This window comes from Priestia filamentosa (assembly GCF_900177535.1).
Lineage (GTDB): Bacteria > Bacillota > Bacilli > Bacillales > Bacillaceae_H > Bacillus_I > Bacillus_I filamentosa.
Map to the genome: position 1 here is coordinate 634,388 of NZ_FXAJ01000002.1, position 55,113 is coordinate 689,500.

65 protein-coding genes, 1 tRNA gene and 1 other annotated feature (2 of these 67 only partly in view) are annotated in these 55,113 nt (G+C 37.4%); of the genes, 45 read left to right on the top strand and 21 right to left on the bottom strand.

Annotation, left to right across the window (positions count from 1 at the left end; all coding sequences use genetic code 11):
- Positions 1-267, top strand: partial view of a carbon-nitrogen hydrolase family protein gene (locus B9N79_RS10160; RefSeq protein WP_046217301.1) — the 3' end only. It extends 696 nt beyond the left edge of the window; 267 of the gene's 963 nt are visible here — the last part of the coding sequence; its start codon lies beyond the left edge, outside the window; it ends in the stop codon at positions 265-267.
- Positions 268-304: 37 nt separating this feature from the next.
- On the opposite strand, the gene B9N79_RS10165 is transcribed toward B9N79_RS10160, so the two are convergent.
- A complete protein-coding gene (locus tag B9N79_RS10165) occupies positions 305-1,687 on the bottom strand; it encodes a YheC/YheD family protein (protein ID WP_048896792.1) in 1,383 nt (460 codons plus the stop codon).
- A 280-nt stretch (positions 1,688-1,967) separates the two neighbouring features.
- Here B9N79_RS10165 and B9N79_RS10170 point away from each other — a divergent pair, with 280 nt between their 5' ends.
- Positions 1,968-2,483: a hypothetical protein gene (locus B9N79_RS10170; protein ID WP_046217302.1), complete on the top strand. Its 516-nt coding sequence runs from the start codon at positions 1,968-1,970 to the stop codon at positions 2,481-2,483.
- A gap of 56 nt (positions 2,484-2,539) precedes the next feature.
- Here B9N79_RS10170 and B9N79_RS10175 read toward each other — a convergent pair whose 3' ends face one another.
- Positions 2,540-3,337: a hypothetical protein gene (locus B9N79_RS10175; RefSeq protein WP_123796573.1), complete on the bottom strand. Its 798-nt coding sequence runs from the start codon at positions 3,335-3,337 to the stop codon at positions 2,540-2,542.
- A gap of 351 nt (positions 3,338-3,688) precedes the next feature.
- Here B9N79_RS10175 and B9N79_RS10180 point away from each other — a divergent pair, with 351 nt between their 5' ends.
- The 7 genes from B9N79_RS10180 to B9N79_RS10210 are packed head-to-tail and all read left to right on the top strand — an operon-like array spanning position 3,689 to position 10,655.
- Positions 3,689-4,135 (top strand): hypothetical protein, encoded by a 447-nt coding sequence (locus B9N79_RS10180; RefSeq protein WP_046217304.1) that lies wholly within the window; start codon positions 3,689-3,691, stop codon positions 4,133-4,135.
- Positions 4,136-4,156: 21 nt separating this feature from the next.
- Positions 4,157-4,621, top strand: a complete 465-nt coding sequence (locus B9N79_RS10185) for a hypothetical protein (protein WP_046217305.1) — start codon at positions 4,157-4,159, stop codon at positions 4,619-4,621.
- Between the two features lie 25 nt (positions 4,622-4,646).
- On the top strand, positions 4,647-5,429 hold the full coding sequence (locus B9N79_RS10190; protein ID WP_046217306.1) for a hypothetical protein: 783 nt from the start codon (positions 4,647-4,649) through the stop codon (positions 5,427-5,429).
- Positions 5,430-5,453: 24 nt separating this feature from the next.
- Positions 5,454-5,942, top strand: a complete 489-nt coding sequence (locus B9N79_RS26885; protein ID WP_082864727.1) for a hypothetical protein — start codon at positions 5,454-5,456, stop codon at positions 5,940-5,942.
- Between the two features lie 33 nt (positions 5,943-5,975).
- Complete coding sequence (locus tag B9N79_RS10200; protein WP_082864728.1) at positions 5,976-6,323, top strand: hypothetical protein; 348 nt, start codon at positions 5,976-5,978, stop codon at positions 6,321-6,323.
- A gap of 14 nt (positions 6,324-6,337) precedes the next feature.
- On the top strand, positions 6,338-10,024 hold the full coding sequence (locus B9N79_RS10205) for a multicopper oxidase domain-containing protein (RefSeq protein ID WP_046217307.1): 3,687 nt from the start codon (positions 6,338-6,340) through the stop codon (positions 10,022-10,024).
- A 34-nt stretch (positions 10,025-10,058) separates the two neighbouring features.
- Positions 10,059-10,655, top strand: a complete 597-nt coding sequence (locus B9N79_RS10210; protein ID WP_040057569.1) for an SCO family protein — start codon at positions 10,059-10,061, stop codon at positions 10,653-10,655.
- Positions 10,656-10,739: 84 nt separating this feature from the next.
- Here the strand turns inward: B9N79_RS10210 and B9N79_RS10215 are convergent.
- Positions 10,740-10,810, bottom strand: a tRNA-Ala gene (locus B9N79_RS10215).
- Between the two features lie 121 nt (positions 10,811-10,931).
- Positions 10,932-11,111, bottom strand: coding sequence for a hypothetical protein (locus B9N79_RS10220; RefSeq protein WP_046217308.1), 180 nt, complete (start codon positions 11,109-11,111; stop codon positions 10,932-10,934).
- A gap of 308 nt (positions 11,112-11,419) precedes the next feature.
- Here B9N79_RS10220 and B9N79_RS10225 point away from each other — a divergent pair, with 308 nt between their 5' ends.
- Together B9N79_RS10225 and B9N79_RS10235 are read left to right on the top strand one after the other, a co-directional pair.
- Positions 11,420-11,986: a YjgB family protein gene (locus B9N79_RS10225; protein ID WP_046217309.1), complete on the top strand. Its 567-nt coding sequence runs from the start codon at positions 11,420-11,422 to the stop codon at positions 11,984-11,986.
- A 765-nt stretch (positions 11,987-12,751) separates the two neighbouring features.
- Positions 12,752-13,165, top strand: coding sequence for a YjdF family protein (locus B9N79_RS10235; RefSeq protein ID WP_046217310.1), 414 nt, complete (start codon positions 12,752-12,754; stop codon positions 13,163-13,165).
- 45 nt (positions 13,166-13,210) lie between these two features.
- Here the strand turns inward: B9N79_RS10235 and B9N79_RS10240 are convergent, their stop codons facing one another.
- Positions 13,211-14,407: a macrolide family glycosyltransferase gene (locus B9N79_RS10240; RefSeq protein WP_046217311.1), complete on the bottom strand. Its 1,197-nt coding sequence runs from the start codon at positions 14,405-14,407 to the stop codon at positions 13,211-13,213.
- Between the two features lie 744 nt (positions 14,408-15,151).
- Here B9N79_RS10240 and B9N79_RS10250 point away from each other — a divergent pair.
- The 3 genes from B9N79_RS10250 to B9N79_RS10260 all read left to right on the top strand — a co-directional run bounded on the left by B9N79_RS10250 (position 15,152) and on the right by B9N79_RS10260 (position 16,081).
- Positions 15,152-15,352 (top strand): helix-turn-helix transcriptional regulator, encoded by a 201-nt coding sequence (locus B9N79_RS10250; RefSeq protein WP_019394333.1) that lies wholly within the window; start codon positions 15,152-15,154, stop codon positions 15,350-15,352.
- Positions 15,349-15,810, top strand: coding sequence for a hypothetical protein (locus B9N79_RS10255; RefSeq protein ID WP_085118215.1), 462 nt, complete (start codon positions 15,349-15,351; stop codon positions 15,808-15,810). The genes B9N79_RS10250 and B9N79_RS10255 overlap by 4 nt, the downstream gene beginning before the upstream one ends.
- A gap of 91 nt (positions 15,811-15,901) precedes the next feature.
- Positions 15,902-16,081 (top strand): hypothetical protein, encoded by a 180-nt coding sequence (locus B9N79_RS10260; protein WP_046217314.1) that lies wholly within the window; start codon positions 15,902-15,904, stop codon positions 16,079-16,081.
- A 295-nt stretch (positions 16,082-16,376) separates the two neighbouring features.
- Here B9N79_RS10260 and B9N79_RS10265 read toward each other — a convergent pair whose 3' ends face one another.
- The 3 genes from B9N79_RS10265 to B9N79_RS10270 all read right to left on the bottom strand — a co-directional run bounded on the left by B9N79_RS10265 (position 16,377) and on the right by B9N79_RS10270 (position 17,227).
- On the bottom strand, positions 16,377-16,733 hold the full coding sequence (locus B9N79_RS10265) for a DUF2512 family protein (RefSeq protein ID WP_046217315.1): 357 nt from the start codon (positions 16,731-16,733) through the stop codon (positions 16,377-16,379).
- A gap of 103 nt (positions 16,734-16,836) precedes the next feature.
- Positions 16,837-16,962 carry a hypothetical protein gene (locus B9N79_RS26730; protein ID WP_264158241.1) on the bottom strand — a complete coding sequence of 42 codons (126 nt, stop codon included), beginning with the start codon at positions 16,960-16,962 and terminating at the stop codon, positions 16,837-16,839.
- 67 nt (positions 16,963-17,029) lie between these two features.
- Entirely contained in the window at positions 17,030-17,227 is a 198-nt protein-coding gene (locus B9N79_RS10270) for a cold-inducible protein YdjO-related protein (RefSeq protein ID WP_019394327.1), read from the bottom strand.
- 372 nt (positions 17,228-17,599) lie between these two features.
- Between B9N79_RS10270 and B9N79_RS10275 the strand changes: the two genes are divergently transcribed.
- The gene (locus tag B9N79_RS10275; RefSeq protein ID WP_123796574.1) at positions 17,600-17,989 is read left to right on the top strand and encodes a hypothetical protein; all 390 of its coding nucleotides are present in this window, start codon (positions 17,600-17,602) and stop codon (positions 17,987-17,989) included.
- 90 nt (positions 17,990-18,079) lie between these two features.
- Positions 18,080-18,868, top strand: coding sequence for an HAD family hydrolase (locus B9N79_RS10280; protein ID WP_019394325.1), 789 nt, complete (start codon positions 18,080-18,082; stop codon positions 18,866-18,868).
- Positions 18,869-18,898: 30 nt separating this feature from the next.
- Here B9N79_RS10280 and B9N79_RS10285 read toward each other — a convergent pair whose 3' ends face one another.
- Complete coding sequence (locus B9N79_RS10285; RefSeq protein WP_040057565.1) at positions 18,899-19,441, bottom strand: PadR family transcriptional regulator; 543 nt, start codon at positions 19,439-19,441, stop codon at positions 18,899-18,901.
- A gap of 110 nt (positions 19,442-19,551) precedes the next feature.
- Between B9N79_RS10285 and B9N79_RS10290 the strand changes: the two genes are divergently transcribed.
- The 3 genes from B9N79_RS10290 (at position 19,552) to B9N79_RS10300 (ending at position 20,918) form a co-directional block, all read left to right on the top strand.
- Positions 19,552-20,007 (top strand): DUF3237 domain-containing protein, encoded by a 456-nt coding sequence (locus tag B9N79_RS10290; protein ID WP_046217316.1) that lies wholly within the window; start codon positions 19,552-19,554, stop codon positions 20,005-20,007.
- 19 nt (positions 20,008-20,026) lie between these two features.
- Positions 20,027-20,515 (top strand): phenolic acid decarboxylase, encoded by a 489-nt coding sequence (locus tag B9N79_RS10295; RefSeq protein ID WP_046217317.1) that lies wholly within the window; start codon positions 20,027-20,029, stop codon positions 20,513-20,515.
- Positions 20,516-20,657: 142 nt separating this feature from the next.
- Complete coding sequence (locus B9N79_RS10300) at positions 20,658-20,918, top strand: hypothetical protein (RefSeq protein WP_046217318.1); 261 nt, start codon at positions 20,658-20,660, stop codon at positions 20,916-20,918.
- A 61-nt stretch (positions 20,919-20,979) separates the two neighbouring features.
- On the opposite strand, the gene B9N79_RS10305 is transcribed toward B9N79_RS10300, so the two are convergent.
- The 3 genes from B9N79_RS10305 to B9N79_RS10315 all read right to left on the bottom strand — a co-directional run bounded on the left by B9N79_RS10305 (position 20,980) and on the right by B9N79_RS10315 (position 24,518).
- Positions 20,980-22,605 carry an L-lactate permease gene (locus B9N79_RS10305; protein ID WP_046217319.1) on the bottom strand — a complete coding sequence of 542 codons (1,626 nt, stop codon included), beginning with the start codon at positions 22,603-22,605 and terminating at the stop codon, positions 20,980-20,982.
- Positions 22,606-22,628: 23 nt separating this feature from the next.
- Positions 22,629-23,585, bottom strand: a complete 957-nt coding sequence (locus B9N79_RS10310) for an L-lactate dehydrogenase (protein WP_040057561.1) — start codon at positions 23,583-23,585, stop codon at positions 22,629-22,631.
- 318 nt (positions 23,586-23,903) lie between these two features.
- Complete coding sequence (locus tag B9N79_RS10315) at positions 23,904-24,518, bottom strand: LysE family translocator (protein WP_040057560.1); 615 nt, start codon at positions 24,516-24,518, stop codon at positions 23,904-23,906.
- 425 nt (positions 24,519-24,943) lie between these two features.
- Here B9N79_RS10315 and fdhD point away from each other — a divergent pair, with 425 nt between their 5' ends.
- The 6 genes from fdhD to B9N79_RS10345 all read left to right on the top strand — a co-directional run bounded on the left by fdhD (position 24,944) and on the right by B9N79_RS10345 (position 31,839).
- On the top strand, positions 24,944-25,741 hold the full coding sequence (gene fdhD, locus B9N79_RS10320) for a formate dehydrogenase accessory sulfurtransferase FdhD (RefSeq protein WP_046217321.1): 798 nt from the start codon (positions 24,944-24,946) through the stop codon (positions 25,739-25,741).
- Positions 25,742-25,897: 156 nt separating this feature from the next.
- Positions 25,898-28,864, top strand: a complete 2,967-nt coding sequence (gene fdhF / locus B9N79_RS10325) for a formate dehydrogenase subunit alpha (protein WP_040057558.1) — start codon at positions 25,898-25,900, stop codon at positions 28,862-28,864.
- A 12-nt stretch (positions 28,865-28,876) separates the two neighbouring features.
- A complete protein-coding gene (locus B9N79_RS10330; RefSeq protein WP_019394314.1) occupies positions 28,877-29,359 on the top strand; it encodes a helical membrane plugin domain-containing protein in 483 nt (160 codons plus the stop codon).
- A 465-nt stretch (positions 29,360-29,824) separates the two neighbouring features.
- On the top strand, positions 29,825-30,130 hold the full coding sequence (locus B9N79_RS10335; protein WP_040057557.1) for a hypothetical protein: 306 nt from the start codon (positions 29,825-29,827) through the stop codon (positions 30,128-30,130).
- 102 nt (positions 30,131-30,232) lie between these two features.
- A complete protein-coding gene (locus B9N79_RS10340) occupies positions 30,233-31,132 on the top strand; it encodes an ABC transporter ATP-binding protein (RefSeq protein ID WP_046217322.1) in 900 nt (299 codons plus the stop codon).
- Positions 31,133-31,137: 5 nt separating this feature from the next.
- Positions 31,138-31,839 (top strand): hypothetical protein, encoded by a 702-nt coding sequence (locus B9N79_RS10345; protein WP_040057555.1) that lies wholly within the window; start codon positions 31,138-31,140, stop codon positions 31,837-31,839.
- A gap of 38 nt (positions 31,840-31,877) precedes the next feature.
- Here the strand turns inward: B9N79_RS10345 and lepB are convergent, their stop codons facing one another.
- Complete coding sequence (gene lepB / locus B9N79_RS10350) at positions 31,878-32,417, bottom strand: signal peptidase I (RefSeq protein WP_040057554.1); 540 nt, start codon at positions 32,415-32,417, stop codon at positions 31,878-31,880.
- Between the two features lie 76 nt (positions 32,418-32,493).
- On the opposite strand from lepB, the gene B9N79_RS10355 reads away from it, so the two are divergent.
- The 3 genes from B9N79_RS10355 (at position 32,494) to B9N79_RS10365 (ending at position 34,650) form a co-directional block, all read left to right on the top strand.
- On the top strand, positions 32,494-32,958 hold the full coding sequence (locus B9N79_RS10355; protein WP_040057553.1) for a GNAT family N-acetyltransferase: 465 nt from the start codon (positions 32,494-32,496) through the stop codon (positions 32,956-32,958).
- A gap of 70 nt (positions 32,959-33,028) precedes the next feature.
- Positions 33,029-33,295: a GNAT family N-acetyltransferase gene (locus tag B9N79_RS10360; protein WP_040057552.1), complete on the top strand. Its 267-nt coding sequence runs from the start codon at positions 33,029-33,031 to the stop codon at positions 33,293-33,295.
- Positions 33,296-33,312: 17 nt separating this feature from the next.
- Entirely contained in the window at positions 33,313-34,650 is a 1,338-nt protein-coding gene (locus B9N79_RS10365; RefSeq protein WP_040057551.1) for a CoA-disulfide reductase, read from the top strand.
- Between the two features lie 55 nt (positions 34,651-34,705).
- On the opposite strand, the gene B9N79_RS10370 is transcribed toward B9N79_RS10365, so the two are convergent.
- Entirely contained in the window at positions 34,706-35,440 is a 735-nt protein-coding gene (locus B9N79_RS10370) for a YdcF family protein (protein WP_019394304.1), read from the bottom strand.
- Between the two features lie 252 nt (positions 35,441-35,692).
- On the opposite strand from B9N79_RS10370, the gene B9N79_RS10375 reads away from it, so the two are divergent.
- Both B9N79_RS10375 and B9N79_RS10380 read left to right on the top strand, forming a co-directional pair.
- Positions 35,693-36,673, top strand: a complete 981-nt coding sequence (locus B9N79_RS10375) for a ketoacyl-ACP synthase III (protein ID WP_046217323.1) — start codon at positions 35,693-35,695, stop codon at positions 36,671-36,673.
- A 141-nt stretch (positions 36,674-36,814) separates the two neighbouring features.
- Positions 36,815-37,570 carry a class I SAM-dependent methyltransferase gene (locus tag B9N79_RS10380; protein ID WP_040057548.1) on the top strand — a complete coding sequence of 252 codons (756 nt, stop codon included), beginning with the start codon at positions 36,815-36,817 and terminating at the stop codon, positions 37,568-37,570.
- 142 nt (positions 37,571-37,712) lie between these two features.
- Here B9N79_RS10380 and modB read toward each other — a convergent pair whose 3' ends face one another.
- Both modB and modA read right to left on the bottom strand, forming a co-directional pair.
- Positions 37,713-38,393 (bottom strand): molybdate ABC transporter permease subunit, encoded by a 681-nt coding sequence (gene modB / locus B9N79_RS10385; protein ID WP_040057547.1) that lies wholly within the window; start codon positions 38,391-38,393, stop codon positions 37,713-37,715.
- Complete coding sequence (gene modA, locus B9N79_RS10390) at positions 38,374-39,171, bottom strand: molybdate ABC transporter substrate-binding protein (RefSeq protein WP_040057546.1); 798 nt, start codon at positions 39,169-39,171, stop codon at positions 38,374-38,376. Before modA ends, modB begins: the two co-directional genes overlap by 20 nt.
- A gap of 133 nt (positions 39,172-39,304) precedes the next feature.
- Between modA and B9N79_RS10395 the strand changes: the two genes are divergently transcribed.
- From B9N79_RS10395 to B9N79_RS10405, 4 genes are all read left to right on the top strand, one after another.
- Positions 39,305-40,219, top strand: coding sequence for a substrate-binding domain-containing protein (locus B9N79_RS10395; protein ID WP_040057545.1), 915 nt, complete (start codon positions 39,305-39,307; stop codon positions 40,217-40,219).
- 200 nt (positions 40,220-40,419) lie between these two features.
- Positions 40,420-40,671: a hypothetical protein gene (locus tag B9N79_RS10400; protein WP_240516685.1), complete on the top strand. Its 252-nt coding sequence runs from the start codon at positions 40,420-40,422 to the stop codon at positions 40,669-40,671.
- A complete protein-coding gene (locus B9N79_RS26520; RefSeq protein WP_231573134.1) occupies positions 40,635-40,715 on the top strand; it encodes a hypothetical protein in 81 nt (26 codons plus the stop codon). The genes B9N79_RS10400 and B9N79_RS26520 overlap by 37 nt, the downstream gene beginning before the upstream one ends.
- Positions 40,716-40,804: 89 nt before the next feature.
- Positions 40,805-41,023, top strand: coding sequence for a hypothetical protein (locus B9N79_RS10405; protein ID WP_040057544.1), 219 nt, complete (start codon positions 40,805-40,807; stop codon positions 41,021-41,023).
- Positions 41,024-41,060: 37 nt separating this feature from the next.
- On the opposite strand, the gene clpP is transcribed toward B9N79_RS10405, so the two are convergent.
- Complete coding sequence (gene clpP / locus B9N79_RS10410; protein ID WP_019394296.1) at positions 41,061-41,633, bottom strand: ATP-dependent Clp endopeptidase proteolytic subunit ClpP; 573 nt, start codon at positions 41,631-41,633, stop codon at positions 41,061-41,063.
- Positions 41,634-41,651: 18 nt separating this feature from the next.
- Positions 41,652-42,263 carry a sigma factor-like helix-turn-helix DNA-binding protein gene (locus tag B9N79_RS10415; RefSeq protein ID WP_048896793.1) on the bottom strand — a complete coding sequence of 204 codons (612 nt, stop codon included), beginning with the start codon at positions 42,261-42,263 and terminating at the stop codon, positions 41,652-41,654.
- A 232-nt stretch (positions 42,264-42,495) separates the two neighbouring features.
- On the opposite strand from B9N79_RS10415, the gene B9N79_RS10420 reads away from it, so the two are divergent.
- The 5 genes from B9N79_RS10420 to B9N79_RS10440 all read left to right on the top strand — a co-directional run bounded on the left by B9N79_RS10420 (position 42,496) and on the right by B9N79_RS10440 (position 47,259).
- Complete coding sequence (locus tag B9N79_RS10420) at positions 42,496-43,215, top strand: YebC/PmpR family DNA-binding transcriptional regulator (protein WP_019394294.1); 720 nt, start codon at positions 42,496-42,498, stop codon at positions 43,213-43,215.
- Between the two features lie 276 nt (positions 43,216-43,491).
- On the top strand, positions 43,492-43,887 hold the full coding sequence (locus B9N79_RS10425) for a hypothetical protein (RefSeq protein WP_040058366.1): 396 nt from the start codon (positions 43,492-43,494) through the stop codon (positions 43,885-43,887).
- 66 nt (positions 43,888-43,953) lie between these two features.
- Positions 43,954-44,595: a poly-gamma-glutamate hydrolase family protein gene (locus tag B9N79_RS10430; protein WP_040057542.1), complete on the top strand. Its 642-nt coding sequence runs from the start codon at positions 43,954-43,956 to the stop codon at positions 44,593-44,595.
- A gap of 84 nt (positions 44,596-44,679) precedes the next feature.
- Positions 44,680-44,925, top strand: a binding site (T-box leader).
- A gap of 58 nt (positions 44,926-44,983) precedes the next feature.
- Positions 44,984-46,225 carry an MFS transporter gene (locus B9N79_RS10435; protein WP_048896794.1) on the top strand — a complete coding sequence of 414 codons (1,242 nt, stop codon included), beginning with the start codon at positions 44,984-44,986 and terminating at the stop codon, positions 46,223-46,225.
- Between the two features lie 65 nt (positions 46,226-46,290).
- Complete coding sequence (locus B9N79_RS10440; RefSeq protein ID WP_085118218.1) at positions 46,291-47,259, top strand: bile acid:sodium symporter family protein; 969 nt, start codon at positions 46,291-46,293, stop codon at positions 47,257-47,259.
- Between the two features lie 52 nt (positions 47,260-47,311).
- Here the strand turns inward: B9N79_RS10440 and B9N79_RS10445 are convergent, their stop codons facing one another.
- Together B9N79_RS10445 and spoIIP are read right to left on the bottom strand one after the other, a co-directional pair.
- On the bottom strand, positions 47,312-47,992 hold the full coding sequence (locus B9N79_RS10445) for a hypothetical protein (protein WP_040057539.1): 681 nt from the start codon (positions 47,990-47,992) through the stop codon (positions 47,312-47,314).
- Positions 47,993-48,085: 93 nt separating this feature from the next.
- Positions 48,086-49,246: a stage II sporulation protein P gene (spoIIP, locus tag B9N79_RS10450; RefSeq protein ID WP_019394288.1), complete on the bottom strand. Its 1,161-nt coding sequence runs from the start codon at positions 49,244-49,246 to the stop codon at positions 48,086-48,088.
- A gap of 212 nt (positions 49,247-49,458) precedes the next feature.
- Between spoIIP and B9N79_RS10455 the strand changes: the two genes are divergently transcribed.
- From B9N79_RS10455 to B9N79_RS10465, 3 genes are all read left to right on the top strand, one after another.
- Positions 49,459-51,000, top strand: a complete 1,542-nt coding sequence (locus tag B9N79_RS10455) for an FAD-dependent oxidoreductase (protein ID WP_040057538.1) — start codon at positions 49,459-49,461, stop codon at positions 50,998-51,000.
- A 133-nt stretch (positions 51,001-51,133) separates the two neighbouring features.
- The gene (locus tag B9N79_RS10460) at positions 51,134-51,367 is read left to right on the top strand and encodes a helix-turn-helix transcriptional regulator (protein ID WP_040057537.1); all 234 of its coding nucleotides are present in this window, start codon (positions 51,134-51,136) and stop codon (positions 51,365-51,367) included.
- A complete protein-coding gene (locus B9N79_RS10465; protein WP_019394285.1) occupies positions 51,360-51,665 on the top strand; it encodes a hypothetical protein in 306 nt (101 codons plus the stop codon). Before B9N79_RS10460 ends, B9N79_RS10465 begins: the two co-directional genes overlap by 8 nt.
- Positions 51,666-51,684: 19 nt before the next feature.
- Here the strand turns inward: B9N79_RS10465 and B9N79_RS10470 are convergent, their stop codons facing one another.
- Positions 51,685-52,341, bottom strand: coding sequence for a GDSL-type esterase/lipase family protein (locus B9N79_RS10470; RefSeq protein WP_040057535.1), 657 nt, complete (start codon positions 52,339-52,341; stop codon positions 51,685-51,687).
- A 318-nt stretch (positions 52,342-52,659) separates the two neighbouring features.
- On the opposite strand from B9N79_RS10470, the gene B9N79_RS10475 reads away from it, so the two are divergent.
- The 3 genes from B9N79_RS10475 to B9N79_RS10485 all read left to right on the top strand — a co-directional run.
- Positions 52,660-53,640 carry a tyrosine-type recombinase/integrase gene (locus B9N79_RS10475; protein ID WP_046217325.1) on the top strand — a complete coding sequence of 327 codons (981 nt, stop codon included), beginning with the start codon at positions 52,660-52,662 and terminating at the stop codon, positions 53,638-53,640.
- Positions 53,640-54,515 carry a 50S ribosomal protein L11 methyltransferase gene (locus B9N79_RS10480; RefSeq protein WP_046217326.1) on the top strand — a complete coding sequence of 292 codons (876 nt, stop codon included), beginning with the start codon at positions 53,640-53,642 and terminating at the stop codon, positions 54,513-54,515. The genes B9N79_RS10475 and B9N79_RS10480 overlap by 1 nt, the downstream gene beginning before the upstream one ends.
- A gap of 72 nt (positions 54,516-54,587) precedes the next feature.
- On the top strand, positions 54,588-55,113 hold the 5' portion of the coding sequence (locus B9N79_RS10485) for a LysE family transporter (protein WP_026009704.1). Its footprint extends 101 nt past the window's final position; only the first 526 of its 627 coding nucleotides appear in the window; the start codon lies at positions 54,588-54,590; the stop codon falls past the right edge of the window.

The following is a 55,113-nucleotide window of genomic DNA, read 5'->3' on the forward strand; positions in this document are numbered from 1 at the left end:
TGCTTTTCTGATTTGGAATCTTCCCCCAATGAAATGTGCCGAGGGGGAAGTGCGATTGTAGGACCTCTTGGAGACTATATAAAAGAGCCTGTATGGGGAAGAGAAGAAATAATGATAGCCGATCTGAATTTAAAGGAAATTGCGGCAAGTCGCTTTGATTTTGATGTTGTTGGCCACTATGCAAGACCAGATGTGTTTCATCTTACAGTAAATGAAACAAAGAGAGAGCAAGTAACGTGGGAAAATAAAAAAGAAGAGAATAGATAGAAAAGCAGCGTAAAGCTGCTTTTTTTCGGTGAAGGAGTTATAACTTTTTGTAGTGCCGAATGGTTTTATACATATCTAGGTTTTTAAGTTTTCGAAACCCTTTGGTACCTGGACGGGAATTTACTTCAATAATGAAAATGCGCCCTTTTTGATCAATACCAACGTCAAGTCCCCAAATCCGTTGATGAAGAGAAATATCTCCGAGTTTTACTGCTGTTTTAAGGGCAATAGAGTCTAAATCTTGAAGAAGTTTAGTGATATTGAGATGACCAAGCCCTGACTTTTCAATAGCTTCTTCGATCGCCAATACATCGGCATCTGTTGCAAGGTTTGTTGTGAAATAACCAAGACTTGCAACTTTCGCATACTTACCAGTCACAACCCACTCCGAGTGCTCGTTTCGTTGGACAATGATACGCAAATCAAGTGGGCGTCCCTCAATCGTTGCAAGATCAATGTATTGTTGAACAAGATAAGTTTGATTATCTATCATAGACTGTAAAAATGTAAAAGCTTCTTTTTTTGTGAGGAATTGCTTATTTTCGTTTCGGTATTGAATAAGATAAGAAAGTGGTTGAACAGAAACTTTAATAACCCCTGACCCTAATCTTCCAAAAACAGGCTTTAAAATAATTGTTTTATGCTCATCAAGCATATTCCATAAAACTTCTTCACTGTTCATGACGTGTGTTTGAGGTAAAACATGTTGAAGAGACTCATCACTTTTTAAGACAGTATAAACATTTTGTTTTTGCTCTTTGATATAAAGGGGCTTTGAATTTGCTTTTGTGACCCAAAGCTTCTTTTGCTCATCAATTCCGATGCTTATTTCCCACATGGAATATGTCCGAGCTTTCCTTTCAAGTTTTTTTACTACTTTTAAAATGTTCTCATCAAGAGAGGTAAGGGTTTCAAGCGGAAGATTTAAGAGGGAAAATGTTTCTTTTACGGTTAAAATATCTGTTTCTTGCCCTGATATACTTTTTACTTTTACATATTTTTCTGTTATATCCCAATTGCCTTCTGGTTGTTTTTTAACTTTTACTTTTAAAGAAAAAGGACGTTTTTTTAATTGAAGGAAGGGGATATGCTGTTGAATGATATAAGAGGTCTTGATTTTAGAAGTTAAGAAAGTGAATAGGCTTTCTTTATCGACGAAAAGGAAAGACCCTTCAGGAGTAAGAACTTTGTAAGAACCTTTCTCATCTTTTAGAACTTGAAAAGTAGGTGAACTATGATTAGAAGTGGGTTTCATTAAAATATTTTCATAGTTACTTAAAAATCGAAAAAACGCTTCCTTTTTGTTAAATTTAATACTTTCTGGAAATGAGATTCCTAAGGAAAGAGCAAAATGATTACGTTTTCCGTTAAAATGAACAACTTTCTTTTTTCTATTAGTTTTGAATGATTTACTAGACATCGTACTCCTCTTTTCTCCATAAGCTAGTATTACTATATGAAAAAAAACGATATTCGTATGGGTTATGATGGAGAAATTGAAGTTTCTTAACGAAAACAGAAAGGTTTTTTATAAGGAGAAAGCCTTCTTTTCGGGGGACAAACGTCTCCTTACTCTTCGTTATGTAAAAATAAGGAAGTTTATGATAGAGGGTTTTTTAAATGTTTACGAGATAGCCTGACTTCATTGAACACCTCCTTTTGTAATGTCATATATTACAAAAGAAAAGAGGAGGTTGAATATGAAGCAGAAAATCAAAAGAAAAGAACATCCTTATGTGAAAAAACAACCCTTTAAAGTAGGGGAAGATGTTAAGACATTCAGACGTGAGCCAGAAGAAGTAGAAGATTGTTCAAAAGACATAGTAGGAATTATTCAGAATGTAGGGATAGATTTTGTTGAATTAATAAGACGTGATCATACCATAATTAGTATTCCAATGAATCGAATTGAAAACGTGGAGTGGTTAGAAAAAAAGGTATTTTCCCGTTTCGATGACTGTGATAAAGTAGACACTTGCCCACATTGTAATCAAAAAGAGTGTAAGTGCATTGAGAAAAAAGTGCTTAATCCCCGTCCATGTAATTGTAGACATAAATCCCACTGTAATTGTCAGAAAAATTTTATAAGATTTCAAGACTGTGTGATTCCTTTCTGCGACAAAAGGGTTGAATTACGACTAGGTGGCTTAACAGATAATCTGAAGTTTGAATTATACCGTCATAAAGGAAGCAAAGTGAAACTACACGTTCTGTAACTTAAAAAGGAATCCATTGTTGGATTCCTTTTTAAGTTGTTATTCTATTGAAGGAGTTAACACTTTAATGAAGCTATTTCTGGTTGTTTCATCTTAATGTAGCATATTTTTTCAAAGTCTATCCCTTGTTTTTTTCTTGAGGTTTCAATTAATAAAGATCGTTCTGTCACTTTTACTAAAGTCCCTCGGATTTCTTTATTATCAAATATTTTCACACGAAGATTGCAGTCTATAAAACTTTTTAACAAAAAAGAAAGTTGCAAAGGAAAGAACAGTTTTAAAAGAAAAGGACTTTTAGGAACAATTTGACCGAAATTAAACGTAATTTCTCTTCTGAGACACGGATCAATATTTAACAATGGTTGATCTTCATTAAATACTTCTTCTTGTTCTTTTTGTATCATCCATCTAATTTTTGTAAAAGGAATCCATACTGTTTCATCATCCATTGTGTATAAAATAATGAAGTCTATTCCGTTATAGATGAATTTTCCATGAACTTTTTCATCGTGGTTTTCACATGTTAACATTCCTTCAGGCTCTATGTCTTCTTCCCTACAACTTATCGTAACTTCAACCATCTGTCCTTTTAACTTATTTAAGTTCTGTAAAAGAACATCTTCTTCCCCTACTTCTTCAGCTTCCTGCTGAAGTCCAAGCGTTAGCAGTAATTCATTTGCCTCTTCTATACATGCATCGATTTCTGCTAATTGCTCAGGTGGAAAAGAACTTGTTGCTGAAGGGAATTGGGGCTGTATAATCCGTTCCGGACATGTATCGGGAAGACAAAAATCATCTTCTGTTCCTCCAGGTTCACAATCAAAGCATTCTTCTTCTCTCTCTATTTTAGGCACTACATCATGTTTTCTTCTAAGATTTATAGGTTTGGAATACCGAATAATAAACACCCTCTCCTTAGTTCATACACCTAATATATGGTGAATAGGTGAATCTGGTTGGGCGAATATCCCATAGCGACCCGGATTATCATAAAAATGTCTATAAGGAAGAGAAGGAACTTCCATGGAGTTTTCCTTTTGTTTTAGGTGAATACTGTTATAATCTTCAATCCGAAATGGAAAACATTGAAGAATAAGGCAAGCCTCATATTCATAATTGTTTATAGAGTTTACTTCAGCACTTTCACTTTTCCTCAGTAGGGAATAAAGGAGAGACAGAGGGAACTCAACATAAAGAGGGAAAGAATGATGCACATTGTTGGGGTGATATACTTGCTGATTCAAAACCTTGGTTTTTTGCTTTGTGTCAATCTTCTTTTAACAGGTTCTGCTTATCTTTTCCTTTTTAAAGTTCGAAAACTTATTGGGTTTCAGTTAGGAATGAATATTTCAAATTTAGCTGGAGGCTTCTTTGCTATTGTGACAGGCATCATTTTGATTTATCAATTTCCCTTACATTTTGTTCCGATAACAATAATCACAACTGTTATCGGAATGGTTGTCGGAGCACTTTTTGGAGGATTATTTGATTATCAAACGTTATTAACAGGAATGATTAACGGATTAATGATGGGGGTTATGGCCCCGATGGTTGGTGCAGCTTCTCAAAACAATCTCCTTTTTTTAGTTTTTATTGAACTCGTCTTTATATGTAGTCTTTTATTGCTCCTCTTTTCTGCCAAACGCACATAGCTTAAAGGAGGGAGTGAAACTATGGGTTTCTTTCTTTATGGAGTGCTTATTCTGAATTGTTTAATTGGTGCTTTCGTTTATATCATGATGCATAAGAAAAGAAAAATATTTAGTGATCGATATGGAATGATTATGGCGATGTGTGCGAGTGGAGTGTTGAGCTTGGCATTAGCAATGATCATTGAATTTTTGAATAAAAATGATTCCATCGTTCTTTCTATTCTTGTTCTTGTAATAAGCGGGACGCTTGGAATTATGTTTGGAGCTCTTGTGAAATTTCAATCTTTGCTTTCAGGATTTTTTCAAGGGACTGTAGGAGGCATAATGGGAACAATGTTTGGAGCTGTTGTGAAAAACCCTTCCTTATGTAATTTACCTTCTGAATCTCCATATACTGTTGAACAAAGTATAGTGATGTTTAGTTTATTTAGCACCGTTCTCGTCATTGTTACAGCAAGTCTACTTCTTTACTCATTTAGAGTGTGATACTCACGTCAGGAGAGGAGTTTAAATGGAAGATAAAAAAATTCGGTTAGATGAATATAGAAAGAAACTGTTAGAAAAACGAGAAAACGAAGAGCTGAAAAACGATATTATCAACGAGTTCAACACTCAAAATGGAAAAGGATTAACATCGCCAACAACGTCGACGACGACGGAAGAAACACGGTTATTAATGGAGTATATCGATAGAGCAAACTTATTTAATATTTCTAAGCAAAACGAAAAACGCGGAGAAATATTAAAATACCGCAAGTTTTTTAAATCCAAAAGAAATCAACAAGTTGAGATTTATTTCAAATGTGGAACTCAATCTCTTTACACAGAAGGTAAAGTGAGTACAGTTGGGCGGGATTTTGTAATGCTTACAAATCTAAAGGAAAGAAAATGGATTCCTTACACTATTATTGAATCTGCTAACATTCCATTCGGCATCCCAAACTACTCTAACACCCATCAACATTATATTTTTGATAATAATTTACGAAATAAATTACTGTATGAATTTGGGGAAACCATTTCGAAACGGGATATTTTAAGACAACAATTTTTTGAAGAAACGCTTCAAACGAATTTAAATTCTTGGCAGGAAACATGGGTGACAGTGCATCTTAGTGAGAATGTAAGAAAAATAGGTAAAATTTCAAGTTCCGAAAATCAGCAGCTCACCCTTACTTTTTTTAAAGAAAAAGAGTGTATTAATTTAAAAGATGTCAAATACGTTAACACAATAAGGCTTACTAGTTTATTCTCGCATGTATTCAAACGTTTCTCACATAAGGAAGGCAACTAGTAAGAAAGTAAAGGAGGACTTTTCATGTCATCAAATAAAAAGGAACAGGGAAAGAAAAAGAGCGAGTATAAAGAACAGGAAAAGTATCGTTTTGACGAAAAGAAAGCAGAAAGAAAGGTAGATAAAAAAGTAGATAAGGTAGAGAGAGAAGAGAAGATAGAAAAGGTAGACAAGGTAGAAAGAAAAGAGCGACGAGTTTTAGAAGCTCCTATACGTGTTAATATCGAAAATTTAGAAGATCCATTATTTGATGAACTACAGGGATTAATTGGAGAATCCATTTTAGTTATCACAGAATCAGATCAGCTGAATTTATTCGGGCAAGCATTTCGACCGATCTTTTGTGGCACTATCTTTAGCGTTGAGCAAGGAAATATAACATTATTTCCTGTTACAATTAAGATGGTAACTGCTCCATTTTTTCAGTTTCCAACACCGTTAAGTATTCCTTTAGAGAAAATTGCTCAATTTACACCTAATTTTGATTGTGACGCAAGAATACCGCTTACATAAGCGCAGGGGAAAATAACAGGGGGGAGTTATCAGATGAAGCAGCATGAAAAAAGGGAAAAAGCGATGGATGAGAGAGCGATGGACGAGAGAGTGACAGAGGTACAGTTACCTTCAAACAATGAAATTCACGATGAAGCACTTATCCAAGAATTTGAGAGAGGAATCGGAAGTCAAGTATTTATATTAACGCCTTCTTTCCCATTTGTCTTCATTGGAGAGATAACGGCAGTAGTAGGAGATAACGTTGCAGTAGATGTTCAAACCACCACAATTGGAGAGTTAGAAAATCGAATTTGGTCGATTCATATTCACCAAATTGAAGTCTTTTATATTGAACAAGAAGGATTGCCGCAAATTCCAGAATTAAGAGACGACATGTAAAAGGGGAAGGATATATGAAACGATTTTACCATGTGGTAGCTATTGACATTCGTATTGTGTTAAACACTTTTGGAGATCACAACGAACATGGGAAAATATATATCTTAAAAGAAAATGTCGATAAAGTGAGAAGGGCGGTCGAGAAAAATCCGTTTACACCTGTTGATCTAGTTGAACCACTTTGTATTCGAGCCAATAAAGGAGATACAATTGAGATTTTGTTTGAAAATCAAATTAAAACTTCAGCTGGGATGCATTTTCAAGAAGTAGACTATGATGTATTGAATTCAGATGGAGCGAATGTCGGATTTAATCCAAATACACTTGTTAAGCCTGGGGAGAAGATTCTCTACCGTTTACAAGCAAATCATGAAGGAATTGCTTTCTTTTCTGACTTAGGAGATCCAGATAGTAGTGATGATGGCACAAATATTAACGGTTTATTTGGAGCCTTATTCATCGAAAAAATGGGGTCAACATGGACAGATCCTATTACAGGCGGACCTTTAAATAGCGGGGCAATGGCTGATGTTCATCATCCTTTCGCTCCATCATTTCGAGAGTTTGGCTTTATTTTTCATGATGAAATGCCAACGCAAGATATTACAGGAAACAGACCTCTTGATCCTGTCACAAATCAAGAAAGAGAATCTACTCATGCGATTAACTATCGTTATGAACCTCTACAAAACCGTAAAAAACTAATCGAAGAAGGAGTAGTATGCCCAGATTGTGAGGGAGAGGAAGTTCATCATGATTCATGGGTATTTGGAGATCCTGCAACTCCTATTTATCGTGGATATAAGGGAGATCCTGCAAAGGTTAGACTTGTGCATGGCGGTGTAAAAGAAACGCATGTTTTTCATTACCATGTTCATACATGGTTTAGAGACCCGCTAAATACGGATTCTGCTATATTTGATGCTCAAGCGATTAGTCCACAAAACTGGTATACAGTTGATGTTCTTTACGGGTTAGGGTCCCTTCAAGAAGCGATTGGAGATGCTATTATTCACTGTCATTTGTATCCGCACTTTGGAGTTGGCATGTGGGCTCTCAATCGGATTTTCGATACTCTTCAAGACGGAAGTCAATGTTACCCAAATGGAATTCCCATTAAACCGCTTCAACCTTTACCAGATCGTCCTGCTCCACCTAAGCCAACGAAAGAAAGACCTGGGTTTCCTAACTTTATTCCAGGAAAAGTAGGATGTAAAGCACCTCGGCCACCACTTGGGATTGTGGGAGGGCGCGGGTTAACAGAACTTGAAAGAAATGCAGCTGTTCCTACTGCAAGACCTGGAGCTGTTTTTGCAGATCCTTGTATTATTGAAGAAAACCCTGTTGTGCAGGAATTCAATGTTTCTCTTATTGAACTGCCTCTTGTCTATAACCGAGAAGGGTGGAATGATCCGAAAGGAAGAATTTATGTTCTTGATGAAGATCTGGACGACATTTTAGCAGGACGGAAGGAACCAGAGCCTCTTGTTATTCACATGAATGCTGGAACGTGTATATCTGTTAACTTTACAAATCGGCTTAATGAAGTCGCAGGAGGAGATGCGTTTCAACTTGTGACACGAACATATGAAGTAGGATTTCACGTTCATTTCGTTAAATTTGATGTTTTAGTTAGTGACGCAGCAAATGTTGGATGGAATTACGATTCAAGTGTTCTTCCTGGCGAAACGATTCGCTATGAATTTTTTGCAGATGTAGAATTAAAAGCATGGTTTTTACATGATCATTTATTTCCGAACTATCATCAGCAACATGGGGTGTTCGGTTCAGGAAATGCTCATGCAAGATTTTCGAAAGTCTTAGACTCGAAAACAGGAGAAGAAGTTCAGGTGGGAGCACAAGTTACTGTAACACATCCTTTAATTCCAGACTACCGAGATTTTGCTCTATTCGTCCAAGATTTTACTCTGTTATTTGATAAAGACGGCTGTCCACTTGAACCACCGGAATTTCCTGGTTCTGAAGATGACCCTGGTTTGTTTGGAGTGAACTATAAAAATGAACCACTACAGTTTCGGTTAGGGGAAGACTGTGATCCAGCTTATTCATTCAGCTCCTTTGTGAATGGAGATCCTGTAACACCTATTTTAAACTGTTACGAAGGAGACCCTATTAGAATTCGCGTACTACAAGGATCTCAAGAAGAATCTCACAGTTTTAATATGCATGGTCTACGCTGGAAAGCAGAGCGGCCAGATAGTGAAACAATGTTTGTTTGTCAAGAACATATTGGAATATCGGAGTCTTTTACATTTGAAATGGCTGTGCCAAATGCGGGAGATTATCTTTGGACTTTTGAAACAGAAGAGGATTTGTGGAACGGCTGCTGGGGACTAGTGCGCGCATTTGACGCAGAAGTCGATTTTCTTATTCCTCTTCCAGACAGACCTGACCCGCCAAAACGAACAAAGCCTTTACCTGTTTGTACAGGAAAACCGCCAGAGAAAGCAAAAATCGTTGAAGTAGATGCACCACCTAATGCTCCTGTGAAGCGCTTTGATGTTGTTGCGTTTCATGTTCCGATTCCTTACAGCAAATGGGGCGAAAAAGACCCGTTTGGTATCGTCTTTGCTCTAAAAAAAGATGTTAAAGATATTTTAGCAGGAAAGAAAAAAATACAGCCGCTGATTATCCGAGCCAATCAAGGCGATGTTGTAGAGATTCATTTAGAAAGCCGATTAGAATTTGATGAGTTTCCGTTTCCAGATGGAATTTGGCCATATCCTCCTGTAAAAGAGCAGGCATTTTATCCACCATCTGTCCGAATTTCCTTGCATCCTCAGCTTATTCAATATGATGTGAAATCTTCGGCAGGCGAAACGGTTGGATTTAATCCAGATCAGACAGTCGGTCCTGGTGAGAAGATTACGTATCGCTGGTATGTTGATCTTCCTGTTGGCGCGTGTGGAATGTGGGATATGGCCGATATTCGCAATCATCGCTCATTAGGGACTTTTGGAATGTTTATTGCTGAACCAAGAGGGGCTCAATTTTTAAGCCAGAAAACATTAAAACCTGTAATTACAACAGATAGAGCCATTATAAAACAACCATTTTTACCGACTACACGGGAATTTGCGCTTATTATGTATGATGGAGCTAGATTAGTCGATAAAAACGGAAAGTTAATTATTGACCCTGTTGACGGTATATTAGGTGGCGTAGATCCAGAAGAAATAGGGGATCTTGTTGATACGTATGATAATGGGTCGAGAGGGTTTAACTACCGAACAGAACGATTAATTAATCGACTTAACCAGGTTCCTGTATTAAAAGACTTATTTAGTTCGAAAGTACATGGAGATCCGTCTACACCAATTCTTGAGGCTTATCCTGGAGATCCTATTACAATTCGCTTTGCAAATCCGTCTGAACGAAGACGCGCCCACGGATTTCATGTGCATGGTCACTATTGGAATACAGATGACAAGGATATTTTCTCACAAGTGAAGTCTATCCGAGATCATATCGTCTTAGGAGACGTTGTTGATATCCAGCTGCATTACGGAGCAGGAAGCTTTTTTAACTTCCCTGGTGATTATATGTACCGTTCTGGGAATATTCGCTGGGACATTGAACAAGGCATGTGGGGCATTCTTCGTGTCCATAAAAACCTACAAAAAAATCTTCAGCCTTTAAAAGCGATAAATAATGTGAAAAAGCGAAATAAAAAGAAATGACTTTTTCGTGAATTGAAATAAGAAGGGGTATAACATGAAGAGAAAGCATTTGTTAGCCATCTTTTTAACGATCATTGTAATTGCTTTTGCGCTTGTTTATTGGCTATGGCCAAACAATGAAAAGCTTCCAGTACTAGATGAATTAAAGCCTGTAGCATTACAAAATGTTCATGGTGGAGAGTATGATTTTAAGAGCGGAAAAGTTAAGCTTGTCACTTTTTTTTATACAAATTGCCCAGATATTTGTCCGTTAACAATGTCTGATTTTAAAGATTTACAAGCAGAGCTCAAAAAGGATAAGATATTTGGTTCAAAAGTAGAACTTGTAGCCCTTTCACTTGATCCAGAACAAGACACACCATCTGTTGTAAAGAAATATGCAGAATCCTTTGGAGCGGACTCTACCGGATGGAAATGGCTAAGAGGATCCTTAAAGGATACGAAAAAAATTGCAGATGATTTAAAAATGCAGTACAAAAAAGGGGAAGGAAATTTTCTCTCTCACTCTACAACGATGTATCTTATTGATGAAAATAACGAAATCAGAGCGCTTTACGATATGGCTTACTCAGAGGAACCGATTGATAAGAAGAAAATATTAAGTGATATCCGATATTTAGTGAACAGGTAAGAAAAAAGGGCTTCAATCTTTTATCATGAAGAAATGAAAATCCCCCTTCTTCATCTTTTTACAGATAAGAAGGGGGATAAAGAATGGAGCTAGCGAGAATCGAACTCGCATTACTTGACTGCCAGTCAAGCGTAATCCCATTATACCATAGCCCCACTTTAGAGATATTTAGCGAATATTCTTTTATTATAAAGGAAACTGTCATACAGTACAATGAAAAAGAGAAGAGGAAGAGAGAAAATCTCATTTTCAGCTGACTTAAACGAGATTTTTTAATCACAAAAGTGTACGGTCAGAGAGAGTGTGAGGTTGTTCATCACCGTATATGACTTCGCTTAATAAGGAAATATCTTCTGAAATTTCTTTTTTCAATGAAGGTTTTTCACAATTCCTATAGTCGTCCAGCAACCGGGCTAGCTCTTTTCGAAAAAAGAGCACTTCTTGATTGTTAATCATCGTAAAAACCCCTTTTTTAAGATCAACTTCACTAAGAATCTAACATCACCGTATACTTATTAAAGTTGCCCATATATTTTATTTTCAAACCCTGTTGGAAGTATTAAGAAAGTTTCGAAAGCAAAGAAAGCTGAAACTAGGCGCTTTTTACTATATGCAAATAGAAAAAAAGGGTGCTTATCTGATTTTCTACTTTAATACATTAAATCGATAAGGGGTTCGTTTGAACTAATTTGTTTGAGTAAACGAGGAGACGGGTAGAAGTATAAGGGATGGAAAACTTGAAGGTGAATGAGGAGGTTTAAATCATGAAAAAAGCAAAAATGATCGCTGCTACAGCTTTAATTGGAGCATCTTTTGCAGGCGGCATTGGCGCAACTGTTCATGCAGAGAGCCCAAACATGACTAAAACAACAAATATTAAAGATGAGCAAAAACAAATGGCGTTAAATACACTGCTAGGCTTGTATAGTAAAGCCCAAGAAGGTAAAGTTTATGGAGGATTTAGCGATCAGTTTGTTGTTGGAGAAACAACGCGTACAGATGTATATAACAGCATTGGTAAGCCTTATTCAGTAGAAGGGAACTTTGAACATTATTCAGGTTCAATGGGGCAAGCTTCTTATGACTTCTCCTATGATAAAAAAGGAGTATTAAAAGAAGTGCGCTACTTTGGGACAAATGTGGAACGCCAAACAAATCTTGGCGGCATTACACCTGAAATGATAATAAAACATTTAGGGAAAGAAGACCGTACACACATTATTACAGGAACAAATGAAACAAACCATATTTATGATTTAGGAGATTATACGCTTGAATTTGTGGAAAGTGCTGACCATACGATAAGTCACGTGAACTTAGTCGCACAATAAAAAAGAGAAGGGATTCTCTCTTTTTTATTGTGTTTTTATAGGGGCTATATAAATAGATAAATCAAAACCGCAAGGACGTTTGGAATGGCAATCAATATAAATCTCTTTGATTCTTCCAAACGTCCGATTTTTCTTTTTTTTCGATGAGAAGACATCGTGCCTTTATTTCCTAGAATTAGACTGTCAAGGAAGTAGGCTAGTGCTAAAACGAGATTAATAAAGGCAACTCCCCCGCAAACATAATAAACATATTTCCATTCTCCCATAAAATAGGAAGTGACAAGGATAACAAGTAAGATAAGTATACCCGATATTAAGCCTTTTCTTATGATAATGATCCCTTCTTTCTGAAATCTTTATACATATTTTACCATAAAAATAATTTTATAGAAATATCAAGGAAATCATTCTCGTATAGGTAAAAGAAGAGGCGCACTATTAATAACGTAGTTAAGCTATACAAGGAAGCGTTATTACAGAATTTAGGGAAAGAAGAGGGAGGCGCATAATGTATGAATATGAATTTTATTTTCATATAGGATACTATGAAAGTGGTTATGAAGCAGTCGCCCGTAAACATAAAAATGAGTAATTTGGATTTTCTTCAAGAGTGAAATTATTTCTTTTATGCTATAATTTGTATATGAAATGAAAAAACACAATTCGGTTGGTAGTCCGGATGCATCATAATAAATGAATGTCAGTAGCCTTCCCCTCCTCGGGATGTCCATCATTTCGTAGTATTTTGTAGAGGAGGGAATCGTTATGAAGTTAACGATTTACCATGATGGTCAGTTCTGGATTGGAATGATTGAAATGGTAAGTGACGGACATTTAAAAGCATTTCGTCACGTGTTTGGAGGAGAACCTAAAGATTCAGAAGTGTTAACTTTTATCTACCATGAACTTTCAACTCTTATTCATAATTCGCATCAATCAGGTATCCACGTAAAACAAAACTGTCCCAACCGCATCAACCCTAAACGGTTACAGCGCAGAGTAGCAAAAGAGATGAAAAGAACCGGAGCATCAACAAAAGCCCAAGAAGCGGTTAAGCAAGAACATGAAGAACGAAAAAAGCAACGTAAGCATATCACAAAGCAGCACCGTGAAGAAGAAAAGCAGCGAAAATATCTCCTTAGAAAGAAAAAGGCAAAAGCGAAGCATAAAGGAAGATAGAGAAAAAAGATCCCTCGTAATTGGGGGATCTTTTTTGATTTAAGGTTATTTCACACTTTCACTAAGCGCTTGATGTTTAAAAGAAAAAATTTCGTCTACAGCTTTCTTATATCCACCTGCATTTTTAAAAGAAGCGCTAATTTTTGTAGTGTTCTCTTTGTAAGAAGATTCACATAAGAGGGTATGAGCTGTTTCTTTTAATTTTTCTGCGGTAATACTGTTGAGATCAAGATGAATACCCGCTCCTAACTCTGCAATGCGCTTTGCAACAATAGGTTGATCAACACTTACAGGAAGGACAGCTAATGGAATATTAAAATATAATCCTTCACTTGAACTGTTCATTCCTCCATGTGTAAAGAACACATCTGTATGTTGCAGCACTTCTAGCTGAGGAACATAGTTTTTCACAATGAAGTTTGCAGGGATATCACCAAGCTCCTCTATTTTTAATTTTTTACCGATGGACATCACAACGGTTCCTTCAAAATCTGCAAAAGCTTTAAAGCATGTTTGATAAAAATCAATGTTCTCATTGAATATTGTTCCAAGAGAAATAAAGATTACAGAATCATTTTCTAATTTTTCTAGCGGAAATTCGATATTATGCTGTCTTTTGGCAATAGAGGGTCCAACAAATTTAAATGTATCATCAAGCTCTTCACGATACATTTGGTAATGTTCAGAAGTATAGACAATCGTTAGGTCTCCAGGGTTTGGCATAATAGAGCCTTTATGACGGATGAAGGTTAAATCTACATTATGTTTCTGTTCAATATCTGTTAATATTTTTTCGCTTTCTTCATCAAAACCTTCTATACCTTCTGTTACATCTAGATGTTTTTTCATATCTTCTAACATGTTTTTTGTAAAAGCAAACGTTGTGCAATTGCAAAGTTTAGGGATGTTTAGCATTTTCGCTAAAATGACGCCGGCTAGACAAACTTCATCATAAATAATATAGTCATATGTTTCATCTTGAATATCAGCCACAATTTTGTCTAATAGAGACCTGTTCATTTCTAAGATTTTTGACATGGTAGGAAGAGTATTGGCATTCATCGTTTCTGAAAAATCTTCGTATGTTCGGACAACGGCACCAACGTTTTCGAGGCGCTCTCTAAAACGTTCTGTGCAATAATATGTAATCGATTCGCCTCTCTCAACTAACTCTTTGACTAATCCAACAGTTGGATTGACATGTCCTTCAGCTGGTAAGTTAATAAATAATACATTAGACATGAAACAGCCTCCTTTTAAATAAATACTCACATTTAAAGATAATTTCGAGTTTTACTTACTTAAACACTCTGAATGTGGAGATTATACCACTTTATCATAAAGTAATTCTAGTGAATTTGTTGGATTAGGAGGATGAACCTATTTTAGTGTGAAAAAATGTCTTACATTGTTTAGGTCAATAGTAACCTACTACAATATATTTCTTTTACTTTAGGGGGATGTTAGCACGATAACAATGAAAAGGGGCATAAACAAAAAAAGCTCCATAGCTAGTATGGAACTCTTTTTTCTCTACTTTTACTTCAAAATCTTCGATATCTCCTTAATGTTAAGAATTAGCCAAAGAAATGAAAAGCTTTTTAAAATTTCTCCGTCTTTACATCTATATCTAAAAACTCTTTTGGTATTTATATGAACTTCGAAAAATTAGAATATCGAAAAAAAGAATCATGACTATCATCGTTTGCACATATGACACAATGCCTAATCTTTTTAATGAGCTTTCTTTTTTCGTAAGAAAGGTGTCACATAAAAGATTAAGCATAAAGAAAATGATTAGGGCAAAAAGTGCTTCAGCAATGATCATATCTTTATTCTCCCATCCTTAAAAACGGATTGATTTTTCTCCTATTGTATAAGAAAACTTTGTTTTATGGAAATTTATTGAATTAACCGTTCTTTTAATGAAATATATATATAACAATAAGTAATATATATATTTCATTATATCGAGAAGGTGTTAGTTTGGAAAACAAAGTGAAATTAGCGCGCGTTGAAAAGTCAATGACTCAGCAAGACTTAGCTAAGAAAGTTAATGTGACAAGACAAACGATTGGATTAATTGAAAAAGGAGAATATAATCCGTCTCTAAAGCTCTGTCTTAATATTGCCCATGCTTTAGGAAAAACGTTAGATGACCTATTTTGGAAAGGGGAAGAAAGATGAAGAAATCGTGGCTATCGATCTTTTTACCAGAAGATGAGTATAAAGAAAAAAGGATTTTATATTTTTTAGGAGAAGCCGCTATTATAGGGATATGTGTTAGTCTTTTATTTCTAATTGCAAGCTATATTTATCCACTTCGTCTGATCAACACGAGCCTATTTTTTAGTTTCGTCGTAGTTGGACAGGTTATCTATATCTTTTTAAGATATATCTTTGCTGGAATGGAATATACGAACACGTTTAGCAGCAACGATTATAAAAGAGAAATGAAAAAAATCTTTTTTCAATCTCTTACATTTATGTTTGTATTTTTTGCGTTCTATGTATTGATTAGCGGTCTTCCACAAAAACAGCCCGAGTGGAGAAACATGATTTGCTTGCCAATTCTTAGCAGTTTTTTAATGTTTTTAATGAATTTCATTTCTCTTAAATCATCGTATAGAAAAAATAATGGATAAAAGTCATTACCTATTTTATGTCGTCTCTTCATATTCGTAAACAACATTTACAATGTATCGGCAAAGAAAATAAACGATAGGAGAACATAAAATGAAGAAAATACGGTTTCTTACTTTATTACTATTTGCCGGTTCCTTATTAATTGCTTGCAGTAATAAAACAATAGCAAGCGAGTCAGCTAAGCCAACTGTTAAAGAAATCTTAAAAGAAGACAGCAACGCTGATATCATTCAGTTAAATGATACAGTTTATAAAGCGGGCGTTGATTGAGTGGGAAAAGAAAAAGTAACGAAAAACATAAGAATGGGGCAGATTGATTCCACATTTTCAAAGGGCAAGATATTCGTTTTTTTTGAAATGGGATGGCAACGGTTTTACCTGTAGGAACGGAGATCTATTCTGTGGAAGAAAATGTAGATATTTTGATTGCTGAAGGAAATGATGAAATAGAGAAGTATGTAGCATTAGCGGAGGAATAGGCAGAATCATTAGAGATAATGTAGCAAAAAAAACATAGGGGGTTAACCCCCTATGTTTTTTTTGCTATAATGCACCTATTAGACCATTATACGATTGAATTTTGTTCAACATCTTCTTTAAGAAGAAAATAGTGTTGCGGCAGTTCCGCAACTGTGAACAAAATAGCTGTAAATACTGCACCAGGAAAAAGGACGTATGCATTTTCAAATCCGTACGGCAAAATATAGGTAATAAAGAACGCCGTGAAGAAGTCGATAATGAGCGTAATAATTTTAGTATGAGAACGAAGCAAAATGCGTTCTACATACCTTGTGACAAGAGCAATCGCCACACCAATGATAATTGGTTGCCAGTAGGAAGAATAAAAGATACCGGGGAAAATAAAGGCCGCAAATGTTGCTAAAACAGGGGTTAAAATCAATTTGATAAGTAAAATAGTCATTGTGCGTCTCCTTTTTATAAGTTAACGCTAGTATGTGTAATAAAAAAGAATTCACGCATACTACAACAAAAAAAGGCTCCTAGATGGAGAAGCCTTTTTTCTTTTACGCCGAAGGTTTATAGTTTGATGCGGGTTTTTTTGCGGGTTTTGGTCTTAAATTTTTAAGCTGTTTTTTCAAGTATTCTTTTAAAAGGCGCTTCTTTCGGATACTTTTATCTCGATTTTTCATTTCACATCACCACCTCTATTGTACTCAAAAGGGAGGCATTTCGTGCTAGATAAAAGACAAAAAGATACTATCGACCTTGCAAGTTTGTCAATTTAGACAGCATGCGCTCGCCGCTTTTCATTGAGGAACCACATAAAGGGCAGCTTGGCTTTTCATCGAACGAGAAGTTTTTTCGCATCCATCCTACGCATTCCGTTGATTCGCATTCCCATACAGCAACTTCTTCTTGTACTTCTTCTTCGGTATTTCGTTTACTCCAATGCATAACACCACTCCTCTTTTTTGACAGAGTACGTTCACGTTTGTCACGCTTTGTAAGGAGAACGAATCTGTTTGTTTGCTTAATTTATATTGCCATTAGATGAAAGCGATTCAGCCTGTCTAAGCATTACAAATAAAAAATTCACATATCTCCTTGTATTCGCTAAGATGGTACTTTTATGAATACTGTTAACATGTGAAGGAAATCTGTTATAATTTTTCTAACTAGTCTTAATTATACGCTTATTATTCATCCTTTTCAATGTATATTTATTACAGAAAAGGAGGCATATAAAGATAAATGCGTCATATATGCTCTATAATGTTTAATATGAATATCTTTAACATCTTGTGTAAGACAAGTGGAGGGGAAGTTGTGAAACAAAGATTTGATGCAACAAATATTGCTTATACATCAATTATTACATACAGCATTACCGTTTGGTTTATCCAATCCGAATGGCTTTTGTTGTTGCTTTTACTTGCGGTTATTAGCTTTTGTTGGCCACATCGATATATGTTAAAAAAGCTCCGTTTTTACGAACTAGCTCTTTTATTAGTTGGTTTTATTGTACTTGTTACCATTGGTTCAGTGCTTGTATGGGGAAGCGATGCGCTTATTTCAAGAGAAATTACTATTGGAGATAATGGGAAAATTGGCGTTCAGTTCCTGCTAATTTTAATTGTGTTGTTCGGTCTAGGATACTTATTTAAACGTCTATTCAAAAAAATGTTCGGAAAAAGAGTAAATAATAATAAAAAATAGAGAATTTTCATTTACTTATTCATTTTTTCGAGGTAGTCTTATAGAAATAAAGCAATTTTAAAAACATAATGAAAAAGTGGGGAACGCAGAATGATTAAAGCTGTTTTTTTCGATCTTGATGATACGCTGCTTTGGGACAAAAAAAGCGTAAAGGAAGCCTTTGTAGCAACATGTACATATGCAAGTCAGAAACATAATGTCGATGTTGAAAAATTAGAAGAAGCGGTAAGAGAAAAAGCCCGCGAACTTTACTCTTCTTATGAAACCTATGAGTTTACTCAAATGATTGGAATTAATCCTTTTGAAGGACTATGGGGAAACTTTTTAGATGATGATGATAACTTTCGCAAAATGAAAGATATTGTACCAGCTTATCGAAAAGAAGCGTGGATACAAGGATTAAAGGAGCTCGGCATCGATGATGAAGCATTTGGAGCAGAGCTTGCAGAACGCTTTCCACTTGAACGTCGTAAGCATCCGTTCGTATATGAAGAAAGCTTTCGTACGTTAGATAAGCTAAAAGAGAATTACCGTCTTCTTTTATTAACAAACGGTTCTCCAGATCTTCAAAATACAAAGCTTGAAATCACACCTGAGATTGCTCCTTATTTTGACGAGATTATTATTTCAGGAGCATTTGGTCGTGGTAAGCCTGATCCAACGATTTTTGAACACGCTCTTGAAAAAATGGGGTTAGAAAAAGACGATGCTATTATGGTAGGAGATAACTTAATGACAGATATTTTAGGTGCCTCACGCATTGGGATGAAATCAGTGTGGATTAACCGTGAAAATAAAGAACGTAATGAAGTTACTCCAACGTACGAAATTACCCATTTAGAAGAACTATATCCACTGTTAGAAGAGTTGAATAAATAAAAAAAGCCTCCGTCGTTGCGGAGGCTTTTTTTATTTCAGTAGGTCAATTGTCTTTTCAAGCCAGACAATATATCCTTTTTCTCTTTCAATGGCTCTCGTTAAGACGAGGTAGTGACCAAATTGAGGAGAAGAGAACGTAATCGGTATTTCATCTTCTTCTAGTAAAGATAGCGTTTTTTGAAGCTTTGAAAGATTTTCTTTCCTCTTAACAAGCTGATCGTTAAAAAGGTCATATGCTTCTTCTTTCTCCATAGCTGAAATAAAGTATGTTTTTAGCATAAATTCATCTTTGTTTACACTTGAATCTCGCTCCACTTTTTCAAGCCACTCTGAAAGCTCTTTTTCTCCAAGCGAAGTAATTTCATATACTTTTTTTTCAAGTTTTGTTCCTTGAACAACGACTTCATACTGAATAAATCCTTCATCTGTCAGCTTTCGTAATTCAGGATAAATTTGGCTATGTTTGGCTGTCCAAAACTGTCCAAGTGGTCCTTTAAATTTACTTGTAATATCGTACCCTGTTAATTTCTCGTTGTAGAGAAGTCCTAGTATCGCATATTTTAAAATCCGCATGCTTTGCCTCCAGCTCTATTATTTGACACTATTATATCATAGTGTTAATATAAACATGTAAATAGTTACATGATTTCTTCTTGCTTAGAAGAAGAAGGGGGAAAACTATTATGAATAAGCCGTCATTGAAAAAAGTGGCTTCTGCAGAAATTGAAGTTGCCGCACCAATGGTTGTTGGCCACACAAGGCTTGGAAGACGACAGTTTATTCCAATCAAAGGTGGGAAAATAGCCGGAGAAATAAATGGCAACATTATAGACGGTGGAGCCGACTCGCAAATCATTCGTGCTAACGGACGAACAGATTTATCTGCTCGTTACGTTATCGAAACGAACGATGATGAACTTATTTATATCGAAAACAATGGTATACGCCAAGTGAGCGAGCGTTTTAGAGATCGTGCCTCAAAAGGGGAAATTATTGATCCTGAGCACGTTTATTTCCGCACGGTCCCGACGTTTGAAACAAGCAGTGAGAAATACGAATGGCTTGAAAATTCCCTGTTTGTTGGAGCGGCTCTTCGTACAGACACAAAGGTAGTATTAGATATTTACAAGGTACTTTAATCAAGAAGGAGAGAGAAACATGGAAAACTTTATTGGAAATCACATGATTTATACGTATGAAAACGGTTGGGAATATGAAATGTATATTAAGAATGATCATACAATTGATTATCGTATTCATAGCGGAATGGTTGGCGGACGATGGGTACGTGATCAAGAAGTTGATATTGTAAAATTGACAAAAGGCGTTTATAAAGTATCATGGACAGAGCCAACAGGAACAGATGTATCCCTGAACTTTATGCCTGAAGAAAAACGCATGCACGGCATTATTTTCTTCCCAAAATGGGTACATGAACATCCAGAGATTACGGTTTGTTACCAAAACGATCACCTTGATTTAATGAAAGAGTCAAGAGAAAAATATGAAACATATCCAAAATATGTTGTACCTGAATTTGCAGACATTACGTATCTTAAAAACGTTGGAAAAGATAACGAAAGCATCATTTCAAAAGCTCCATATGAAGGTATGACAGATGACATTCGTGCTGGAAAACTTCAATAAGCATAAAAAAAGCCAAGTACATATACTTGGCTTTTTTTAGTGTATTTTATTTTCAGAATAGTTTTATTATAATGAGAGGAGAAAAACTGCAGAATTTGTCATCTTTTTTGTGCAAACTCTAAAAGAGAAAAGAGGGATGTTCATGAAAGTTGTTCAGTTTGAAGTCTGGAGAGAACGAAGAAAGAGGCGCCGCCGGATAAAAACTGCGGAAATCGGAGTCATTTTTCTTCTTTTATTGGCCGAGCTCTTGCTTGTATGGAACGGAGATTTTATGATGCATGAGGCATTTGAAAGAGGAAACGCACTTTATTATACCCTTATTCTTCTTTCGCCTTTTTGTCCCATTTTGCTGCTTTTTCTATTTTTAAGAGTTTTTAAACAAAAAGAGAGACGTTTATCGTGAAAATGATCCATGTTATCCAAAAACGAAAAAAGCCCTAACTAAAAATCAGGGCTTTTTTGTATTATATACCAAGCAATGAAAGAACATATGTCCAAAAGCTAATAAGTACGAGTAAAAATAAACTATATTTAAGCGTCATTGTAAGCAGTTTAGATTCTTGCCCTGTTTCTTTAACAGCAGCTGTTGCAATCGCAATAGACTGTGGTGAAATAAGCTTAGCCATAACGCCTCCGCTCGTATTAGCTGCAAGAAGAAGCGATGAGCTTGTGCCAATTTGAGCGCCTGTTACAACTTGTAAGTTACCAAATAGCGCATTGTTGCTAACAACAGAGCCTGTAATAAAAACGCCAATCCAGCCTAGCACAGGGGAAAGAAGAGGAAAGATGTCACCTGTTTTAGCTAGCGCAAGACCAATAGAAGAAGAAAGCCCAGCAAAATTGGCAAGGTTTGCAAAGCCCATAATCAAGCAGATTGTCACAATCGGAAGCCAGAGCTCTTTTACAGTTTCACCAAGTCCTTCCCACGTTCTTGTCCCATTCATATTACGACTTAAAAGAGCTGTTAACAATACGGCAATAAAGATAGCTGTACCTGTCGCCGCTAAAATATCAAATTTGAATATAGCATCAAGCGGCATTTTTTCGGCTGAGATAGGCGGGATTTTCATAACCGCTCCATCTAAGCTAGGAATGTGAATCATCAGCGTTGTTTTCGCCAGAGAACCACCTTCTACAAAAAGAGCTTTAAAAGCAGGTAAACTCCATAGCATAATCATGATTGTTAAAATATAAAAAGGTGACCATGCAAGTACAATATCTTTAAATGAAAAATGAGGGTGTGTACTGATACTTTCTTCTTTGTTCTCTCGATAAATATGTTTTGGCTGCCATTTTCGAAGGAAAAGGGCTAGAGCTGCCATGCTGAGAAGAGCAGGAATGATGTCGGCAAGTTCTGGACCTAAAATGAACATTGTTAATGTTTGGAAAATTGTAAAAACTAAACTTACAACAAGAAGTGCTGGAAGCGTTTCTTTAATTCCTCTCCACTTATCTAAGATGAAGACAAGTAAAAAGGGAATAATAAAAGAAATGAAAGGGAGAATGAATATAAGCGTATGTGATAAGTCCAATGTTTTTAAAGTTCCCATTTGTGCTCCTACGATAACAGGAATGCCAATAGCTCCAAATGCTCCAGAAGCAGCATTTGCAATTAAACAAAGCATAGCAGCTTTTAACGGACGAAAGCCAAGTTCCGTGAGCAGAGCTGCACAAATAGCAATTGGAACGCCAAAGCCTGCTGCTCCTTCTAAAAAGGCGTTAAAGCTAAATCCGATTAATAGCACTTGCAGGCGTTGATCTCGTGAAATGTTAGCAATACTGCCTCGTATAACCGCGAATTTTCCAGACTTCACAGCAATTTTATATAACCAAACAGCCATAATAATGATGTAGCCAATTGGCCATAATCCGTTCGCGATGCCTTGTACAATCGCTGCTAATGCCTTTGTGATTGGCATATGAAAGCCAATCACAGAAACGCAAGCACTAATAAGTAAGGTAAGAAGGGCGGCTATGACACCCTTCATTTTAAATAAGGTGAGTGAGATCAAAAAGAATAGTACAGGTAGAGTTGCAAGTAGTGCTGATAAATAAACATTACCTAAAGGATTATAGTTTTGAACCCACATGATGACTCACTCTTTCTTTTACGTTATTTTGTTACTTCTTCAAAGTGTGGAGCTAAAATCTCTTTTAATACATGTGCACTATGAGCAAACTTTTCTTCTTCTTCCTTATTTAAATCAAGTTCTACAATTTCTCGAATTCCATCTCGATTAATAACGGCTGGAACCCCGATATAGACGTTTTCTTCGTTATATTCACCTTCTAAGAGGGCAGATACGGTTAATATGCTGTTTTCATTGCGTAAAATTGCTTTTGTAATGCGAACAAGTCCCATTGCAATGCCATAGAAGGTAGCACCTTTACTTTCAATGATTTGATAGGCAGCATCACGTACGTTTAGAAATAGTTCATCTAAATCTTCTAGTTTGTATTCTTTATTACGTTCAATCATTTTAAGAACAGGGATACTACCAACATCAGCAGAGCTGTAAACAGGAAGTTCACTATCTCCGTGTTCTCCGATAATATAAGCATGCACATTTTTAGGGGCAACATTGAAATATTCACCAAGAAGGAAGCGGAAGCGAGCTGTATCTAAAATTGTGCCAGAGCCGATTACGCGTTCTTTTGGCAAGCTGCTAAATTTCCAAGTTGCATAGCTTAAAATATCTACTGGGTTTGTTGCGACAAGAAAGATGCCGTCAAATCCGCTATCCATTACGTTATCAACAATGTTTTTAAAGATTCTTAAATTTTTCTCTACAAGATCAAGGCGAGTTTCGCCAGGTTTTTGGTTAGCCCCTGCACAAATCACGACAAGATCTACGTTTTTACAATCTTTATAATTACCAAATCGAACGTGAGTCGGATGAGGGGCGAAAGCTTTTCCATGATTAAGGTCCATCACATCTCCCATTGCTTTCTGTTCATTCAAGTCAATCATAATTAGTTCATCTGCAATACCTTGGTTTACAAGAGCAAAAGCATAGCTTGATCCTACAAATCCTGTTCCAATTAATGCGACGCGGTTTACTTTTTCCATGAATAACTCATCCTTTCTGACGTTAAGAAAATGTATAAATTTGTTTGTGAATTATTTCACAATTAAATCATACATCATATTTTTATAAGTGACAACAAATAAATTCCAATTATCTTGTCTATTTTGTGAAAAATATCACAAATCGAACTTATTAAAAATATAGCAAAGAATAATATTATATTTTCCTCGAAAAACCAAAAAACAAACATCAATCAGTTTAAAGAGACGAATAATCTGATGAAAAGAACAATAATTCAAAAAAACTATGTTCTAAAAGATATTATATAAAAAACTCAAAGAAAATTCTTTGAGCAAAAATTAACGACTAGAAAACAATAAACCAATACCAAGCAATCCAAAAACGGTTCCTTTTGTATATTTTAAAACATGCTGAAAGCGTAAGCTTTGAATAAACTTTTGGCCAAGTTTAGAAGCAAAAAAAGCAATGATGCTAAAAATGATTAACGTTTCGATAATAAAAATAAAACCAAATAAAAGCATTTGTAAATTCACATGTTCAAGCTCTGGACGTACAAATTGAGGAAGAAACGTCAAGAAAAATAGGGCACATTTCGGATTCGATAAATTCATAATCATGCCTTTTCGAAAATAGTGTCCTTGTTTTTTATGGGGAAGCACCACTGAGGGATTCTTTTCTCGAAAAGCTTGAAAAGCTAAATAGAGAAGATAAATGACCCCAACGATTTTTAAAATGTTAAAAGCAAGCAGCGAGCTTGCGAAAACAACGGAAAGACCAAAAGAAGCAAGCAGCGTATGAAACACTGTTCCTGTAATAGATCCTGCAACAGTTTGTAGCCCTGCTTTTTGTCCAGAAGATATGCTTTGGGTAAGAACAAAAAGCATATCCTGGCCAGGGATAAGGACAACCGTGACGGATACAAGTAGATAAGGTAGAAGCCATGTAAGTTCCATATTTCCCCTCTTTTCTTTTTATTCAACTTTTTTATTCTAATTTCTTTCGACAATCTTCTCAAGAGTGTCAGATAGTGAATTAATATAGCAGTCTGGTGAAGGATTGAAGAGAACTTCGTCACGTATTGTTTTATATAAAAGAGCAAGCATGATAAAATGAAAAAATAACCATAAAATAAGAAGTGAAAGTAGAGGATACAGCGATGAAAAGAGAACCATCTTTTGCAACAGGCTGCTTTTATGGAGTCCTGATGTCGATTCCACTTTGGTTAATCATTTTATGGGGCGTAAAAAAATGGATTCTATCATAAACATCAATATAGAATGCTCATAGAGAATCCTGCTTCTTGTTTTATAGCAGGATTCTTTTTAGTAAGAAAAGGGAAGAAGTTAAAGAAAATATAGGTTGAAGGGTGTATAACAGGATGGGATCAATCATAAAAAGACGCAATATTATTAAATTTACGAATGGAAAGACAATAAACATAGAAGATTCTGTTGCTACAGAATTTCCAGTGACAATCAAGGTAAATAAAAAAGAATTTGTGACAATGGTATGCACACCTCAATATATAGAGGATATGGTAATTGGCTATTTAGCCTCTGAACGAGTGATTCAGTCCTATAAAGATATTAAGAATTTATGGCTGCAAGAAAAAGAAGGATTTGTTCATGTTGAAATTGAAAACCTTCATACATATTATGAAACCTTTCAAAACAAGCGCTATATTACATCATGTTGTGGAGGAAGCCGGCAAGGTTTTGTTTTTACAACGGATGCGCTTGCAGCTAAGAAGATAAATTCCAATCATGTAAGCGTTACCCCTGAGGAATGTATTTACTTTATGAATAAGCTCCAAAACAGTGCAGATACGTTCAAACATACTGGAGGTGTTCACAGTGCCGCTCTTTATGACCGAAATGGTTTCTCTCTAGAAAGAATGGATATTGGAAGGCACAATGCCCTAGATAAAATCTACGGGTATTGCTTAAAGAATAACCTTGATTTACATGGGAAAGTTGTGGCTTTTAGCGGGCGAATTTCTTCTGAAATTTTGCTTAAAGCAAATAAGATAGGCTGTGAGGTTTTACTATCTAAATCTGCTCCAACCGAGCTAGCGCTAGAACTTGCAGAACAGCTTGGGATGACAACTGTCGGCTTCATTCGAGGAGATGGTTTTAATGTTTATACAGGAAGCAAACGCATTATTTTCCCTACCTAAAAAGAGATCTTTTCTAGATATGGATAGCGGGGCAAAGCCTATTATAATTTGAGATAAAAAAATGGGAAACAGTATAATAAGAACTCCAATAGTTCAGTAAGTGAATTATTTTTCGGAAAAAGGAGAAGTGAAGTTTAAGAGAAAAGGGGAGAAAAGATGGAAAAGACGGTGGCAGTTACAATTAATGGGGAAGAACATAACATTCAACAAGGGACAAGGCTCTTAGATTATTTACTAGCTCAAAATATCCCTCATCCTCACGTTTGCTATTCTGAAACGTTAGGTCCCATTCAAACATGTGATACATGTATGTGTGAAATTAGCGGCGATATTATGCGAGCTTGTTCTACTGAAGTCCAAGAAGGAATGGAGATTTTAACCTCATCTGAACGTGCTCAATCTTCTCAGAAAGAAGCGATGGATCGCCTGTTGGAAAATCATTTATTATACTGCACAGTTTGTGATAACAATAATGGAAATTGCCGTGTACATAATACAGCAGAACAGCTTGAGATTGAACATCAAACACGTCCATTTCGTGAAAAAGGATACGAAAAGGATTATTCTCATCCTTTTTACCGCTATGATCCAGATCAGTGCATTTTATGCGGGAGATGTGTAGAAGTTTGCCAGGACGTTCAAGTAAACGAAACGCTTACCATTGACTGGGAACGTAAAATGCCACGTGTTCTGTGGGACAACGGAAAAAGTATTAACGAGTCTTCCTGTGTATCCTGTGGTCAATGTGTCACTGTTTGTCCATGTAATGCCCTAATGGAAAAATCGATGATTGGAGAAGCTGGATTTTTAACAGGAATGTCAGAAAAGATATTAAATCCAATGATTGATCTTGTGAAAGAAGTTGAGCCCGATTACAAGACTATTTTTGCCCTATCAGAAGTAGAAGCAGCAGCCCGAGAAAAACGAACAAAGAAAACCAAAACAGTATGCACTTTCTGTGGTGTTGGCTGTTCATTTGAAGTATGGACAAAAGGCCGAGAAATCTTAAAGATTGAACCAACCGAACAGGCGCCTGTTAACAGTATTTCAACCTGTATTAAAGGAAAATTCGGCTGGGATTTTGTAAATAGCGATGAACGGCTAACAACGCCTCTCATCCGAAAAGGCGATCAGTTCGTTCAAGCATCTTGGAATGAAGCTCTTACACTCATTGGAGAAAAGTTCGGGTTTATAAAAGAAAAGTATGGTGGAGATGCTCTTGGATTTGTAAGCTCTTCTAAAACGACAAATGAAGAAGCCTATTTAATGCAGAAGCTTGCTCGTCAAGTTTTTGAAACAAATAACGTTGACAACTGTTCCCGCTACTGTCAATCTCCTGCCACAAATGGATTGCTTGCAACTGTTGGCTATGGAGGAGATTCTGGCACCATTCAAGACATTGAGAATGCTGGTCTTGTGATCACTATCGGTGCAAATCCAACAGAAGGACATCCTGTATTAGCAACTCGTGTCAAAAGCGCTCGTAAACTTCGCGGCCAAAAGCTCATTGTAGCTGACCTTAGAAAACACGAATTAGCAGAACGCTCAGATTTATTTCTTCGCCCGAAACAAGGAACAGACTATGTATGGTTAACGGCTCTTGCAAAATATATGATTGACAAAGGCTGGCATGATGAAAAATTCATCCGCGAGCGTATTGACAATTATGAGGAATATGTAGAGCTCTTAGACAAATATACACTTGATTATGCCTCAGAAGTGACAGGTCTCTCTATAGAAACCCTTCACAATACAGCAAAAATGATTTATGAAGCGGACGGAACCTGTATTCTTTGGGGAATGGGCGTGACGCAAAATATTGCAGGATCCCATACGTCAGGAGCAATTGTGAACCTTCTGCTTGTAACGGGTAATTTTGGACGAACAGGAACAGGTGCTTATCCGCTTCGAGGTCACAATAATGTACAAGGGTCCTGTGATATGGGTGCACTCCCACAGTCGCTTCCTGGAAATGAACCACTTACAAATGATGAAGCAAGACAAAGGTTTGAAGAGGCTTACGGAGTGTCTATTTCAAAAGAAAGCGGCTTAACGAACATAAACATGTTAGTAGGAGCGCAAGCAGGAAGTTTAAAAGGCATTTATTTAGTAGGAGAAGATATGGCCTTAGTTGATGCAAATGCGGAGCATGTTCAGGATGCACTGAGTAATCTAGATTTTTTCGTTGTGCAAGATTTATTTTTCACAAAAACCGCTCAGTTTGCAGATGTGATTTTACCAGCTTCACCCTCCCTTGAAAAAGAGGGAACATTCACGAATACAGAACGAAGAATCCAACGTCTTTATCAAGCGATCCCACCGTTAGAAGATTCTAAACCAGATTGGTGGATTATTCAAGAGATAGCAAACAGATGCGGGGCTCAGTGGAATTATCGCCATCCAAGCGATATTATGGATGAAATTGCTCGCCTTTGCCCAAACTTCGCAGGTGTTTCATATGAGAGATTAGAAGGATGGAAGAGCCTTGTATGGCCTGTTCAACAAAGTGGAAAAGATGAGCCGCTTCTCTATACAAAACGCTTCAATTTTCCAGATGGAAAAGCGCGTTTCTCACTCAAAGAATATGTACCGCCACTCCAGTTTCCAAAAGAGTATGACCTAACGTTAAATAACGGCCGGCTGTTAGAACAATTTCACGTTGGCAATATGACAAACAAATCAAAAGGCATTCAGTACAAGCTTCCTGAAGTATTTGTAGAAGTTTCTCCACACCTTGCAGCAGAGAGAGGAATAAAGGATGGTTCACTTGTTCGCCTCCGCTCTCCATATGGGGCAATTAAACTTCATGCTCTTGTCACAGATCGCGTCGAAGGAAACGAACTATATGTACCGATGCACTCTGTTCAGCATGAAAATGCCGTCAACCTTCTAACAGGAACGGCAGGAGATCTTCAAACCCAAACTCCTGCCTATAAGCAAACAAAAGTAAAGATGGATGTTTTAGCAGAAAACGGAGAAAAGCCACTTCCATCTTACAATCACCGTTATGCTCAACGTCATCCTCAGCTTGGGGTTGAAGTTGAACGAAAATGGAAGCGCAATGATTATGAACCGATTGCAGATCAAAACCAGCCTATAAGAAAAGAAACAAATGTAAGGTAAGGGGGGAGTATAATGGCGAAACCTATTACAAAAATTGAAAAACTAGTATTAACAGAAGAGGAAGAGCAAGAAAGAACTCTTCAAGAAATGCTTCACGAACTTTCTAAAAATGTGGGTGGTGTGAAGGAAACGATGACATTACTTCAAGAGCTTCATAAGAGTGGAATATTAGGAGCTGTCAATCATCTTGTAGAAGCCAAGGAAGATGTCACGGAAATTGCTGTTGAGCAGATGCTTCGTCCTCCTGTGACAAATGCCATTAATAATGCTATGGCAGCAGCAGGAGCGCTAACAGATATTAATCCTCAAACAACAGAAAAGCTTGCAAGCGGGTTTGCCAAAGGATTGCAAAAGGCGGAAGAAGGATTAAAAGAGGAGAAAAAAATAAGTATGTTTGAACTTGCTCGGTCATTGAAAGATCCAGATGTTAATCGGGCAATTAAATTCTCTCTCAATTTGTTAAAAGGAGTAGGGGAAGGATTAAATGAGAAATAAAAAATTTACAAACAAAAGGATGCTAATTTGTATTAGCATCCTTTTGTTTGTAAGAAAAAAAGTCCTTTTACATAAATATCTTATTTTAAAATGCGAAAATGTGTACTTTTAGCCAAATGTGTTCTAAATACGTTTAGCTCTCTATCTAATGAGGAATGTGGTAGAGGAAAGGAGCTGGTGGTATGCATTTGAGATATATTCCTCTCATGAAAGTGGTTTTTCAATACATACAAAAGAAAACACCTCGTTGTTAACAGAGTACCGGAAACATTTTCTTCCCTCACCGTTCTTTTCAACAAAAAGAACAAACAACTGGAAAATATAGTATAATAAAATAGGGAGAGAGAAAATAAAGAGGAGGTGGATTTGAAAGCATGTTGGATATAATTTAACTTATAGGATAGAGAAAAGCTGTTATCTTGGATCCGGCTCTTTTATATCGTTTATGAAAGGAGAAAGTCACTGATGGATGATAATTTTCTCGCATTTCTTGCAAATCTTCTTCCTTCCACATGGAGTAGAAAACCTCTAACAACAGAAGAGAAAATCAATGAAAACATAAAAAAACTTCGAAATGTTCCATGGTTTCAATCATTATTCGCTTCCCATATGGACATTTTTATCATGAATGATTATGTTCGATTTTCTATCGGTTTACAAAATGTAGAGAACTTATTAAAAAATGAGCGAAAACAGAAAATATTTAAAGAAGATTTAGTTCATACTCTACAAAAAATTAGAATGTCACAGCAACGGAAGAAAAAACTGTAATCATCTAAGGATATATCCACTTCTATAATAACACGTTCATCTTTTGGTTCTTGAATACTATGTGCGAAGCGGAAGTGAACATAAAGAGTAAGGTGCGTGAATATGGAACCTATACCTATAATGGAATTACGGAATATTACCAAGCACTATAAAAATAAAATAGTCTTAGAAAACGTTTCTTTCTCAATCTATTCAAATCAAATCATTGCACTTGTTGGAAAAAATGGATCTGGTAAAAGTACTTTATTAAAAATTATAGGAGGATTGGTCAAGTCAGACAGCGGGGAAGTGTACAAACCTGCATCTCCTTTAAAAATAGGATATGTTCCTGAAATTACTCCTTCTCATATTCCATTCACTCTAGAAGAATATCTTATTCATATGGGAAACATTAGAGGGATGGATAAACAACACTTAAGACAGCGAATTGATTGTTTACTAGAAATATTTCATTTACAAGAAGACCGCCAAACAGCGATTGCCGAGTTATCTAAAGGGATGAAACAGAAGGTGATTATTATGCAGTCAATGATTGAGGAGACAGATTTCCTTATATTAGACGAGCCCTTATCTGGGTTGGATCCGAAAGCGCAAAATGATATGGAAACGATTCTCTTGTCTTTAAAACAAAGAGGATTAAGTATTATTTTTACGTGTCATGAAATGAAATTAATAGAAAACCTAGTGGATAGACTCCTATGTATTAAGAATCACCAGATTGTTCAAACTAGTGTTCCTGTTCATGCTGCCATTGGAGGAAACAAACTTGTTTTTAGTATTCTTGCGAAAACATCGTTAAAAGAAGTACTTCCTCTTATGAAAATCCAACAACAGCATGATTTGAATTCTAACGTGAACGAGATAGAGGCTATTGTCAAACCCGAGGATACAGATAAACTTTTAAGAGAACTTTTGCAAAGAGGGGCCTCAATTAAGAAACTTTTCCCTATAAATGAAGATAACGAGAATTTATATAGCTATTTCGAGAGGGGGAAGAACTAAAGACAATGAAGGGCTTATTACACTATCACTTTCACAATTACTTAAGATCCCATCGATATATTCCTCCTCTTTCGCTTTACATCTTGTCTCTTGTCATAAATTATACATATACACCAAATCCGATATTAGACAGTTATTCATTTACGTCTTTACTCCTTTTCTTTATAATGGGATGGTTTACAGTCACCCTATTTCATGCTGAAGATGAAGGACAAAAAAGGATCACAATGCTCCATTGTAAGAATCTAAGAAAATATTATCGGTCTTTATTTACAATATGCAGCCTTATTGGTCTTTGTCTCAGTCTTATTTCAGTAGCTTATCCAATTGTTTTTAACGCGTTCGGTGTAGAAACGCGAGGACTACATCTTATAATGGGTTTTTTGTCTCATTTTAGTTTATCCCTCTTAGCTCTTTCCCTTTCCGCTCTTTTTACAAGGGAACTTATCCAAAAACAAAGCAATACATGGTGGGGAGTTCTTGGTATTCTTGTTATATCTGTCGCCATCTCCACTTTGAAAGATACGATAAACGGATTTATCTGGTTGTTTCCTCCTCTTCATTTCTCATTAGAAATTATGAGTTCAGAAGATAACATAAAGTCTATACCTGTCTTATTTTGGGGGCAGTTCAGTTGGATCTTTCTTTATACTTTTCTATTAATAGGGCTCTTCTTTTGGATAATGAATCGTAAATATTCCTTGTAAAAAAACAAGGAGAAAGCATCTTGCTTTCTCCTTAGGGTTTAAAGCGGACCTATTTCATTAAATGGCCAAAAGCGAAATACCGCTTGTCCTTGAATACTTTTCATAGAAAGTAAACCGAAAATCCGGCTATCTTTGCTTATCGGACGATTATCGCCAAGAACAAATACATATCCTTTAGGCACCACTTTTTTACCTGTTTTTTCTTCTAAAGTAAAGTCTTCTGTCCAATGTTGGCTAATTGATTCTTGTTTAGCTACAGAATTTAAATAGTCTTCTGAATAGGCTTTTCCATTCACATATAGGGTATCATTTTTCATTTCTACCGTATCTCCAGGAAGGCCAATTACGCGTTTAATATAACGATCATCAGAGTCTGGAGCATCAAAGACGATGGTATCAAATCGATCTATATCACTCAGTTTACTCACAATTACACGATTATCATTTTGAATAGTTGGCATCATAGATTCCCCATGAACCGTGTATGGAGAAAAAATGAAGTTGCGTGCAATTAACGCAATTACAATAGCAAAGCCAAATACTTTAATCCAAGAGAAGATTTCTTTACGTTTTTCCACTAATTTCACATCCTTAAAGCAACAGATTCTTTATTATGTTACCACAAATTCCATAGATAGGAAATGGAGAGATAGGATGAAAGAACTAAATCTTGTATTAATGACAGAAGAGGAGTTTCATATCTTTATAGAAAGAGAAGTTTTCCGCTATGCGGAAAGTCTTCGTAAATATAAAAGATTACAGAGAGAAGAAGCATTGAAAAAAGCTCATCTCGAAACACAACGTCTTCTTCCTCATGGAATAAACACGCTCTTTCATACTTTTTATCGTTGCCGTAATCGGACTGAAGACGTTGGGACGCTTTGGATATATGCGGATAAGAAAAAGAAGCAGGCTTTTATTTATCACATGACGATTTTTAAATGTTATCAAGGAAAAGGATATGGAAAAGCTACATTAAAGGAAATAGAGAAGATTCTTAGAAAACAAAAAATCGATACCATCTCGCTGAACGTCTTTTATGAAAACCAGCGGGCTTATCACCTTTATAAAGAAATGGGATTTGAAACAGTCAGTATGACGATGAAGAAACAATTATGAAATAAAGGATGAAAACGGGATAGAAAAGGGTATAAAAATAATAAGAAATATGTAAAGGAGAGATATTAAAATGGATATCAAACAAAACGAAGAATCTTTTTATATTGGGGAGGAAGAAGGAAAAAAAGCAGAACTACACTTTACAATAGAGGGAGACACCATTGTGGTAGACCACACTTTTGTGTCAGATGAGCTAAGAGGTCAGGGAGTGGCAGGGAAACTGCTTCATCAAGTTGTGGAAATGGCTCGAGAGCAAAATAAAAAAATTACACCAACGTGTTCTTATGCTAAGCAAAAGCTTCAAGATACAAAAGAGTATCATGATGTCCTGTCATAAAAAAAGGGGGAAATAAGATGAAATATGTGATTATCGGTGGAGATGCAGCGGGAATGAGTGCTGCGATGCAAATTGTCCGCAACGATCAAGAGGCAGAGGTCATTACCCTTGAAAAAGGAGAGATTTACTCCTACGGTCAATGTGGACTTCCTTATGTGATTGGTGGAAAAGTTTCATCAACTAATGACTTGATTGTACGCAGTGCGGATACCTTTCGAGAGAAATATGGCATTAACGCTTATACACATACAGAAGTCAAAAAGGTAGACGAAAAAGAGAAAAAGGTTTATGGCATACATACAAAAACAGGAGAAGGTTTTTTCCACTCTTACGATAAACTGCTCATTGCGACAGGTGCTAGTCCAAATCAACCCGATTGGCCTGGTGTAGAGCTAGGGCATGTTCATCTGCTAAAAACGATTCCAGATGCCAAAAAGATTCAAGAAAGTCTTCAAGAGGGGATTCAAAACGTCACCATTGTAGGGGGAGGTTACATCGGCCTTGAAATGGCTGAAAACTTTCTCGAACTAGGAAAAAAAGTACGCATCATTCAACGAGGAGGACAGCTTGCTTCTCTGTTTGATGAAGAGATGGCTGCCCATATTCATGAAGAGGCAAAGCGAAAAGGGATTGAGCTTTGTTTAGAAGAAGATGTAGAAGCACTGATTGGGGAAGAGAATGTGCGGGAAATTCATACCAATAAAGGTACATATGAAACAGATCTTGTGCTGCTCGCAACAGGGGTTCATCCTAATACGCGCTTTCTAGAAGGAAGCGGTATAAAGGTGGGAATAAAGGGAGCCATTGAAGTGAATGCTTATATGGAAACGAACGTAAAAGATATTTATGCAGCAGGCGACTGTGCCCTTCACTATCATCGTATCAAACAGAAAAATGACTATGTTCCGCTTGGCACAACAGCAAATAAGCAAGGAAGAATAGCAGGACTAAATATGCTAGAGAAAGGGGTTCCTTTTCAAGGGATTGTAGGTTCTTCGATTATTCAATTTCTCGAGCTCACGCTTGGAAGAACCGGTTTAACCGAAAAGGAAGCAAAAGAGCTTCACTTCCCATATGAGGTGATTTCTTTCCAAACTAAAAGTCATGCAGGGTACTATCCACAAGCAGAGGACCTTTATCTCAAACTTCTTTATCAAAAAGATAGCGGCCTGCTTTTAGGAGGACAAATTATCGGAAAGCAAGGAGTAGATAAACGGATAGATGTGCTTGCTACCGCTCTTTATCACAAAATGACTGTTCATGAGCTTGAAGATTTAGATTTAAGCTATTCTCCGCCTTACAATAGCGTATGGGATCCGATCCAACAGGCAGTAAAAAGGCGATCACCGAAATAGAGAGAGAGGACTCATAAAAAGAGGAAGAGACAATACAGGTCTCTTCCTCTTTTTCTTAACTTGCAAGCATGCCTACATATTCCTTAAGTGCTTTATATGTTGAAGTAATCATCGCAGGAGAAAACTGATTTGGATATACTTCTGTTTTCTGATTTGATGAATAGTCTGTCGGATATGGCTCTACTGTAAGGCCAACGTTATGAAAATGTTTGACAGCACGCGGCATATGATAAGCAGATGTAACGAGAATCGGTTTTTGAAAATGCTCTTTTTTCAATAACTTTTTTGTATATTTCGCATTTTCTTCTGTGTTGCGACTTTTCGTTTCTACAAAAATGGCCTCTTGCTCAATGCCTAAACTGATTAGCTGACGTTTCGCAATATCTGCTTCACTACCGTTATCAGGATAAACAGTGCCTCCAGAAACAACAATAGGTAATCCTGTTTGATTATGTAGTCGAGCCGCTGTTAATAAGCGGTTTGCTGCACTTCCGTAGAGATGACCTTTGCCATCAACATCAGGAGTATCAAAGGTTGCCCCGCCTCCAAGCATAACAATCACATCTCCTGACACTTCTTTTGAAGGAGAGTATTGTTTCTCTAGTGTGTGAATCAAAAAGTGGCCTGTAAAAGGAATAAAGAAAAGATAGAGCAAGAAAGATAACAAAAGGAAGCAACGAGCTAGCACTTTATCCCGTCGATACGCAAATAAACCAAGTAAAAGCGTTCCTGTAACAAATAAACCAGGAGGAAGCACAAACCCGTATAAAAATTTAATAATATAAATCATTCCAATATCCGCCTTTATTTCAAAAGTCTTGATGCCGCTTCTATTATAGCGCATTTTCCCTTTCAGATTAGGGTCATTTGAAATCTTAACAAACCTTTTACGAAATCTCCTATCAAAAGAAGCATAGGCACCCGAAAAAAAGCGTTTTTGCAATGTCTATCAAATATAAGAATAAGAAAAAATTGACATAATTAACACTAGGTACTAATATTAAGTAATAAAATCTAGTCCTATTATAGGGGGAATTAAATTATGAAATCGACCGCAAAAATCACAGCCATTGGGCACTATTTACCACAACGTGTTTTATCAAATGAAGATTTAGAAAAAATGATGGACACAAGTGATGAATGGATTGTTCAGCGAACAGGAATGAAAGAAAGACATATTGCAGGAGAAGAAGAATTCTCTTCTGATTTAGCGATTAAGGCCATTGAAAATTTGATGGATCAATATGATAAAACAGTGGAAGATGTCGATTTGATTATCGTTGCTACGACAACTGCGGACTATGCTTTTCCAAGCGTAGCATGCCGCATTCAACATTATTTTGATATTAAAGAGACCGGTGCGTTTGATTTGAACGCGACATGTGCTGGTTTTACGTATGGACTTCATCTTGCCAACAGTCTTATCACATCAGGACTTCATAAAAAGATACTTGTTGTAGCTTCTGAAACGCTGTCTAAAGTCACGAACTATGAAGACCGTTCAACAGCTGTTTTATTCGGTGATGGGGCAGCCGCTTTCCTTGTGGAATATAATGAAGAAAATCTAAGCTTTATCAGTGTACATATGGGCACAAGAGGAGAAGGCGGCATACATCTTTATCGTAAAGCATTAGCTGATAAAATTGATGGAGCTTCCCTTGATCCAAGCGGAAAAATGGTTCAAAACGGACGAGAAGTGTACAAATGGGCCACACGTACAGTGCCAAAAGGAATGGAAACGTTACTAGAAAAAGGGGAAATGACAAAACAAGATTTAGACTGGTTTATTCCTCATAGTGCCAATCTCCGGATGATTGAGTCTATCTGTGAAAAAGTGGACTTTCCTGTTGAAAAAACGCTAACAAGTGTAGAGACATGTGGAAATACTTCATCTGTTTCTATTCCACTTGCCATTGGTCTTGGTGTTCAAGAAGGGAAAGTGAAAAAAGGAGATCATATGCTTCTGTATGGATTTGGAGGAGGATTAACACATCTCGGTCTTCTAATTCAATGGGGCATTTAAACATTAAGCTGTTTTTTAAGGCTTATTGTTTATAAGATATAGGGAGTTCCCTCCTTTTTTACGCTAATATTCAAAAGGTGGATCTTTTGACCAAACGAGCAAAGTGCTTAAAAGGATGATAGATAAAGGAGGGAATGTAAATTGAATCAAAATGCAGATACCAAAGAAGCAATTAAAAGATGGGAGGCATTCGCAGATACATATTCAAAAAATCATACGGAACAAGGAGACCTTCATAAAGAGGTCTTTTTAAACCCAACTTTATTTTCACTGATGGGGAATGTGAAAAACAAAAAAGTTTTAGATGCAGGGTGTGGGGAAGGGTACTTAAGCAGAATTTTATCCAAGTCTGGTGCCGCTGTAACAGCAATAGATTATACTCCAAGAATGATAGAAATTGCGAAAGAAAGAACGCCACATAATTTGGTAATTGATTATAAACATGGTAATTGCGAAGACTTAAACGCTTTAGGGGATAAAAGTTTCGATTTAATCGTGTCCAATATGGTTATTCAAGACCTTGCGAATTATGAAAAAGCATTTCAAGAAATGTATCGGTTATTAGTAGATGGAGGTCGATTTATTTTTTCGATATTGCACCCTTGTTTCGTTACTCCTGAATGTGGTTGGGAAAAAACAGAAAGCGGCGAAAAGTTGCATTGGAATGTAGATCAATATTTTTATGAAGGTGCGTATGAACAAGGTTTAGGGGATAAAGAAAAAATGCTGTTCTTTCATAGAACATTGACAAGTTATATCAACACTTTGATCAAAACGGGTTTTGTGTTAGAACGCATTGTAGAACCTATGCCGTCAGACGAAATGCTAAAAAAATATCCTTCATTTGAAGAAGATCTTAGATGTGCTGATTTTATAGTGTTTAAATTAAAAAAATAAACCAATGACCATATAAATTGTTCAACGAGCGGTTCACCTTAGTGCAATCACGATTGTAGCCATTTCCTAGTTGGATATGGCTTTTTTATACTTCTCGTAAGGACTTCACCGTTATTAAAAAGGAGTCCATTTCGACTCCTTTTTAATGACTTTTTCGTTGAACCATCCATAACATCATAAATGAAATGAGGATAATCGTTCCTACCCAACACCAAGCAAGCGTCATGTCACCGGAATCTAGCGCAACATAAATGGCCGTTGGAATCGTTTGTGTCACTCCTGGAATATTTCCTGCAAACATAAGGGTTGCTCCAAACTCTCCAAGAGCCCGGCAAAAGCTTAAAATCCCTCCAGAAATCAATGCGTTTTTAGCGAGAGGAAGGGTAATATAGAGAAAGACTTTCCACTCCGATGCTCCGTCCATGCGAGCTGCTTCTTCAATGGAAGCCTCAATACTTGCAAATCCGACTTTTGCAGCCTGATACATCAGAGGAAAAGCGACAACGGCAGAAGCGATAACGGCTGCCCACGGAGTGAAAATTAACGATTGACCAAAAAGCGACTGAATGGCTTCTCCTATAAAACTATGCTTGCCAAAGATGATGATTAAAAGAAATCCAACAACGGTTGGAGGCAAGACAAGGGGAAGCATTAAGGCTGTTTCAACAAGCGCTTTTCCACGAAAGGACCTTCTTGCAAGTCCTCGCCCTGCCAATATCCCTGTCACTAATACTACAATCCATGCGACAATGGCTACTTCTAGAGAAAGAGAAATAGGAGTCCAAAATTCAGAGAATGTAAAGTTACTTAGCTGTGAATCCATATTCTTTTAACACATTCATAGCTTCTTTCCCTTGAAGATAATCATAAAAATCATGAGCTTCCTTCTCATGATTGGAATCCTTAATGACTCCAACAGGGTAAACGATTGGATCATGGGAAGTTTCTTTTGCTGTATCGATAATTTTCACTTTATCGGATACAAGAGCATCTGTTTTATAAACAATTCCTGCTTCCACATTTCCTGTTTCTACATAGGAAAGAACTTGGCGCACATCTTTTGCGTAAACGACTTTTGGTTCAACATCTTTCCATAGTGATAACTTTTCAAGTGTTTGCTTTCCATATTCTCCAGCTGGCACCGTTTCAGGCGTGCCAAGCGCGATTTTTTCTATCTTTTGGTTATGTAAGTCTTCAAAACTAGTAAGAGAAGAAGTCTTTGGTGCAATAAGAACAAGACTATTTTGAATAAGGTCTGTACCATCTTCTTTATTAATCTCTCCCGCTTTCACAAGTTCATCAAATTTGTCTTCTGCTGCTGAGAAAAAGAGATCAACAGGGGCCCCTTGAGAAATTTGTTGCTGCAGCGTCCCAGAGCCGCCAAAGTTAAATTTAAGATCAACATGAGGATGTTCTTTTTCATATTTTTTCTCAATATCCCCTAGGGCGTCTTTTAAACTCGCTGCCGCTGATACGGTTAGCGTTATATCTTCTTGATTACTTTTGCTGTCTCCCGATGCCTTTTGCTCTGAATTTCCACACGCACTCATGAGGAGTGTGCCGCATAATACAGCAGATAGTGCTAGTGCCTTCTTTTTCATTTCATCTGTCCCCTTTATTTTATTATTAGTTATAATTAGATATAACTAATTATAATTGATTATAATATATAAAGGTCTTTGCATTCATCCTTTTTTTGCAAGAAAGAGAAGATTATACTATAGAAGAGGTGATATGATGAGCACGACTTCTTACACAATCGAAGAACTCGCATCGATTTTAAAAGTGTCAAAGTTGACTGTTTATGACTTAATAAAAAAAGGAACTCTTCCGGCTTACCGTGTTGGACGACAAATGCGTGTAGACGAAGAAGATTTAATAGACTATAAAAATCAAACCAAAAATGTTGTTATATCTCAAAAGCAAGAGGAAAAACAAAAGACACGCCCTGTTGTCATTAGCGGACAAGACGTTTCGCTTGATCTGTTAAGTAAAAGTTTAGAAGGGGAACTAAGTCAAACGCCTCTTCGTCTGTATAATGGCAGTTTAAACAGTTTAATAGATTTATATCATGGAAAGTGTGATATTGTGAGTCTTCATTTATATGATGGAGAAAGTGATACATATAATCTTCCATATGTGAAGCGTCTTCTTGTTAGTGATACTTATGTTGTTCTTCATCTTGTGAAACGAACAGCAGGATTGTATGTGCAAAAAGGCAATCCTCATAATATCCGATGTTTCGAAGATATAGCTGAAAAAGATATTAAGATGGTAAACCGAGAACGAGGGGCAGGGGCACGGGTCCTTTTAGACGAAAAGTTAAAAAGATTAGGGCTTTCAGCGTCTCATATTAGCGGGTATCATAATATTGTTACGACTCATCTTGCCGCAGCCTCCGCTGTCTCAAGCGGGAAAGCAGATGTTGGAATTGGGATTGAAAATGTAGCACGAATGAGCGATGTCGAGTTTATTCCCCTAATTGAGGAACAATATGACTTAGTGTTGTTAAAAAATGAGCGAACCAAAGAGATCATTGCATCTATTAAAAAAATACTTTCTTCAGAATCCTTTCAACAGCAGCTTCTCTCTCTTAAGGGATATAAGACAGATCAAACAGGAGAAATCTTGTATGAATCCCTTCTATAAAAAAGGGAGGAACATTTAGCAAATTGACGAATAACTCCTTTTCAGTATGTGTACAAATGTATACATACTGAAAAGGAGGCATCACCCTGGACCAAGATTTCCGTAAAAAAACATTTCGAGGCGCGAAGATTGAAGATATGATTTTAGAATTAGAAAATTTAAGTGCTTTATGTGAAGAAAAATCGCAAAAGAGTGAGGAAATGGGGAGGCAACGCTTTTATGAAGGAATGGCTGTGGCGTATACGACGTTAACCATAAAGCTTAAAGGGGAATGTGATTATATTGAACCTGCTGTTATTGACGAACTATACAAACCAATGGAAAAACATCTCAACAGAGTGAACAAAAGAAAACAGACGAGAGCGAAACCTGCTCGTTTTGCCGAAGAAGCAAAGAAAAAGTCGGTGGACTTGCCATGGGGCCTGGTGTATCGATTTGTAAGAGCTGTTTAGAGTTTGGAGTAGAAGTGCTGAACGCGCCTGCACCCCATTCTTAAGGTTTTGAGACTCCATAATTCTTCTTGTAGAATTTTCACATGTGACAACCTCTCCTTTACATATCCTGTAAAGAGACGAGGTGAGGAAGATGAGAGCGAAGACGAATCATATTGTGATTTATACAATAGAAGCTTCTACAATTAAAAAGATCGTCGTGGTAGATCTTTTCTTTGGTACAGGGATTTACTATGCGGCGAAAATTATCTCTGCAAGCGTTATGATTGGAATGATTAGTAGCATAGCGGGAACAGAAGGGGTCAAAAGATTTCAAAAAAGAAAAAATAGAGGGAGAACCTTAGTCAAATAAAACCCAAGACGAGAAGATTCTCATCTTGGGTTTTATTTTAAATAATCTCATCAATCACCCCGTAGTTTTTCGCTTCTTCCGCGCTTAGGAAGTAATCACGGTCCGTATCTTGCACAACTTTATCATAAGGCTGTCCTGTGCGGTCTGCAATAATCCGATTAATGTGTTCTTTTAGTTTAAGGATCCGCTTTGCTGAAATTTCAATTTCAGTGGCTTGACCGCGTGCTCCTCCAAGCGGCTGATGAAGCATTATTTCACTATTTGGCAAAGCAAATCGTTTTCCTTTCGCTCCTCCGAGCAGTAAAAGAGCTCCAAACGAAGCGGCCATTCCTGTACAAATGGTGCGAACATCTGGTTGAATATGCTGCATAGTATCAAAAATAGCAAATCCCGCTGAGACTGATCCACCTGGACTGTTAATATAAAGAGAAATATCTTTTTCGGCATTATCCGCTGTTAAAAAGAGCAGTTGTGCCACAATGCTGTTAGCCATGGAATCATTAATTTCGTTGCTCACCATAATAATGCGATCTTTTAAAAGACGTGAATAAATGTCATATGAACGTTCACCAGATGCTGATTGTTCAATTACATATGGAATATGATTCATGCTTAACCCTCCTTTTTCTTATGACGCGATGTTGAGAGAACTGTAAGAGCGGAATACCATATGAGCCATTGGTTCGAATGCCTTTTTTTGTTTTAGGAAAGAAAGTAAAGGTGCAGGATCTTCCTCTTGAATACTCTTTGAAATAGCATCTACAAGTTCTTGATTGTTGATTTTTTCTTCTTCGTTTTCTCCGCGAAGTTTTGTTCGTGCTCGTTTTAAAAGAGCCTTAACTCCAGGTTCTGTCATTTCAAGAATGGAGGAGATTTCATTGATTTTATATTGAAAAGCTTCTTTTAAAGTGAGTATCACTGCTTGTTTGGGCGTGAGCGAATGTAAAAGAGCTTCAACTTCTTCCTGCCGGGTTTCTTTCGTTAAGGTATGGTGATCTGTTTCACCAACTGTTTCTCGACTTCTTTTACGCGTTTCATCTATCCATTTATGATAGGCTATTTTCTTTAATAAAGCAGGGGTAAGAGACCCGTAGTTTTGCATCGCTTTTAACATCGTTTCTTGTGCTAAATCTTCTCCATCCCATTTATCTCCTGAAAGGAAACAACAGTAAGGAAGAAGGCCTTTATAAAGCTCTTGTACCTCAATTTCTTCCTTGTTTCTTTTGTTTAGCTCTAACATGGATTTTAATCCTCCTTTTAAGTTCTCTCTCTTTTAAAACGAATGAAACGGTGAAAAAGATATGGGGACTTCATTTATATATAAAATCATTTTGTTCTTTATCTTATCAAAAACAGGGAATTTGAGGTATAATGAAGAAGGTACAAAGGTGACAATCCTTCATTATAGTGGATTTTTGTTATCTTTAAGCGTATAATACATATCGATTTAAAGTTGAAAGCGAGTGTTCATAATGGGACGTAAATGGAACAATATTAAAGAAAAGAAAGCATCAAAAGACGCGAAAACAAGTCGAGTTTATGCTAAATTTGGTCGCGAAATCTACGTGGCGGCGAAAAGTGGAGAGCCTGATCCAGAGGCAAACCAAACGCTAAAATTTGTGCTTGAGCGCGCTAAAACATATAACGTGCCAAAAGCAATTATTGATCGTGCAATCGAAAAAGCAAAAGGCGGCGGCGAAGAAAACTATGACCAACTTCGCTATGAAGGCTTTGGTGTAAACGGATCAATGGTGATTGTGGATGCGTTAACAAACAACGTCAATCGTACCGCTTCTGACGTACGTGCGGCATTCGGAAAAAACGGCGGAAACATGGGTGTGAGCGGTTCTGTTGCTTACATGTTTGACCCAACAGGCGTAATTGGCCTTGAAGGCAAAAATGAAGAAGAAGTGCTTGAAATTTTAATGGAAGCAGATGTTGACGCACGTGATATTCTAGAAGAAGACGAAGCCGTGATCATCTATACAGAACCAGATGAGTTTCAGGCTGCTCAAGAAGCCCTTCGCACTGCAGGTGTAGAAGACTTTACAGTGGCAGAGCTTACAATGCTTCCTCAAACTGAAGTAACACTTTCTGAAGAAGACCAAGCTTTATTTGAAAAAATGGTGGATGCACTAGAAGATTTAGAAGACGTACAACAAGTGTATCACAATGTGGATCTAGGTGAATAATTTAAGATAAGTTTAAGTTACGGGACTAAGCCTCACTTCTTGTATGAGAAATGCACTTATACAAGAAGTGAGGCTTTTGTTTCGAGAAGATGGATAAGTTCATACAAAAATCTTCATTCCTTCCTGTTATCATAAACCATTCCTCATTGAATATATTGCGTTTAGAATGATTATCTTGTCCTTTTGCAAAAGAATTCATGTAGTAGGGGTATTTGTTTGACTCTTGTAAGTGTTATTCATTTACTTAACGATATTCTACAAAGCAAGGAGAAGAACATGAAAAAATTCATTAGTACGAGGATGGCAAGTTATATCATCCTTGCCATTAATACGCTGGCCCTACTCATGCATGTGCTCATATTACTAAACATTTTGCCATATGACTTTGTATGGGGAGGACGATTAAAGAGACAGGAAGACGTTATCCTCTTCGAAATGGTATCCATTCTGATCCAAATGATATTTATTTCAATTGTGGCGGTAAAAGCAGGGTATATTTTAAAAGGACAATTTAAAAGAACGTCAAACATCGGGATATGGGGTATATTTGGAGTGATGATTCTGAACTCTATAGGTAATTTAGCTTCACACTCTTTCTTAGAAACAGTAGTCATGACCCCGATTACGTTTTTACTTGCTCTTTTAGTATTCAGATTGGCAATTGAAAAGTAATCGTATATAAAGTCTTGAAAATCTAACGGAAAATCCTATTTTATAGAAAAGCAAGAGGAGAACAAAATGAGTGATGTATATAAAAATTATCAAGCTTTAACATCAGACAAAGTAGAAGGCAACCATTACCAAGTGCGATATCAAGATCACCAATCACTTCTTTGTCTTTCCGCTCCCCATGGAGGTGGAATTGAAGCAGGCACAACGGAGTTGGTTGAAGCCATTTCCATGAGTCGACCCGCATGGTCTTGGTATGTTTTTGAAGGATTACAGTCTTCAGGGAATCGTGATTTACATATTACCTCAACCAACTTTGACGAACCTCGCCAACTTCGGCTGTTAGAAAATGTTCACTGGCATATTACGTTTCATGGCATGCGTGGTACAAAGGCTGAAACGTATATCGGAGGACGGGATGTGGAGTTAAAAGAAACGATTAGACAGAAGCTTACGGAAAAAGGTTTTATTGTAAAAGACGCAAGAAAAGGATTTGCAGGGATGGAAAGCCGGAATATTACAAATGCAACCGTACAGGGGATGGGCGTGCAGCTCGAACTGACCGCAGAGCAAAGGAAACGATTTTTCCGTCATCACAACTGGGCAAAATCAAACCGGCGACATCCTTCGAACTGGACAAAGTCTTTGCGTGATTACAAAAATGCGTTGGTTGAAGCGATTGAGGAACATATGAAAGGAAGACCTTCTTAGGGAATGAGGAGGTCTTTTTATTATTTTTTCGAAAAGATCTCTTGACAAAAATTCCATAAAAGGGATAAAATGATAAAAATTAAAAATTGAGCGCTGATGAGAAGAGTACGTAGAAAATGAAAAGTACAGAGAGCCCTGAATCGCTGAGAAAGGGTGTTTTCATTTCTACCGAAGCAAGCCTCTGAGCTTCACATGGGAACCTTTTCGTAAGGGGATAGTGTGACAGGAGCTCCTGTTATTGAGCTAGGGTATCGTTGTACCTAATGAGGCTTTCTATGGCAACATAGAAGGCGAACTGGGGTGGCACCGCGAAAACATCTCGCCCCCAAGATGAAGAATCTTGGGGGTGGGATGTTTTTTTTATGTAAATAGAGGGGGGGAGCTCAGAATGAAAAAAGAATGGAACACGATGAATCTTTTACTTGTCAACCTTGGCATTACAGGAGTAGGAAGCTGGGTTTACTTTATAGCTTTAAATCTGATCGTGCTTGAGCAAACGCACTCTGTTTTTGCTGTTACCGTGCTGTATCTTTTAAAAGCAAGTGCCGCTCTTTTGGCGAATATAGGGGCAGGAAGCCTTGTGGACCGGGCTCGCACAAAGCAGCTTATGATTGTTCTTCAACTTATTCAAGCAGGGCTAATAGTGCTTCTTCCTTTATTAGATACCATACTTATGCTTTATGTTGTCGTATTTCTCATTAATATCGCAAGCGCCATGTATCATCCTACAGTGCTGTCGTATACAACAAAACTGGTGGCTGTAGAGCATCGTAAAACCTTTAACTCATATAAAAGCTTGCTTGACTCTGGAGCGTTTATCACAGGGCCTGCGCTTGCTGGTTTATTTATGATGAAAGAGGGAGGAGACCTTGCTATTTATTTAAACGGAGCGGCTCTTTTACTGGCAGCTTTGCTCACCTTATTATTACCAGACGTCGAAAAGGAGAGAGAAAAACAAGATTCTTTATCATTCACCATGTTAAAAAAGGATATGGTTCTTGTTTATCGATTTTTCTCTAGGTTTCCGTATATCGTGCTTATTTCGCTTCTTTTTCATCTGATGACGGTTTTCATGACAGCTACAGATTCACTAGAAGCTGCCTTTGCTACAACAGTTATTGAACTAACAGAAGGAGAATATGGAGTGATTGTAAGTGGGGCAGGTGGGGGAATTTTAGTTGGGTCTTTCGTTAATGCATGGCTTATTCATCAACTTTCTCTCTTACGCTTAATGAGTGTAGGAGCCGTCATCATTTCACTTGGCTATTTGCTTTTTGCTTTTTCGAACACGTTTGTTCTCGCTTTTACTGGATGTTTTACCCTTTCTTTTGCCCTTGCGTTTTTGAATGCTGGATTTTTAACCTTTTATCAAAACAGCGTTCCTGTTCATTTGATTGGCCGAATGAGCAGCATGCTTACCTTCATTGAATCACTGCTTGTTCTCTTCTTTACTGTTTGTTTCGGATGGTTAGCCGAAATGTTCTCTATTCGGATGACGGTGGTCATTGGAGCGTGTAGCATGGCACTGCTCGCTATCGTTTTTGGAGGTGTGAATTTTCAAACAGTTCGTGCTCGTTTCTGCCCAGATAGGGAGCTTAAAGAAAAAAATCCCGCTTCAAAACCGCTCTAATTCTCCTAATATCTGATACTATAGAAAGGAACTGCTTTTTAAAATCGAACGATTGGGGTTTTTTTATGCTAGACCGTCTAAATTACTATATTGGAAAGTGGATGCCACTAATCACACCACTCAGCGTTGCTGCGGGAGTGTTAGCTTACACAAACTTACACTCACTCTCTTTTTTAGTGCCGTGGTTGTTCGCTTTCATGACGTTTGTGGGAAGTTTAAAATCAAACTTTAAATCTCTCCAAAATACAGTGCTACATCCATTTCCGCTTCTTTTAACGCTCGTTGTTCTTCATGTTATTACACCACTTTGGGCATTTGCCATTGGGCATTTGTTTTTTCCGAATGACCCGTATACGGTCACAGGAATGACGCTCGCTCTTGTTATTCCAACAGGGATTACAAGTATGATTTGGGTATCCATGTATAAAGGAAATATTCCATTGACGCTGTCGATTATTTTAATTGATACCCTGCTTTCTCCTTTTATTGTTCCGTTCAGCATGTCTATATTAGCAGGAGAAACGGTTGAGATGCAAACGGTCGAAATGATGAAAGGTTTATTTTTTATGGTGGTACTTCCATCTCTTCTAGCAATGCTTGTGAACCAATTCAGTGCTCGGGCGCGGATTGAGAAAATGAGTCGGACGCTTTCTCCGTTTTCCAAGCTTACGCTACCTGCTGTTATTATGATTAATAGCTCTGCGATTGCGCCTTATTTGCGTCATATTGATGCAAAGCTTTTAGGAATTTTAGGGACGATTTTATTTATCGTTCTAGCAGGATATCTCTTTTCTTGGGGATTAGCCGCTTTGTTCAAGCAAACGCGTGAAAATGTCGTGACCATTATCTATACAGGAGGCATGCGTAACATTAGTGCTGGTACGGTCATTGCGGTTAGCTTTTTCCCAGCACAAGTGGCTGTTCCTGTCGTGTTTTGTATGTTGTTTCAACAAGTACTCGCTGCTTTCCACGGCTATCTTTTGACCGTCTTTTACAACCGCCGCACACTTCTTGCTAAAAATGTGAATCATTAACGTTAAAAAAGGCCTTGTTTTTTTAACAAGGCCTTTTTTAACTCTCTGCTCTCTACTTCATATCTTGATCTTCCATATTCATTTCAACGCTTTCTACTTTATCGTCCTTTGTGACTTCCAAACGAACCACTTTATCTTTTAAATCTTGATTGCTGTCATCATCATGTTCAAAATCAGCCGTTTTTTCATATGTTTTTTCGCCGTTTTTTACTTTAACGGTAAGGCTCTTGTCATCTTCTTTCACAAATGTTCCAATGACGTTATATTCGCCGTCCTTCTCTTTATCGTACACTCCGTTGTCATCTGCTTTTGCTTGGGGCATAAGCTCTAAACTTTCCGCTTCCTCACTTTTGGCATTTACTTCTACTTTCACAAGTTTCCCTTTTACTTCTGTGTTGTCCGGTTCATCCGTTTTAAAAGAAGCGGCTTTCTTTACGGTTACTTTTTCATTATCAATCATCATTACAAGCTCGTTGTCTTTTTCACTTTCTAACGTCCCGACAAGATCGAAATCATCTTCCATGCCATCATCTTGCTCGTTGTCATCACGAGCGTACTGTTTTAAATCATTTGACGTAGCAGATTCATTGGTAGCCGCGTTGTTATTGGTTTCAGAAGTTGAATTGGTATCGCTTCCATTTTGAGTTGTATTTTCTTCACTAGTGCCGCATCCTGCAAGTGTACCGATCGTTAACATCCCAATAAGAGGGAAGGTAAGAAACGTTTTTTTCATCTTCCATACTCTCCTTTATCTGTTTTTCATCTTTATAGCCGTTTTCTTTCATTTTTAAACAAAAAAAGAGAGAAGAAGAAATCTTCTTCTCTCTTAATTCGCTGGGGCATCTACTTTTTCCGCTTGAAAATAATAGTCACTAAATACATCTGTTAACGCAGACACGGTATTTGCTAGTTCATCCATATTGTTGTCAACGCCGCCAACTTCAATTAAAATCGCTCGAGGGGAAATGTCTTGATTGTAGACGCCATTTCCGCTTGCACCTGTTTTCCCGATAACCCCTCGACTTAGACCTGGATATTTCTTTTCAAGAGCGTGGTGAAGATCTTGGGCGAATTTGACGTTTTGTTCATAGTTTGGCTGTTCTTTTCCAATCACAAACGCGACTTTTGCGTAGCCTTTTTCCTTGATTTTAATTGTGGTATGATCGCCTCTTAGTGAATCACGATGAAGATCAATAAAATAGGAGAGATCATCACTTTGACTTTTCGCCGCTTCTACGACTTCACGTGAAGCCCGGTAGGCTTGAACGGTTCCCCATCCTTTTGTATTCAGCTTTTGGGTCATATTGGTTGTATCCACAATTGAGCCAATGTTGTTTTTTTCTAAACTGTTGCCAAGCATTTTCCCAACAAGCGTAATGTTTGTTCGATTGTCTACCGCTTTATCAGCATCAGGATCATCCGTTAACCCGAGAATCGGAAGGTAAGATTCCCAGCTGTGTGTATGGTAAATATACACCTTTTTCTCTTTAATGCCCCCGTTCGGCGGTTGCTGCGGTTCTTCTGGCTGTGCTGGCTCTTCCGCTCCTGAATCGTTATTTTGATCTTTTTCTAAAATGGTATCAAGCGATGGAGAAGACTCTACAGGCGTATTTGTATAGTTTGTCCCTTGTCCAGGTGTGATAATTTCAGAATGATAGGAAAAGAAACCAGGTAAACTATCACCGAGAAGGGTAATTGCGCTGTTTAATTTAATATTTGTTGTCGCCTGTAATCCAAGAGAAGAAAGAGACAAAGGCTCACGGTTCTCAGAAGCAAAAGCAGGCGTTTCAGTTTCAAGCATGGTTAAAAAAATGCTGTCTGAACTAGTATTTAATGTATGGCTAATATAAGAAGGAAATCTGAGCTGAAGTTTAAAAGTCGTGGTCGTAAGGGCCGTGACGAAAAACGTAAACACAATGACAATTGCAATGAGCGCTGATAGAGGAAGAAAGGCAATCTTTCCATGCTCGTATTTCCACTTTTTCATAGTTTAATCCCTCATTTAAAATTGAAGTATAATAGTATCTATGCAAAAAAATAGTAGGTTATGATAGAATATACAAATTTTACTAGAGTTAAGGAAAAAATTTAGTTTACCATAACTAAATTTATGTAAACTAAATAAGTGGGAACATTATACATATTTTACTTAGGGAATGGACATGCTAATGAAAGCTCATAAAAGGGAGGAAAATACCTATGTTCCATGAGGGAAAAATACCTGAGTTTTCAACATCGTACTGGCGAGAATCAACAGATGTTCCTTCGTTTTCACCGTTAAAGGAAAACATTGATGTAGATGTAGCCGTGATTGGAGGGGGAATTGCTGGAGTCACAACGGCTTATTTGCTTACGCTTGAAGGCAAAAGCGTGGCGCTTTTAGAAGCAGACAAGCTTTTTGATGGCACAACAAGTCACACTACAGCGAAAATGACCACTCAGCACGGATTGATTTATGACAAGATGATTGGATATGTAGGTGAAGCAGAAGCGGCTCTTTATTATGAAGGAAATAATGAAGCGCTCAAGTTTTTACAACATACGATTACATCACAAAATATCTCGTGTGATTATACAGTTGAGGATGCTTACGTATATGCGACAACAGATACATATGTCAAAAAGGTCGAAAAAGAATATGAGGCGTATAAAAAGCTTGGAATTGAAGGAGAGCATCTTACTTCTCTTCCGCTTGATCTAAGTGAAAAAGCCGCGGTGATGATTCCAGATCAAGGGCAGTTTCATCCCTTAAAGTATCTTGTTCACCTTGTGAAAGAGATGACAGCGAAAGGGGCTCAAATTTTTGAATCAACTCAAGCTGTCGATATTAAAGAAGGCAAAACGCAAACGGTTGTTACAAAAGAAGGGCATAGTGTGAATTGTAAAGATGTGGCTTGCTGTACTCATTTTCCATTCTATGATGGAAAAGGCTTTTACTTTTCACGTATGTATGCATCACGTTCTTATGTTCTTGGGATTATAAGTGAGAAACGGTATCCAGGAGGCATGTATTTAAGCGCTGAGCCTTCGTCTGATTCCCTTCGTTATACAACCGTAGATGATCAGAAACTGCTCCTTGTCGGCGGGCAAGAGCATACAACAGGACGAAGTGAGGAAACGATTAAGCATTATGAAGCGATCTATTCATTTGCTCATCATTCCGTTGGTGTAAAAGAATGCTTGTACAGATGGTCAGCTCAAGATTTGATCTCGCTTGATGAAACGCCTTATATTGGACGCATTTCAGAAAATTCTCCTCATGTTTATGTTGCTACAGGATTCCGCAAATGGGGCATGACCCATGGTACGCTTTCAGGGATGATGATTCGCGATGCCATTCTAGAGAAGGAAAAGCGCTATGCTTCCTTCTTCACACCATCTCGGTTCCGCCCGAATCCGAGTGTGAAAAATTTTGTCACACAAAATATGGAGGTTGCAGCAGAGCTAACAAAAGGAAAGCTCGATTTCACAAGAGGAAATGCTTATCATTTGAAAAAAGATGAAGGGTCCATTGTAAGTGTGAATGGAAAACGAGCGGGAGCTTACCGGGACAGAGAAGGCTGTCTTCATCTTGTGGATACAACGTGTACGCATATGGGCTGTGAAGTGGAATGGAACAGCGGTGAGCGAACATGGGACTGCCCTTGTCATGGTTCGCGTTTTTCCTATGACGGCGAAGTTGTCGAAGGACCTGCTCAAAAGCCGCTCGCTTCATTAGAAGATGAGGATATTAAGAAATAAAAAAAGCTTCTCTAACGTAGTTAGAGAAGCTTTTTTGTCGTGGGAAAAAGTCATATATTCCAAACAAAAAGTAAAAAATAGTTTATTTTTTGTTTGGAATATTTTACTATGGTAAGAGTGAGGTGGAAAATATATGCAAAAAGATAAAGGGGTCTTACATAATAAGCTTCATGTGTTACGAGCAGAGCGAAAATGGACGCAAAAAGAAGTCGCTGAAAGGGTTCAAGTTAGTCGGCAAACGATCGTGTCCATTGAAGCGAATAAATATAATCCCTCGTTAATTCTCTCTTTTAAATTAGCACAGCTCTTTAACGTAAGGATTGAAGACATTTTTCAATACAAGGAAAGGATGAATGAAAATGAGTAACTTTTTAGAATTAGTAAGGATGGAGCTCCCTTTGTTACTAGCTATTTCTGTTTTAATTCCAGGAGTGTATCTTTCTTTTTTCTCCAAACAACAAAATGATGAGCGAGGAAATAAAATTGTAACCGTTTCTTTTCGTTACACCTACTCTTTTGTGATGACAGGCATTTTATGTTTGTTTTTATGTCAGCGACTTTTTCAACTTTCTTTCGAAGAATTTAAAAATTATTTATTCGTGTTAGTTGTATTAGCTAACTTTTGCTTAGGAAGCTCTGTTTTTGTTCTTAACCGAAAATATTAATCAAAGCCGTTAGCATTTGCTAACGGCTTTTGTATGATGGAGTTTGTTCGCAGAATGCGCGCGCCATCGCTTCGTATCCTTTGTCATTTGGGTGAACGCCGTCTCGGGATAACCATTCTTTTTCTCTTCCTTTAAAAAGAGAATACAAGTCAACAATATGAAGGTGTGGATAATGATTGAGCTTTTTAATGGAAGCATTCACTTTTTGAATCCAAGCATCCGCTTCTTGGCTCTCTGGAAACGGATTATAGAGAGTAGCAATAAAAATAAAGTAAGATGTGCAGCTTTTTTTCTTGAGGGTTAAAAGAGATTGGATCAACCCATTAAAATCGCGCTGAGCTTCTTTTAATTGATCTCGCAGTGAAGATACACTTTTTCCTTTCATCACTTCTTCATAAGCATGGATCAAATTGTTTCCACCTGCTGTAATGGTGATGACTTCCGCGTCCGCTAGGTTTTGGAGGGAACGGGGATGAGAAGAGAGTGTAGCAATTTCTTCGACCGTCAATCCGCTTTTTGCAATAGTATAAAGCTCTACTCGTTCTCCCCATACATATTCTAGTTTCCTTCGATAACGCTGGGGGAAGGTGGGGGAAAACAAGGAAGTTCCAACACCTGCTGTTAAAGAATCACCTAGGGCCACATACGAAATTTTTTCGTTCTTAAAGGGAAACATATTTTCCTTCCTTTCCTCTTTCACACATTATTTTATTATTGATGTATTCTTTTCAGAGAAAAACGGCTTGTGCGTTATACGAAAATGGGCGAGAAAATGAGAGTGTATAAAAAGTCTGAAAATTCAATCATACCTCTTTCTGTTGCATCCAGTTGAATAAGGATGCGAGAGACGAAAGATAGATGCAAAACTAGAAAACTCCTAATTTTTGAGAAATTCTCTTCCTTTCTTGCCTTTTTTTGCATGATCTAGTATTCTATTGCGTGTAAGGTATATTACACGCAATAATATGAGAAAAAATGTAAGGAGTTTTGAAGAATGAAAGAGACGGATATTGATACTCTGTATGAAGAAGAATTAGATGTGTTTGATTTATATATGGAAGACTTAGGATACTCCTTTTCAACCCTTCGTCACTATGGACATGACGTGCGCCTTTATTTACACTATATAGTGGACAAGCACGAGGGAAAGAAAGAAATCGAAAATACGTCCAAACGAGATGTAAGCGGGTTTTTACGCATGCTGAGAAAACGCAGTAACACGTCGCTTCGTCAAGATCATTCCTCCGCAAGCCGAAACCGAAGGCTGATGGCACTTCGCCTTTTTTATAAAGCGATGATCAAACATGATCTAACAGATGAAAATCCAGCCTTAGAAATCGAAACCGCTAAATCGAAAAAAGCACACATTCCGTCTTATTTAAATGAAGAAGAATTGCGCGCGTTTTTTGAGAGTGTACCCCATGATGCGTTTTACCGCCGGAATAGGCTGATTTTAAAACTCATGGCCTTTGCTGGGCTTCGTGTCATTGAAGTGCATCATTTAAACGTCACAGATATTGATCGTTCTCGTCCTGGGATTACGGTGTTTGGAAAGGGAAGCAAATCACGCTACATTCCACTTCCGACCTTTTTATACGATGAGCTAAGAGCATACGAAAAAGAGCGAGGAATCCCGCACACAGAGCATGAAGAAGCTTTCTTTTTAACGCGGCATGGCAAACGCATCTCACGCCGAATGATTCAGCATGTGACAACCAAAACACTTGAGAACTTAAAAGAAAAAAAGGGATTCCAATACCTTGCAACTAAATCTCTTTCAAGTCATAAACTTCGTCACTCATTTGGGACATATTTAGTCAAAAACGGAGCGGATTTGCGTACAGTGCAAGAGCTGCTTGGACATGAAAACATTAGTACAACCCAAGTGTATACTCACATTTCAAATGAACAAAAAGAAAAAGCGATGGAATTGTTTCATAACAAGAACTGGCAATCACGAAAGGAAGACAATTGATGTTACATGAATTTACGATACATATCCCTTATAAAAAAGCAGAAGAAATGGTCGAGAGCTTAAACCTAGTCGGCCTTTATAATACGTACTACGAAGCTCCTATTGAAGTGGAAACAACATCAAACGGGTATGATTATGAAGAAAAAGAAGACGAAACAATCCCTTTTCACGTCTACATTGGAGAGGAAGAAATCGATGTCAAAGCGGTCTTACACGAGCAGTTCTCTTTTCCGGAAGAAGAGATTCACTACCGCTTTCTAACAGAAGAAGACTTACTTGGACAAGCGCCATCATTTGAAGACATTGATCTTGAAAACGGATGGATTATTGCGTTTCCAGATTTCTCTTCTTACGTGGATAAGCGCCGTCTGTTGTTAGATCCTCAAGGTGGGTTTGGAACTGGTCTTCACGGCACAACTCAAGATTGTGTTCGATTTATCGTTTCACAAAATCTGAGCGGAAAGAGCATATTAGATCTTGGTACAGGATCTGGCATTTTAAGCATCGCCGCTTCCCTTGTTGGCGCCAGAATGGTAGAAGCGGTCGATATTGAACCTGTTGAACGTGAAGTGCTCTATAATGCAGCGTTAAACGAGGTATCGAATATTACCGTTCATCAGCTAGATGTCATGCATACAGAGGGCGTGATCACAGCTCAATATGACTGGATCTTTGTCAATATAGGTGGAGATGAAGCCGTTACGATTATAAACGCGCAGCAGCTTCTTTCTAAAACCTCCCATATTCTCATCTCTGGCATGGTCGACTGGAATACCCTTGTCGTAGAAGAGCTTTTACACGACCATGGATTTCAACCGATTCATCGTGTTCAAACAGAAGAATGGGTCACAATGGCCTTTCAAAAGATGAAATAATCAACATACATCCTTCATCATACGAATAAAGTAAAAGAGGTGTACAAGTTCTATTGAAGGAGGAACCGTGTGGTGAGTTTATGGATTAGTTCATTTCTGTTAGGATTGTCTCTTGCTGCTCCTGTGGGACCCATTACAGCCGCACAGCTTGATAAAGGGATGAGGTACGGATTTATGCATGCGTGGGTGTTTGGACTTGGCTCCTTTGTAGCCGACGTTCTGTATATGATGCTGATCTTTTTCGGAGTTGTGCACTTTTTAGAAGCCCCAATTGTCAAAACCTTCTTATGGTGTTTCGGCTTTTTTGTGCTTCTTTATACAGGAATTGAAATTTTGTGGAACGCGCGCTCAGCGGATCTTTCAACGCGTTCTCGTCAAGATAAAACACTCTGGAGTTCCTCGTTTTCAGGCTTCTTAATGTCGCTGTCTAATCCGTTAACGCTTCTGTTTTGGATTGGGATTTACGGCTCGGTCTTGGCTCAAACAGCGGATCAGTATGGGACAAGTCAAATGTTGTTAAGTAGCCTTGCGATGTTTGGCGGGATTATGCTATGGGATATAGGGATGGCTTTTATGGGAAGTAGCGCTCGTCGATTTT

Excerpts from the sequence above, each read along its gene's own strand:
- fdhD (WP_046217321.1), top strand. The coding sequence starts at position 24,944 with ATGGGATCAATCATAAAAAGACGCAATATTATTAAATTTACGAATGGA.
- B9N79_RS10280 (WP_019394325.1), top strand. The coding sequence starts at position 18,080 with ATGATTAAAGCTGTTTTTTTCGATCTTGATGATACGCTGCTTTGGGAC.
- B9N79_RS10355 (WP_040057553.1), top strand. The coding sequence starts at position 32,494 with ATGAAAGAACTAAATCTTGTATTAATGACAGAAGAGGAGTTTCATATC.
- B9N79_RS10465 (WP_019394285.1), top strand. The coding sequence starts at position 51,360 with ATGAGTAACTTTTTAGAATTAGTAAGGATGGAGCTCCCTTTGTTACTA.
- B9N79_RS26885 (WP_082864727.1), top strand. The coding sequence starts at position 5,454 with ATGTCATCAAATAAAAAGGAACAGGGAAAGAAAAAGAGCGAGTATAAA.
- B9N79_RS10340 (WP_046217322.1), top strand. The coding sequence starts at position 30,233 with ATGGAACCTATACCTATAATGGAATTACGGAATATTACCAAGCACTAT.
- B9N79_RS10220 (WP_046217308.1), bottom strand. The coding sequence starts at position 11,111 with ATGATTAACAATCAAGAAGTGCTCTTTTTTCGAAAAGAGCTAGCCCGG.
- B9N79_RS10365 (WP_040057551.1), top strand. The coding sequence starts at position 33,313 with ATGAAATATGTGATTATCGGTGGAGATGCAGCGGGAATGAGTGCTGCG.
- B9N79_RS10430 (WP_040057542.1), top strand. The coding sequence starts at position 43,954 with ATGAGTGATGTATATAAAAATTATCAAGCTTTAACATCAGACAAAGTA.
- B9N79_RS10375 (WP_046217323.1), top strand. The coding sequence starts at position 35,693 with ATGAAATCGACCGCAAAAATCACAGCCATTGGGCACTATTTACCACAA.
- B9N79_RS10300 (WP_046217318.1), top strand. The coding sequence starts at position 20,658 with ATGAAAGTTGTTCAGTTTGAAGTCTGGAGAGAACGAAGAAAGAGGCGC.
- B9N79_RS10185 (WP_046217305.1), top strand. The coding sequence starts at position 4,157 with ATGGGTTTCTTTCTTTATGGAGTGCTTATTCTGAATTGTTTAATTGGT.
- B9N79_RS10425 (WP_040058366.1), top strand. The coding sequence starts at position 43,492 with ATGAAAAAATTCATTAGTACGAGGATGGCAAGTTATATCATCCTTGCC.
- modB (WP_040057547.1), bottom strand. The coding sequence starts at position 38,393 with ATGGATTCACAGCTAAGTAACTTTACATTCTCTGAATTTTGGACTCCT.
- B9N79_RS10200 (WP_082864728.1), top strand. The coding sequence starts at position 5,976 with ATGAAGCAGCATGAAAAAAGGGAAAAAGCGATGGATGAGAGAGCGATG.
- B9N79_RS10395 (WP_040057545.1), top strand. The coding sequence starts at position 39,305 with ATGATGAGCACGACTTCTTACACAATCGAAGAACTCGCATCGATTTTA.
- B9N79_RS10270 (WP_019394327.1), bottom strand. The coding sequence starts at position 17,227 with ATGCATTGGAGTAAACGAAATACCGAAGAAGAAGTACAAGAAGAAGTT.
- B9N79_RS10480 (WP_046217326.1), top strand. The coding sequence starts at position 53,640 with ATGTTACATGAATTTACGATACATATCCCTTATAAAAAAGCAGAAGAA.
- clpP (WP_019394296.1), bottom strand. The coding sequence starts at position 41,633 with ATGAATCATATTCCATATGTAATTGAACAATCAGCATCTGGTGAACGT.
- B9N79_RS10345 (WP_040057555.1), top strand. The coding sequence starts at position 31,138 with ATGAAGGGCTTATTACACTATCACTTTCACAATTACTTAAGATCCCAT.
- B9N79_RS10205 (WP_046217307.1), top strand. The coding sequence starts at position 6,338 with ATGAAACGATTTTACCATGTGGTAGCTATTGACATTCGTATTGTGTTA.
- B9N79_RS10360 (WP_040057552.1), top strand. The coding sequence starts at position 33,029 with ATGGATATCAAACAAAACGAAGAATCTTTTTATATTGGGGAGGAAGAA.
- B9N79_RS10405 (WP_040057544.1), top strand. The coding sequence starts at position 40,805 with ATGAGAGCGAAGACGAATCATATTGTGATTTATACAATAGAAGCTTCT.
- B9N79_RS10165 (WP_048896792.1), bottom strand. The coding sequence starts at position 1,687 with ATGTCTAGTAAATCATTCAAAACTAATAGAAAAAAGAAAGTTGTTCAT.
- B9N79_RS10455 (WP_040057538.1), top strand. The coding sequence starts at position 49,459 with ATGTTCCATGAGGGAAAAATACCTGAGTTTTCAACATCGTACTGGCGA.
- B9N79_RS10445 (WP_040057539.1), bottom strand. The coding sequence starts at position 47,992 with ATGAAAAAAACGTTTCTTACCTTCCCTCTTATTGGGATGTTAACGATC.
- B9N79_RS10415 (WP_048896793.1), bottom strand. The coding sequence starts at position 42,263 with ATGTTAGAGCTAAACAAAAGAAACAAGGAAGAAATTGAGGTACAAGAG.
- B9N79_RS10470 (WP_040057535.1), bottom strand. The coding sequence starts at position 52,341 with ATGTTTCCCTTTAAGAACGAAAAAATTTCGTATGTGGCCCTAGGTGAT.
- fdhF (WP_040057558.1), top strand. The coding sequence starts at position 25,898 with ATGGAAAAGACGGTGGCAGTTACAATTAATGGGGAAGAACATAACATT.
- B9N79_RS10295 (WP_046217317.1), top strand. The coding sequence starts at position 20,027 with ATGGAAAACTTTATTGGAAATCACATGATTTATACGTATGAAAACGGT.
- B9N79_RS10240 (WP_046217311.1), bottom strand. The coding sequence starts at position 14,407 with ATGTCTAATGTATTATTTATTAACTTACCAGCTGAAGGACATGTCAAT.
- B9N79_RS26520 (WP_231573134.1), top strand. The coding sequence starts at position 40,635 with ATGGGGCCTGGTGTATCGATTTGTAAGAGCTGTTTAGAGTTTGGAGTA.
- B9N79_RS10260 (WP_046217314.1), top strand. The coding sequence starts at position 15,902 with ATGAAGAAAATACGGTTTCTTACTTTATTACTATTTGCCGGTTCCTTA.
- B9N79_RS10255 (WP_085118215.1), top strand. The coding sequence starts at position 15,349 with ATGAAGAAATCGTGGCTATCGATCTTTTTACCAGAAGATGAGTATAAA.
- B9N79_RS10440 (WP_085118218.1), top strand. The coding sequence starts at position 46,291 with ATGCTAGACCGTCTAAATTACTATATTGGAAAGTGGATGCCACTAATC.
- B9N79_RS10435 (WP_048896794.1), top strand. The coding sequence starts at position 44,984 with ATGAAAAAAGAATGGAACACGATGAATCTTTTACTTGTCAACCTTGGC.
- B9N79_RS26730 (WP_264158241.1), bottom strand. The coding sequence starts at position 16,962 with ATGAAAAATCGAGATAAAAGTATCCGAAAGAAGCGCCTTTTAAAAGAA.
- B9N79_RS10420 (WP_019394294.1), top strand. The coding sequence starts at position 42,496 with ATGGGACGTAAATGGAACAATATTAAAGAAAAGAAAGCATCAAAAGAC.
- B9N79_RS10330 (WP_019394314.1), top strand. The coding sequence starts at position 28,877 with ATGGCGAAACCTATTACAAAAATTGAAAAACTAGTATTAACAGAAGAG.
- B9N79_RS10305 (WP_046217319.1), bottom strand. The coding sequence starts at position 22,605 with ATGTGGGTTCAAAACTATAATCCTTTAGGTAATGTTTATTTATCAGCA.
- B9N79_RS10335 (WP_040057557.1), top strand. The coding sequence starts at position 29,825 with ATGGATGATAATTTTCTCGCATTTCTTGCAAATCTTCTTCCTTCCACA.
- B9N79_RS10265 (WP_046217315.1), bottom strand. The coding sequence starts at position 16,733 with ATGACTATTTTACTTATCAAATTGATTTTAACCCCTGTTTTAGCAACA.
- B9N79_RS10460 (WP_040057537.1), top strand. The coding sequence starts at position 51,134 with ATGCAAAAAGATAAAGGGGTCTTACATAATAAGCTTCATGTGTTACGA.
- modA (WP_040057546.1), bottom strand. The coding sequence starts at position 39,171 with ATGAAAAAGAAGGCACTAGCACTATCTGCTGTATTATGCGGCACACTC.
- B9N79_RS10315 (WP_040057560.1), bottom strand. The coding sequence starts at position 24,518 with ATGGAACTTACATGGCTTCTACCTTATCTACTTGTATCCGTCACGGTT.
- B9N79_RS10170 (WP_046217302.1), top strand. The coding sequence starts at position 1,968 with ATGAAGCAGAAAATCAAAAGAAAAGAACATCCTTATGTGAAAAAACAA.
- B9N79_RS10285 (WP_040057565.1), bottom strand. The coding sequence starts at position 19,441 with ATGCGGATTTTAAAATATGCGATACTAGGACTTCTCTACAACGAGAAA.
- B9N79_RS10310 (WP_040057561.1), bottom strand. The coding sequence starts at position 23,585 with ATGGAAAAAGTAAACCGCGTCGCATTAATTGGAACAGGATTTGTAGGA.
- B9N79_RS10400 (WP_240516685.1), top strand. The coding sequence starts at position 40,420 with ATGGGGAGGCAACGCTTTTATGAAGGAATGGCTGTGGCGTATACGACG.
- spoIIP (WP_019394288.1), bottom strand. The coding sequence starts at position 49,246 with ATGAAAAAGTGGAAATACGAGCATGGAAAGATTGCCTTTCTTCCTCTA.
- B9N79_RS10180 (WP_046217304.1), top strand. The coding sequence starts at position 3,689 with ATGATGCACATTGTTGGGGTGATATACTTGCTGATTCAAAACCTTGGT.
- B9N79_RS10370 (WP_019394304.1), bottom strand. The coding sequence starts at position 35,440 with ATGATTTATATTATTAAATTTTTATACGGGTTTGTGCTTCCTCCTGGT.
- B9N79_RS10290 (WP_046217316.1), top strand. The coding sequence starts at position 19,552 with ATGAATAAGCCGTCATTGAAAAAAGTGGCTTCTGCAGAAATTGAAGTT.
- B9N79_RS10235 (WP_046217310.1), top strand. The coding sequence starts at position 12,752 with ATGAAGTTAACGATTTACCATGATGGTCAGTTCTGGATTGGAATGATT.
- B9N79_RS10475 (WP_046217325.1), top strand. The coding sequence starts at position 52,660 with ATGAAAGAGACGGATATTGATACTCTGTATGAAGAAGAATTAGATGTG.
- B9N79_RS10210 (WP_040057569.1), top strand. The coding sequence starts at position 10,059 with ATGAAGAGAAAGCATTTGTTAGCCATCTTTTTAACGATCATTGTAATT.
- B9N79_RS10190 (WP_046217306.1), top strand. The coding sequence starts at position 4,647 with ATGGAAGATAAAAAAATTCGGTTAGATGAATATAGAAAGAAACTGTTA.
- B9N79_RS10225 (WP_046217309.1), top strand. The coding sequence starts at position 11,420 with ATGAAAAAAGCAAAAATGATCGCTGCTACAGCTTTAATTGGAGCATCT.